We start from the raw sequence: 57,301 nt of genomic DNA on the forward strand, positions 1-57,301 counted from the left end.
ACGGTGTGGGTCTTGCCGGTTCCGGGCGGTCCGTACAGCAGTAGTCCGCGGCCCACATGCTGGCCGGCCTCGCGGAGCCGCGCCGCGGAGGACCCGACGGTGACGAGATGGCGAGTCATCGCCTCGAGGGTGCCGTCGGGAAGGATCAAGTCCTCGCCCGCGACGGTGGGCCTCGCCATGAACCTCACGAGGCCGTTGCCGCGTCCACCGCTCCCTCCCAGGGTCAGGACCTGCCCGCGCATGACGTCGTGGTCGGTCATGAGCGAGAGGAGGGCGTCCAGCGTGCTCGCACCGGCGTCTCGATCGCCGGACAGCACCTCGATCTGGAGTGGGGCCTGGTGGGCCGGGTCGGGAATGTGGAGCGCGACCGCCACGGGAATACCGCCGGGAGAGTGGGTGTCGAGCAACCCGAACACCGGGACGGACATCGTCGACGCGGGACCGACGTCCACCGACCGGTACTCGACCGGTGCGCCGCGACAACTGCCACCGCGACGGCAGGAACTCAGCATGGCGACGAGATCGTCGTGGTAACGCTCGTGGCCACGAACCGACGACCACCGTTGTGCCGCAGATGAAGTCGACTCCTCCGGGCGGTCATCGGCATAGGCCTCGACGGCGAGGACGAGGGTCGCGGCCTGATAGGCGGGGAGTGAGCGGCGATGCGAGATCACCGCATCCGGAGGCGCCGCCAGGTGCGAGAAGATCTGCAGCGCAGGCTCTTCGAGCGGACCGGTGTCGAGTGCCCGGGCGCGATGGGAGAGATGGGACAGGGCTCCGCTGACGATGTCGAGGGAGTCCGGGGAATGCGTGAGGGTCACAGTGAACGCACTACCAGTGCGGATGGTTCGAAGGAATGTGACGCGGGATGTGGCGCCCGTGAGGAAGGGGAAGAGGGGGGCGGAGAATCACATCCGCACGGACACGGTAGCACCGCGGCATGGATGTGCGCCAGAGCCGGCCGGAGCTGACGACCCTCGCGGCGTCCGGGCGGAGGTGATTCACTGGAGACCATGTCGGCCACCGGATGGTTCCTCGTCGCCCTGATCGTTCTCGTCGCCGCCGTTCTCGCGTTCCGACTTCTCGGACGCGCCGCATCCGGCAGGCCCACGACCTCCGGCGAGGTCGGAACGGTCGGCCTGGACGACGGTGCTCGCGCCGAGATTCATCGACTGCTGGCCGCCGACAAGAAGATTCAGGCGATCAAGGTCTATCGGGAGCGAACTGGCGCCGGACTGCGCGACGCGAAGGTGGCGGTCGAGTCCCTCGAACGCGGTGAGTCCCTCACGCCGGGCCCGGCGCAGTGGGACGACCTCGTTCCACGCCTCACGGCACTGAAGAACGAGGGACAGGCGATCGTCGCGATCAAGTTGCTCCGCGAGCGGACCGGGTTGTCACTGCTCGAGGCCAAGAACGCCGTCGATCGACTGTGATCCGAGTTCAGTGCCAGGAGAAGTCGGAGCGCAGGCGCTGTGCCACCAGGTCGAAACGATCACGGGGGAGGACGGCTCCCTCTCGTCGGATCCCGCCCTCGGGAACGTCGAGCACGCGGTCGAGACGGACCCAACTCGGGCGTCCCTGCGCGTCCCACGGCCCGCCTCCGAGGCCGAGCCAGTCGCGGTCGCCGTCGTGCTTGCTCTGACTCGAGAGCATGAGGCCGAGCAGAGTGGAACCGTCGCGGCCGACCACGAGCACCGGTCGATCCTTGCCCTGCGACGGATCCTCCTCGTAGGCCACCCACGTCCACACGACCTCGCCCGGGTCCGCGGCGCCGTCCAGCGCGGGGGAGTACTCGATGCGCCGTGCGCGCATGGCGGTGGGAATCGAGGTCGACGTCACGGGCCGTCCCGACGGTGCTCCGGTGGGTGACGTGCCACCGGCACCGGACGCGCCGATGCGTGAACCCAACGACTGCGTCACCTTGTCGAGGGCGCCGGACCGCTGCAGCTGCCGGAACAGGCGCGGGCCTTCCGCCACTGCGAGTCGTCCCAGTTTCTTGCCGATCGACGCCAGAGTTGCCATGCCGACCAGGCTACCGAGACCCGAGGACGTAGCTCACCACCGTGAGTGAGGTTCGGCTACCCTAAGTCCGATTTCGGGAGATTCCCGATGTGAAAGAGGGTTGTCGTGAGGCGTGGAAGTGTCGGACGTGTGGGTTACCGCACGGTGGTGGCCGTCGGATTGAGTGTCCTGGCGCTGGTGTCGGCGTGCTCGTCCGACACCGAGAGCGGATCGACCGAGGGGTCGGTGACCGTGACTCACGCCTACGGCGAGACCGTCGTGCCGGCCGATCCGCAGCGTGTGGTCTCGGTCGGACTGACCGAGCAGGACACCCTGCTGGCTCTCGGCGTCGTTCCCGTCGGTGTCACGGAGTGGTACGGAGAGCAGCCGGACGCGACGTGGCCCTGGGCTCACGATCTGCTGGGTGACGCCCGGCCCGAGGTGCTCACCCAGGACGACGGCATCCAGTTCGAGAAGGTCACCGCCCTCGAACCCGACCTCATCATCGGCACCAACGCCGGCATGACGCAGGACGACTACACCCGGTTGAGCGCCATCGCCCCGACCATCGCCCACAGCGACGTCGATTCCCCCTACTTCGAGCCGTGGGATCAGCAGACCCGCACCATCGGAGCCGCGCTCGGCAAGCCCGACGAGGCGGAGGCGCTCGTCGAGAACGTCCGCACCCGGTACCGAGAGGCCGCCGAGGCCCACCCCGAGTTCGCGGGGAAGAAGGCCGTCCTCCTGCAGAACGCGATCTACGACGGCAACGCCATCGCCTATCAGGACGGTCTGAGCACCGACTTCCTCACCTCGCTCGGGTTCGAGATCCCGTCCGAGCTCGACGCCTTCGTCCAGGAGGAGGACGCCCAGGCGTACATCCCGTTGGAGAACCTCTCCGTGCTCGACACCGCCGACGTGCTGCTCTGGGCCACCGAGTCCCCGGAGGACCGCGCGACCCTCGAGGCCGACCCGGTCTACTCGTCGTTGCAGGAGGTGCGGGAGAACAGGCTCGTCTTCACCGACGCGATCACGGCCGGCGCCATCTACTTCACCTCGCCGCTGAGCCTGCCGTACCTGCTCGACTCGCTCGTACCGGCATTCGAGAGCACCCTCGCGGGTGCCGGAGCGGCCACCACCACGGCCCCCGCCTGACCCCTCCGGCCTGCCCGCCCCACCTGCACGACCGGCCTCCGGCCTGCCCGGGACCCCGGCCGTGGTGACGTGCAGATATTCTGTACGTCACCACGGCCGTCTCGTCAGGAGTACCCCATCACCAATTTTGCGGACACGACGTTCACGGATCCCACCAGGATCCGTAACTTCTGCATCATCGCCCACATCGACCATGGCAAGTCGACGCTGGCCGACCGCATGCTGCAGCTCACCGGTGTCATCGACGACCGGTCGATGCGCGCGCAGTACCTCGATCGCATGGACATCGAGCGTGAGCGCGGCATCACCATCAAGGCGCAGAACGTCCGCCTGCCGTGGAAGGTGGGGGACACCGAGCACGTCCTGCACCTGATCGACACCCCCGGGCACGTCGACTTCACCTACGAGGTGTCGCGTGCACTCGAGGCGTGCGAGGGTGCCGTGCTCCTCGTCGACGCTGCACAGGGCATCGAGGCGCAGACGCTCGCGAACCTCTACCTGGCACTCGAGAAGGATCTGACGATCATTCCGGTGCTGAACAAGATCGACCTGCCCGCGGCCGACCCCGACCGCTACGCCGCGGAGATCGCCCACATCGTCGGCTGCGAGGCGGACGACGTGCTGCGCGTCTCGGGCAAGACCGGCATGGGCGTCGAGGCATTGCTCGACGAGGTGGTCCGTCTGGTGCCCGCGCCGGTCGGCGACGCCGACGGCCCCGCACGCGCCATGATCTTCGACTCCGTCTACGACGCGTACCGCGGCGTGGTGACGTACGTGCGTGTGGTGGACGGCAAGATCCTGCCGCGCGAGAAGGTCACCATGATGTCGACCGGTTCGACGCACGAGCTCGTCGAGGTGGGCATCGTCTCGCCGGACCCCAAGGCGACGAAGGGCCTCGGCGTCGGTGAGGTGGGCTATCTCATCACCGGCGTCAAGGACGTGCGTCAGTCGAAGGTGGGAGACACCGTCACCAGCGCCCGCAACGGCGCGACCGAAGCGCTCACCGGATATCGCGAGCCACGGCCGATGGTCTACTCGGGTCTCTACCCGGTGGACGGGTCCGATTACCCCGATCTGCGCGACGCCCTCGAGAAGTTGCAGCTCAACGACGCCGCCCTCACCTACGAACCGGAGACGTCCGTCGCTCTCGGGTTCGGGTTCCGCTGCGGATTCCTCGGTCTGCTGCACATGGAGATCACCCGCGAGCGCCTCGAGCGCGAGTTCGGGCTCGACCTGATCTCGACCTCGCCCAACGTCGTGTACCGGGTGGAGATGAACGACGGCGCCGAGCACATCGTCACCAACCCGTCGTACTGGCCGGAAGGCAAGGCGCGCGCCGTGTTCGAGCCGATGGTCAAGTGCACCATCATCTCGCCGAGCGAGTTCATCGGGTCCATCATGGAGCTGTGCCAGAGCCGCCGCGGTGAGCTCGGCGGCATGGACTACCTGTCGGAGACCCGCGTCGAGCTGCGCTACACCATCCCGATGGCCGAGATCATCTTCGACTTCTTCGACATCCTCAAGTCACGCACCCGCGGCTACGCGAGCCTCGACTACGAGGAGATCGGCGAGGAGTCGGCCAACCTGGTGAAGGTGGACATCCTGCTGCAGGGCGAAGCCGTCGACGCGTTCTCGGCCATCGTGCACGCCGACGCGGCCGGTGCCTACGGCAACAAGATGACCACCCGACTCAAGGACCTGATCCCGCGCCAGCAGTACGAGATCCCGATCCAGGCGGCGATCGGGTCGAAGATCATCGCGCGCGAGAACATCCGTGCGATCCGCAAGGACGTCCTGGCGAAGTGCTACGGCGGTGACATCAGCCGTAAGCGCAAACTGCTCGAGAAGCAGAAGGCCGGCAAGAAGCGGATGAAGACCATCGGTCGTGTCGACGTGCCACAGGAGGCGTTCGTCGCCGCCCTGTCCACCGACGCGTCCGCGGACAAGAAGAAGTAGGTCCGCGGTCGCTCCCGCGGGGACACCCATGACCAGGACCCCGCCGGCCGGCACCGGGTCCGCCGCCGACGACGATCCGCCGTCGCTGGCCGACGCGGACCTGCTCCGTACTCCGCCGGCGACGCCGCGCGGAGTGCGCACGCGCGCTGCACTCGTCGCGGCGGCGCGGGTGGTGTTCGAGCGTGCCGGGTACCTCGATGCCCGTCTGGTGGACATCACCGCCGAGGCTCGCTGTTCGTCCGGCACGTTCTACACCTACTTCGCGAGCAAGGAAGAGATCTTCGCGGCGGTGCTCGAGGTGTCGCAGGACGACATGATGCACCCCGGTACCGAACACGTGCCGGACGACGGTGATCCGGTCGCCGTCATCGAGGCGAGCACGCGCGCGTACTTCGAGGCGTACGAACGCAACGCGAAGCTGATGGAACTGCTCGAACAGGTGGCGGCCATCGACATCCGGTTCCGGCGGCTCCGACGCAACCGTGCCGACGCGTTCGTCCGTCGCAACGCGCGCAGCATCGCCGGTCTCCAGCGACGAGGCCTGGCGGACAGCGGCGTGGATCCCGTCGTCGCATCACTCGCGTTGTCGGGCATGATCTCCCGGCTGGCGTTCACCCATTTCGTGGTGGAGCCGTCCCTCGGCGAGCCGCCGACGTGGTCGTCGGATCAGCTGGTGCACGCGGCGACGCGCCTGTGGGTCAACGCCCTCCGACTCGACTGACCGTCAGGAGTGCGGGTGGCCGTGGGCGGGCTGGAACTGCCCGGCCTGCGCTGCCTCCTCCGCCCGGATGACGTGCACCACGGCGTTGATCAGCGCGAGGTGGGTGAACGCCTGCGGGAAGTTGCCCAGGTGCCGACCCGTCTTCGCGTCGATCTCCTCCGCGTAGAGCTTCAGCGGGCTCGCGAACCCGAGCAGCCGTTCACACAGTCGCTTCGCGCGGTGCAGTTCGCCGATCTCGACCAGTGCGGACACCAACCAGAACGAGCAGATGGTGAAGGTGCCCTCCTCGCCGGAGAGCCCGTCGTCCGTGGTGTCGACGCGGTAGCGCAGTACCAGGCCGTCCTCGGTGAGCTCATCGGCGATGGCGAGCACCGTCGCCCGGACGCGCTCGTCGTCCGACGGCAGGAACCGCAGGAGCGGCACCAGCAGCAACGAGGCGTCGAGTGAGTCGTCGCCGTATCGCTGGGTGAAGACTCCGCGCGAGTCGACGCCGTGCTCGAGAACGTCGGCCTTGATCTCGTCGGCGATGCTCGACCATTCCTCAGCGTACGCCTTCTCGCCGTGCAGCACAGCAAGTTTCGCTCCGCGGTCGAGCGCCACCCAGCACATCACCTTGGACGACGTGAAGTGCTGCGGTTCCCCACGTACCTCCCAGATGCCCCGGTCGGGCTCGCGCCAGTGCTCGATCGCTTCCTCCACCTGACGCTTCAGCAAGGGCCACAGCGACTCCGGAACATTCTCCCGCGAGCGCACGTGCAGGTAGACGGAATCGAGCATCGTGCCCCAGATGTCGTGCTGCACCTGGTTGTAGGCACCGTTACCGATGCGCACAGGGACGGCTCCGTCGTACCCGGACAGGTGTCCGAGCTCCTCCTCCTCGAGCGTGCGTTCGCCGCCGATGCCGTACATCACCTGCAGCGGAACGGGTTCGCCGTCCGGGCCCGACGTCACGTCGGAGATGAAGGCGAAGAAGTCGTTGGCCTCGCGATCGAGGCCGAGCGTGTACAGACCCCACAGGGCGAAGGTGGAGTCGCGTACCCAGGCGTACCGGTAGTCCCAGTTCCGCTCTCCGCCCGGCGTCTCCGGCAACGACGTGGTGCTCGCGGCGAGCAGCGCGCCGGTCGGTGCGTACGTGAGACCCTTGAGGGTGAGCGCGCTGCGCTGCAGGAACCCGCGCCACGGATGGTCGGGAAAGCGGCCGATGGTGATCCACTGGCGCCAGCACTCCGCCGTCTGCCACATCTTCTCGGCTGACTCCTCGAAGGTGCGGGGAGGATCGAGCGTCGACCACGACAGCGCGACGAAGACGTTGTCGCCCTCCGTCATCCGAGTCCGGGCGCGGGCCTCTCGCCCCTCGAGGCCGATGCGCAGATTGGTGGTCAACTTGAGGGTGGGTTCGGTGCCGTCGCCCGCCGTGGCGGTGGCCGTCGCCTCCTCGTAGACGTTGCCGGTGTACTCCCACACGGCAGGCTTGCGGTGGTAGTCGAACGCGGGCTCACAACTCATCTCGAGCTCGACCGTTCCACTGACGCACTTCACGCTGCGGATGAGGCAGTGCTCGGCGTCCCAGTCGGACGGGGCCCGGCGGTGCGTGCGGGAGCGCTCGTCCGTGTTGTGCCACTTGCCCATCACCAGAGCGTCGCGGACCACCAACCATCCGGTCTCGGTCTGCCACGTGGTCTCGACGATCAGACCGCCCGGGAGATAGCGCCGCGCCGCGGGCACGTTCTGACCGTAGGGGCCGATGCGGAACTGCCCGGCACCGCGATCGAGCACCGCTCCGAAGATGCTGGGGGAGTCCGGTCGCGGAATGCACATCCACTCCACCGCACCGTTGCGAGCGATCAGACACGTGGTCTCGCAGTCCGACAGGAAGGCGTAGTCGTCGATCGGCGGAAACGTCGTGCGATGCGGCAGCCAGGTCTGGGCCGTGCCGGGAACGGTGTCGAGCGCGCCGCCCTCCTCGGCCGGCTCGGCCGCGCCGGGGCCGAAGACGGCTTCCCCCGCGCTGGCGACGCGGGGGACCACGGACTGTTCGTCGAACGGGCTCATCCGCCCATCATGAAGCCGTCCGGCGCCCCAGTCCACCGCGGAGAGCGAGGGACTACTGTCGTGAGGTGTGAACGCAGTGGCCACGTGGTGGGACGGAGTCGAACTCTGGATCGCCGGGTTACCGTTCGTGCCCCAGGTCGCCGTCGTCCTGCTGGTGGTCGTGCCGGCAGCGGCACTCACCGCGTACGTCGTCGACATCGTGTTGTCTGCGCTCTTCGATGCCAGGCGGCGCTACTTCCGCCGGACGCCCGCCGACCGGGATCCCGCAGCCGTGACCACCGGCAACTCCGACCCCCGAGAGAAGTGACACCGTGCCCCGCTCCCGTGTGACCCTGGCCCTCATCGCGCTGATCGTGCTGGTGATCGTCGCGTGGCTGTTGACTCGGTAGCAGGCTCTCTCCGACTTTCTGCTAAATTCTCGGCTGTGTCCGACGCAGCCCCGCACCCGATCCGCCATGAACTGGCGCTGATCGCTGTCGGCATGCTCGCGGTCGCTGACGTCGACTGTCGCTGACCCCACACGGCGCGCCCTCACCGATTCCGGCGCGTTCCGCTCGTCAGTTCCGTCCATCACCGCTGTTCATGTCCGTGCCGCCGCGCGCTCGCGTGTGCCGCACTCCTCGAGAGGTCCACCGTGTTCCCATCACGTCGTGTCCGCCTGCTGTCCGCCGCCGCCGTCGCGGCTGCCCTCACCCTGACCGCGTGCTCCACCGGGTCCTCCGACACCGTCGGGGAGACCGCCGCGTCCACGTCCGGTCCGTCGCTCACCCTCGTCGGGTACGCCGTGCCCAAGAACGGGTGGGATGCCATCGGCGCCGCGTTCGCCTCCACCGAGAACGGTGACAACGTCACCATCAACGCCGACTACGGCGCCTCGGGCAACCAGTCGCGCAAGGTCGCCGACGGCGCACCGGCCGACATCGTCAACTTCTCGGTCGAGCCCGACGTCACCCGACTGGTGAAGGCCGGCAAGGTCGACGAGGCCTGGAACCAGAACGCCTACGGTGGCGTGCCGTTCGGCTCCGTGGTGTCCATCGTGACGCGACCGGGCAACCCGAAGAACATTCGCACGTGGGAGGACCTGATCCGCCCCGACGTGCAGGTCATCAGCCCCAGCCCGCTCAGCTCCGGCTCGGCGAAGTGGAACTTGTTGGCGCCCTACGCCTCCGTGAGCAACGGCGGCCAGGATCGCCAGGCCGGCCTGGACTACGTCACCGAACTGGTGAAGCACTTCCCGGTGCAGCCCGACTCCGGCCGCTCCGCGTCCGAGGCGTTCCTCCAGGGCCAGGGCGACGTCCTGCTCAGCTACGAGAACGAGGCGCTGTTGCTCGAGGGGCAGGGTCAGCCGGTGGAGCACATCGTTCCGGACCAGACCTTCCGCATCGACAACCCCGTCGCGGTCGTCAACTCCAGCGCGAATCTCGAGCAGGCCAACGCGTTGAACGACTACCTCTACACCGCGGACGGCCAGAAGATCTGGGCCGACAGCGGTTTCCGTCCCGTCGACCCCGCAGTCGCCGCCGACTACACCGACAAGTTCCCGACGCCGCAGAAGCTGTACACCATCGACGACCTCGGTGGCTGGGCTGCGGTGGACAGTGACCTGTTCGGCGAGAACGGTGCCATCAACGCGATCTACAAGGCATCGAGCTGACCATGACGACAGAGGTCGCCGGTCGGCGAAAGTTCCTCCCTCGCCGGCCGGCCTCCGGCCTTCCCGCCCGTCGCCGGCCGGCCTCCGGCCTTCCCGCCCGTCGCCGGCCGGCCTCCCATCTTCCCGGGGGGTCGCTCACGCTCGGCACCGTCGTCCTGTGGCTCTCAGTCATCGTCCTGCTGCCCCTGGCGGCCGTGCTGAGTCGCTCCCTGTCCGACGGACCCGCCGAGTTCTGGGACGCGGTCACCGATCCGCGGGCGCTGGCCACTCTGCGCGTGACGGTGCAGGTCTCGGTGGTGGCGGCGCTGATCAACGTGGTGATGGGCACCGTCATCGCATGGGTGTTGGTGCGAGACGACTTCCCGGGCAAGTCCGTCGTCAACGCCCTGATCGACCTGCCGTTCGCCCTGCCCACCATCGTCGCGAGCCTGGTGCTCCTGTCGCTGTACGGACCGATGAGTCCGGTGGGCATCACGTTGAACGCCACCAAGGCCGGTGTCGTGCTCGCCCTCGCCTTCGTCACGCTTCCGTTCGTCGTCCGCGCGGTGCAGCCGGTCCTCATCGAGCTCGACCGGGAAGTGGAGGAAGCGGCCGCCTCGCTCGGTGCGAGCAATCTGGTGATCTTCCGGCGGGTCGTGCTGCCGGTGCTGCTGCCGTCGATCCTCTCGGGTGCCGGACTGGCGTTCTCGCGGGCACTCGGCGAGTTCGGATCCGTCGTCCTCATCGGTGGCAACATTCCCGGCGAGACGCAGATCGCGTCGCAGCTCATCCGCGAGCAGATCGAGACCGATCAGCCCGTCGACGCGGCCGCGATCTCGGTGGTGCTGTTGCTCATCGCCTTCGTGGTGCTGTTCGTGCTGCGCATCTCCGGTAGCCGCCTCGCCCGGCGGGAGGAGCAGAAGTGAAGCTGTCCACTGGAACTCGACTGAGCCTCCGTACGGTCGCGCTGCTCTATCTGGCCGTGCTGGTGGTGTTCCCGCTGGGTGCGATCCTGTACCGCACGTTCGAGAACGGCATCGTCTCGTTCTTCCAGCTCATCACCACACCGGCCGCACAGTCGGCGTTGCAGTTGTCGCTGATCATCGTTGCGATCGTCGTGCCGCTGAACGTGGTGTTCGGCGTCGTCACGGCCCTGGCTCTCGCGCGCGGCAACTTCCGTGGCAAGGGTCTCGTCCAGGCGGTCGTCGATCTCCCGTTCGCGGTGTCCCCGGTCATCGTGGGTGTCGCGCTCATCCTGCTGTGGGGTGCCGGCGGCTGGTTCGGCTTCCTCGCCGAGTGGGGCATCACGATCATCTTCGCGCTGCCCGGCATGGTACTGGCCACCATCTTCGTCACGCTGCCGTTCGTGGTGCGCGAGGTGGAACCGGTGCTGCACGAGATCGGACAGGAACAGGAGGAGGCCGCGGCCACGTTGGGCGCGACGTCGTGGCAGACCTTCTGGCGCATCACACTTCCCGCCATCCGCTGGGGGCTGACGTACGGCGTCGTCCTGACGGTCGCCCGCGCGCTCGGCGAGTTCGGTGCCGTCATCATCGTCTCCACCAACCTGCCGGGCATCTCGCAGACGCTGACGCTGCTGGTGAACGCCAGGTACGAGGACTTCAACCAACCGGGCGCGTACGCCGCCTCGACACTTCTCATGGTCGTCGCCGTCATCGTGTTGTTGCTGATGACGGTTCTGGACCGCAAGCGAACCAAGGAATGAGCACCGTGACGACGACGACCACGACGACAGAGAAGCGCACGGGCGGCATCGAGATCTCCGTCCGGGGAGCGCGGAAGAACTACGGCGACTTCGCGGCCCTCGACGACGTGTCCCTCGACATCCCGTCCGGATCGTTGACGGCGCTGCTGGGGCCCAGCGGGTCGGGAAAGTCGACACTGTTGCGGTCGATCGCCGGACTCGAGGAGCTGGACTCCGGCGTGGTGGTCATCGCCGGCGACGACGTCACGACCGTCAGTCCGCAGAAGCGCGACATCGGATTCGTCTTCCAGCACTACGCCGCGTTCAAGCACCTCACCGTGCGCAAGAACGTCGCCTTCGGGCTCGAGATCCGCAAGCGGCCCAAGGCCGAGATCGACGAGCGCGTCGATCAGCTGCTCGACATCGTCGGTCTCTCGGGATTCCAGACGCGCTTCCCGGCGCAACTGTCCGGTGGCCAGCGTCAGCGCATGGCCCTGGCCCGCGCGCTCGCCGTGGACCCGCGGGTGTTGCTGCTCGACGAGCCGTTCGGTGCCCTGGACGCCAAGGTGCGGGCCGATCTCCGCACGTGGCTCCGTCGACTGCACGACGAGGTGCACGTCACCACGGTGCTCGTCACGCACGATCAGCAGGAGGCGCTGGACGTCGCCGACCGGATCGCGGTCATGAACAAGGGCCGGATCGAGCAGGTGGGCGCTCCTCGCGATCTCTACGACACCCCGGCGAACGATTTCGTCATGTCCTTCCTCGGCGAGGTGTCGCGGCTCAACGGCCAGCTGGTCCGTCCGCACGACATCCGGGTCGGCCGCACACCGGATCTCGCGAACGCGCAGCAGACCGGCACGGCCGAGAACGCAGGGGTGTTGCGGGCGACCGTCGAGCGTGTCGTGCACCTGGGCTTCGAGGTGCGGGTGGAGCTGCGCAACGGCGCCACCAACGAGCTGTTCTTCGCGCAGATCACCCGCGGCGACAACGAGGCGCTGGGGCTGCAGAGCGGGGAGACCGTGTACGTGCGTGCCACGCGCGTGCCGGTGATCCCCGGCTGATGCACGCGCATCCCCGACGCGGGGACGTGCGTCGCGCAACGTGAGTGCTCCGCGGCCGAGCGCACATCACTTGTGTCGAGTGAACACAGGGTGCGGCATGCCGTAGGGGGTGTGCGCTCGCCACAACGCGTGTGCACACACCGTGCAGCGTCCGTGCTTGCCGCGTGAGGGCTCCGCGGCAGAGTGGACACCACTTGTGTCGAGTGAACACAGGGTGCGGCCTGCCGTAGGGGGTGTGCGCTCGCTACAACTCGTGTGCACACACCGTGCAGCAACCCCCGACGACCCTGATCCTGGACACTTGCCCCCGGTTACCGGTGGCTGGAGTCCACGATCAGGGCGCAACCCCTTCGACGGAGGCTACTTCTCCAGGGCGCGCAGCACGGCTGCCGCGACCTCGGCCGGCGTCGCGGTGTCGTCGGCATCGACGTGATGATCGGTGACCGGGATCCCGGCCGCAGCGATCTCGACTCGCGCGGCAGCGAGATCCTCGCCGTCCGACGACGAGATGGGCACGATCGCGACCACTCCGGCATCCGCGAACAACCGGGCCAACCGGGCGAGTTGCACCGTCGCGGCGCGGGTTCCGGCTGCGGCGTCGATGTCGAGGACTCCGCGGACGTTGTCACCGCCGACGATGTAGGCGGTGCGACCGGAGGCGGTCAGTGCGTCCTCGAGCGCGACGGCGACCGCGGCCTTGTGCGAGGACGGGTGGCCGGTGAGCCAGATCGTCGCACCGTGCTGACCGGTACGGCGGACACGCTCGTCGCGGGTGATCGACGACGGAACCCAGGACGGGGTGTCCGAGCGGTCGAGCACCGCGCGGGACCCCTCGATGATGCCCGCGGCCACGGTGTCGTTCGTGTGCTCGTCCAGCAGGATGAACGCACCGGAGTCGCGGTTGTCCGCGTAGTCGTCGGTCACGATCACCGCACTGGTTCGCAGCGTCACCCGCGCGATGTCGTTGAGCGACAGGTTCTCCGAGCCGGGATGCTCGTCGAGCGTCTCCGGATCGAGTCGCGAGTGAATGCGCTGCACCGTCGCGCGCACCGTGGTGGTGGTGTGCTTGATCGCCAGTCGGTCGCCGACACCGAGAGGTGCCTCCGCCAGCCAGCACACGGTGGCATCGAATTCCCGTGCGAGCGTGGGCAGGTGGGCGTCGGGCTCGCCACTGACCAGGACGTCGCCGCGTGCCACGTCGATGTCGTCGGCCAGTTCGACGGAGACGCTGAGCGGAGCCACGGCGACGTCGCGGGCGTCGTCCAGCGTGTCGAGTGCCGTGACCACACTGCGCGATCCGGACGGCAGCGCGACGATCGAGTCGCCGATCTGCACGGTGCCGGCGGACAGCCGGCCGGTGTACCGACGGCGTTCGCCGTCGGTGGGGCGAGAGACCCACTGCACGGGCAACCGCAGCTCCGTGGCGACCGGTGCGGGAGCGACCAGGTCGAGGCTCTCGAGGTGATCGAGCAGAGTGGGGCCCGTGTACCAGGGCATGGTCGAGGACGGCCGAACGACGTTGTCGCCCAGCTTCGCCGCGATCGGGATGACCAGGATCTCCGTGCCGAGGCGGGCACCGAGCTCGGCGAGCTCGCGCTCGACGTCACGGAAGCGGGACTCGTCGAAGTCGATGAGGTCCATCTTGTTGACGGTCGCCACCAGGCGGTCGACACCCACGAGCGTCGCGATCCGGGCGTGACGACGCGTCTGCCGCAACACGCCGGCGCGGGCGTCCACGAGCAGGATGGCGACGTTCGCGTTGGAGGCTCCCGTGAACATGTTGCGCGTGTAGCGCTCGTGTCCCGGGGTGTCTGCGAGGACGTAGCTGCGACTCGGCGTGGAGAAGAAGCGGTAGGCGACATCGATGGTGATGCCCTGCTCGCGCTCGGCACGCAGACCGTCCGACAGGGCGGCGAGGTCGGCCACGCCCTCCTCGTCGGTCACGGCGTCGAGGTGATCGAGCGGAAGACTGTCCGTGTCGTGCAGCAGCCGCCCGATGAGGGTGGACTTGCCGTCGTCGACGGAGCCGGCCGTGGCGATGCGCAGCAGCTGACGCGGGGCGGTGGGGGCCGGGGACACCGGAACGTCCGACATCGGAAGCGGATTGGTGATGGTCATCAGAAGTACCCCTCGCGCTTGCGATCTTCCATCGCGGCTGTGGACGTGCGGTCGTCGGCGCGGGTCTCGCCGCGCTCGGACACGGTGGCCGCGGAGATCTCCGTGATCACCCCGGCGATGTCGGTGGCGTGCGAGCGCACGGCGCCGGTGATGGTGAGGTCGCCCACCGTGCGGTAGCGCACCATCTCGACGGCAGCGGTCTCGTGCTCGGTCGGGGAGGTGAACTCCGAGGTGGCGAGCAGGATGCCGTCGCGCTCGAACACCTCGCGCTCGTGGGCGAAGTAGATGGACGGCAGTTCGAGCTGCTCGAGCTCGATGTACCGCCAGATGTCCAGCTCGGTCCAGTTGCTCAGCGGGAACACGCGGACCTGCTCACCGCGCTTGATGCGGCCGTTGTACAGCGACCACGGCTCGGGGCGTTGGGCCCGCGGATCCCACTGGCCGAACTCGTCGCGGAAGCTCAGCACACGCTCCTTGGCGCGCGCACGCTCCTCGTCGCGCCGCGCACCACCGAAGGCGGCGTCGAACTTGTTCTCCTCCAACGCGTCCAGCAACGTCCGGGTCTGGAGACGGTTGCGTGAGCCGGAGAACCCGCCGACCTCGCGGACGCGACCGGAGTCGATCGACTCCTGGACGGACGCGACGACGAGGCGATGGCCGCCCTCCTCGAGTCGTCGGTCGCGGAACTCGATGACCTCGGGGAAGTTGTGTCCGGTGTCGACGTGCATCACCGGGAAGGGAACGGGGGAGGGGCGGAACGCCTTCTCCGCCAGGCGGAGCAGGACGATGGAGTCCTTGCCCGCCGAGAACAGCAGTACGGGTCGTTCGAGCTCGGCCACCACCTCGCGGATGATGTGCACGGACTCGGCCTCGAGTGCCCGGAGCTCGTCGACGTGGGTGACGTCCACGCTCGTGGCGGCTGTCATCGGGTTCCTTCCTCGGTCGAGTGCAGTCCGCACTCGGTCTTGGTGCTGCCGGCCCAGCGACCGCTGCGCGGGTCCGCTCCGGGAGCGGGCTTGGCCGTGCACGGTGCGCACCCGATCGACGGGTAGCCCTCGTCGACGAGCGGGTTCACGAGGATGCCGTGCTCGTCGATGTAGGACTGCATCTCGTCGTCGGACCACGCCGCGATCGGGTTGATCTTCACCAGGCCGAACGCCTCGTCGAAGGAGATCAGCGGCGAGTTGGCGCGCGTGGGTGCCTCGACGCGGCGGATGCCGGTGACCCAGGCGCTGTAGTTCGCCAGCTCACGCTTCAGCGGCACGACCTTGCGCAGTGCGCAGCAGCGTGCGGGATCGCGGGCGAAGAGATCCTTGCCCTCGAGCCTGTCCTGCTCGGCCACCGACACGGTCGTCTTCGCGTCGATGACGTTGACCCCGTAGACCGACTCGACGGCGTCACGAGTACCGATGGTCTCGGCGAAGTGGTAGCCGGTCTCCAGGAAGAGCACGTCGACACCCGGATGCACCTGCGCGGCCAGATGGACCAGCGCGCCGTCCTGCATGTTCGACGCGACGATGTAGTCGTCGCCGAAGGTGTCCTCGGTCCAGCGCATGAGCTCGTCCGCCGAGGCGCCGTCCATCTCCCGCGCACCCCGCTCGGCGATGGCGCGGAGCTCGGACTCGGTCAGGTGGCGATGGGTGGCGACGCTCATGAGACAACCTTTCGCGGGCGGACGGTCCAGGAGACAACGCGAGGGCGGGACACGCGATTCCCGTGCTCGCTCACTGCAGATCCGCGTCGTCGGCGCGTACGGCCCACTGCGCGAACCGCTCGCCCTCGTCGCGCTGCTTGACGAAGTTGCGGACGACCCGGTCGATGTAGTCGCCCAGCTCGGCGCTGGTGACCTTGTGCTGGCGCAACTTCCGGCCGAAGGCACTGTCGAAGCCGAGGCTTCCACCGAGATGGACCTGGAAGCCCTCCACCTGTCCGCCGTCACCGTCGTCCACCAGTTGGCCCTTGAACCCGATGTCGGCGACCTGTGAACGAGCGCACGAGTTGGGGCAGCCGTTGATGTTCACGGTGATGGGGACGTCGAGTTGCGCGTTGACGTCGGCCAGCCGCTGCTCGAGTTCGGGGACGAGCACCTGCGAACGCTTGCGGGTCTCGGCGAAGGACAGCTTGCAGAACTCGATGCCGCTGCACGCCATCAGGTTCTTGCGCCAGATGGACGGCCGCGCCGGCAGACCCAGCGCGTCCATCTCGGCGATGAAGTCCTCGAGCTTCTCGTCGGAGATGTCCAGGACGATGAGCTTCTGGTACGGGGTGAACCGGATGCGATCCGACCCTGCCCGCGCGGCCGCGTCGGCGACCTTCGTCAGGATCGTGCCGGACACGCGGCCCGCGATGGGGGCGAGTCCGACGGCGTTGAGGCCGTTCTTCAGCTTCTGGACCCCGACGTGGTCGACGGGCCGGGTCGGCTTCTCCGGGGCGGGGCCGTCGAGAAGCGGCCGCTTCAGGTACTCGGTCTCGAGCACTTCCCGGAACTTCTCCACGCCCCAGTCCTTGACCAGGAACTTCAGCCGCGCCTTGTTGCGCAGACGCCGGTACCCGTAGTCACGGAAGATCGAGACGACGCCTTCCCACACGTCGGCGACCTCGTGCAGCGGCACCCAGACCCCGAGCCGCTGCGCGAGCATGGGATTGGTGGACAGACCGCCGCCGACCCAGACGTCGAGGCCGGGACCGTGCTCGGGATGGTTCACCCCGATGAAGGCGATGTCGTTGACCTCGTGGACCACGTCCTGCTGGCCGGAGATCGCGGTCTTGAACTTGCGGGGGAGGTTCGAGTACTCCGGCCGGCCGATGAAGCGCTCGACGATCTCGTCGATGGCGGGCGTGGGATCGAGGACCTCGTCGAGCGACTCGCCGGCGAGCGGGGAGCCCAGCACGACGCGCGGGCAGTCGCCGCACGCCTCGGTGGTCTTCAGACCGACCGACTCGATGCGGCGCCAGATCTCGGGGACGTTCTCCACCTCGATCCAGTGGTACTGCACGTTCTCCCGGTCGGACAGATCGGCGGTGTCGCGGCCGAACTCCTGCGAGATCTCACCCAGAGTGCGCAACTGCAACGCGCTGAGTGCGCCGGCATCGCAGCGGATGCGCATCATGAAGTACTTCGCTTCGAGCAGGTCGATGTTCTCGTCGCCCGTGAAGGTGCCGTCGTAGCCCTGCTCGCGCTGGGTGTAGAGCCCCCACCAGCGGAAGCGCCCGCGCAGATCGGCCTTGTCGATGCTGTCGAAACCCTGCTTGGAGTAGATGTTCTCGATCCGCGCGCGGACGTTGAGCGGGTTGTCGTCCTTCTTGCTCTGTTCGTTCGCGTTGAGCGGTTCCCGGTAGCCGAGTGCCCACTGGCCCTCGGACCTCCGCTTGGCGGGACGGGTCGACCGTGCGCGCGGCGCAGCGGTGTCGGGGGTGTTCGTCATGGGCGCTCCAAGGTCGGGCGCCGAACAGGAAGGGGTGTCTCGGAGGGCTGGTCCGCACACCTCGTCCCTGACCGGCCGGGGGGTGTGCGGGCTGGCGGGAGGGTCAGACGAGCGGCCTCAGACAGCTGCAGACGCGTGCGAGATCGACGTGGCGCCGAGCCACGAGCATGATCTCCACGACTGTCATGAGCCCCATTCTGCCACGACGCGGGTGCCTCCCCCGACCAGGGCGTCGACGAGGAGGGAGGAGGACACTGGTCCGGTGATCCCCGTTCCACTCGCTCCTCCCGCTGTCGGTGTGCTCGCACCCGAGTCGTTCGTCGATCGTCCGGCCGCGCCGTTCGGCCTCTACCTCCATGTGCCGTTCTGCGCGACGCGCTGCGGTTACTGCGACTTCAACACCTACACCGCCGGGGAGCTCGGAACGTCGGCGTCACCGCAGTCCTGGCTCGACGGGGTGCGCCGCGAGCTCGACCTCGCCGCGGCGACGTTCGCGCGGGAGTCGGGCAGCGTGCCCAGCGTCGACACCGTGTTCGTGGGCGGCGGAACGCCGTCGCTGCTCGGTGCCGACGGCCTCGCCGATCTCCTCGGTGCCGCGCGCTCGTCCTTCACGTTCTCGGCCGATGCCGAGGTGACGACGGAGTCGAATCCCGAGTCGACGTCGCCGGCCTTCTTCGACGGAATCCGCGCGGCCGGCTACACACGTGTGTCGTTGGGCATGCAGTCGGCGGCACCGCACGTGCTCGCGATCCTCGACCGCACCCACACCCCGGGACGCGCCGGGGACGCGGCACGGGAAGCGGCGGCGGCCGGGTTCGACCACGTGAACCTCGACCTCATCTACGGAACGCCGGGAGAGAGTGACGACGACCTCGACGCGTCGTTGACGGCGGTGCTCGACGCCGGTGTCGACCACGTGTCCGCGTACGCGCTCATCGTCGAGGACGGGACGGCCCTGGCGAGACGGGTGCGCCGGGGCGAGCTCCCGGCTCCGGACGACGACGTGCTGGCGTCGCGCTACGAGCGGATCGACGCGCGTCTCGGCGCGGCCGGCTTCGGGTGGTACGAGGTGTCCAACTGGGCGCGGGGCGACGGTGCGGAGTGCCGGCACAACCTGGGGTACTGGGACGGCGGTGACTGGTGGGGCATCGGTCCCGGCGCACACAGCCATGTGAACGGGACGCGGTTCTGGAACGTCAAGCATCCGGCGCGATACGCGGAGACGCTGGCGAACGGTGCGCTGCCGATCGCGGACAGCGAATCTCTCACGAGCGACGAGCAACACATGGAACGTGTCATGTTGACCGCGCGGCTGCGGGCGGGAATGGCCGCTGGTGATCTGTCGGCGGACGAGGTGGCCCGTGCGGACTCGATCGCGTCCGACGGACTGCTCGTCCGTCTGGGCGATCGGTACGTCCTCACCGACCGTGGGCGGTTGCTCGCCGACGGGGTCGTGCGCGACATTCTCGAGTGAGTGCCGCTCAGGAGAAGTAGGCGAATGCCGAGGTCACCAGTTCGATCAGATCGACTCTGCCTGCGAAGAGGTCTGTGAAGAAGGTCTGCCAGCCTGTCCATGGGTCCATACGGACAACCTATCGACTTCAGGCCCCGATCGCGTCGTAATCGAACACCCGCGCGTGCAGGACGACACGGTTTCGCAGCGCAGCCCGCACCGCCCGGTGCAGGCCGTCCTCGAGGTACACGACGCCGTGGTAGTGCACGGCATGGGGAAACAGGTCCCCGTAGAACGTGCTGTCCTCGGACAGCAGACGGTCGAGTTCGAGCACCTTCGTGGTGGTCACGATCTCGTCGAGGCGCAGCTGACGTGGCGGAATCTTGGACCAGTCGCGGAGCGACAGACCGTGCTCCGGATACGGCTTGCCGTCGCGCACTCCCTTGAAGATCACACCGGTCACAGTAGTGACTCGGGCGAGCGGAATGGGGCACCCGCGCGTCGCCGACTAGAATCGGCTGGTCCCGCACAGCCACCGGTCCCGAGCGTAGGAGGGTTGCGATGTCGAGTACGGAGGATCGACGTTTCGAGGTCCTGCGTGCCCTGGTCGCCGACTATGTCGCGACGCAGGAGCCCATCGGATCGAAAGCACTGGTCGATCGACACAACCTGGGAGTGTCCAGCGCGACCGTGCGCAACGACATGGCCGTGCTGGAGGCCGAGGGCTACATCACGCAGCCGCACACCAGCTCGGGTCGTATCCCCACCGACAAGGGCTACCGGCAGTTCGTCGACCGCATCGCCGACGTCAAGCCGCTCTCCGCGGCGGAGCGACGGGCGATCCTGCAGTTCCTCGACACCGGCGTCGACCTGGACGACGTGCTGCGGCGCGGTGTTCGCCTGCTCGCCCAGCTGACCCGTCAGGTCGCCGTCGTGCAGTACCCGACGCTGTCCGCGTCGTCGGTCCGCCATCTCGAGGTGGTGGCCCTGACGCCGGCGCGACTGTTGCTGGTGCTGATCACCGACTCCGGCCGCGTCGATCAGCGCATCGTCGAGCTCGGCGACGTCATCGACGACGAGGACCTCTCGCGTCTGCGGTCGCTGCTCGGCGGCGCGCTGGAGGGCAAGCGTCTCGCCCTGGCGTCGGCCGCGGTGGCCGAACTCGCCGAGACGGCGCCCGAGGATCTGCGCGACGCCGTGGTGCGCTCGTCGACCGTGCTGGTCGAGACGCTCGTCGAACACCCGGAGGAGCGGCTCGTGCTCGGGGGGACCGCCAACCTGACGCGCAACGCCGCCGACTTCGCCGCGCTCAGTGGGTTCCCGGGGTCGCTGCGCTCCGTGCTCGAGGCGCTGGAGGAGCAGGTCGTGGTGCTCAAGCTCATCGCGGCGACCCAGGACACCGGCCGAGTGACCGTCCGGATCGGCGAGGAGACCATGGCCCCGGAGATGCGGGGCACCTCGGTGGTCTCCACCGGCTACGGCTCGGCGGGCAACGTGCTGGGCGGTATGGGTGTGCTCGGCCCCACTCGCATGGACTACCCGGGAACGATCGCGTCGGTCGCGGCTGTTGCTCGATACATCGGAGAGGTGCTGGCCGAACGATGACGGCCGGTGCACTCACCTGCCCCACCCGAACTTTTCCCGACCCACCTTCCACCAAGAGGATATGAGTACACACGTGGCACGCGACTATTACGGAACTCTGGGCGTCGACAACAAGGCGTCGGACCAGGAGATCAAGCGCGCGTATCGCAAACTCGCGCGTGAGTTCCACCCCGACGTCAACCCCGACGAGTCGGCCCAGGCCCGCTTCAAGGACATCAGCTCCGCGTACGAGGTGCTGTCCGATCCCGAGAAGCGACGCATCGTCGATCTCGGTGGCGATCCGCTCGAGAGTGGCGGCGGAGGCGGAGCAGGCGGCTTCGGCGGTGCCGGCTTCGGCGGCGGACTGGGCGACGTGTTCGAGGCGTTCTTCGGCGGCAACGGCGGCGGCACCCGCGGACCCCGCGGTCGCGTCCAGCCCGGCTCGGACTCGCTGCTGCGCACCACGCTGACGCTGGAGGAGTGCGCCACCGGCGTCACCAAGCACATCGCCGTCGAGACGGCCGTGTTGTGCGACGTGTGCACCGGTTCCGGGACCAACGGCGACTCGACGCCGGTCCGCTGTGAGACGTGCAACGGTGCCGGCGAGGTCCAGTCGGTCCAGCGGTCGTTCCTCGGACAGGTCATGACGGCGCGTCCGTGCCCCACCTGCCGCGGCGCGGGCGAGACGATCCCCGATCCCTGCCGCAAGTGTGGCGGCGACGGGCGCGTGCGTGCCCGCCGCGAACTGGCCGTGAAGGTGCCGGCCGGTGTCGGCAGCGGGATGCGCATCCGCCTCGCGGCGCAGGGCGAGGTCGGCCCCGGCGGCGGTCCCGCCGGTGACGTGTACGCCGAGGTGGTCGAGAAGTCGCACGACGTGTTCGTACGCGACGGCGACGATCTGCACTGCACCATCCGCGTGCCGATGGCGGACGCCGCCCTGGGCACGTCCGTCAGCGTCGACGCGATTCTCGACGGTCCCACGACGATCACCGTCGACCCCGGCACGCAGCCCGGCTCGGTGCAGGTCCTGCGCGGTCACGGCATGCCCAAGCTGCGCAGCGGTGTCCGCGGCGATCTGCACGCGCACCTCGAGGTGGTCGTCCCGGCCCGCCTGGACTCCACGGAGACCAAGTTGCTGCAGCAACTGCGCACTCACCGCGAACGCGACAACGCCGAGGTGGTCACCACCGCATCGCAGCACACCGGGGGACTGTTCTCCCGTCTGCGCGACGCCTTCAGTCGCTGATCGGGCGGGGGACCACTGGTGGCGGCGACCGTCTACTTCCTCGATCCGCTGCCGTCTCCAGGGGAGTCGGGCGCGTTGGACGGGGCCGAAGGTCGGCACGCGGCCACGGTGCGCCGGACGACCGTCGGTGAGCGGCTGGTGCTGTCGGACGGCCGCGGCTCGCTCGCGGCCGTCGAGGTCACCGGCGTCGAGAAGGCCCGGCTCTCGTTCACGGTGCTCTCCGTCACCACCGCGGAGCCGCCCCGGCCCACGGTGACCGTGATCCAGGCGCTCCCGAAGTCGGAGCGCTCGGAACTGGCCGTCGAGACGGCGACCGAGGCGGGTGCGGACGCGATCGTGCCGTGGCAGTCGCTGCGCTGCGTGTCGCGATGGGACGGCCCGAAGGCCGTCAAAGGTGTCGCGAAGTGGCGGAACGCTGCCTCCGCGGCCGCCAAGCAGGCGCGGCGTGCCTTCGTTCCCGACGTCGCCGACCTGCACGACACTCGGATGGTGCGCAGCCTGGTCGAGGGCGTCGTCGCACGTGGGGGCATCGTGGTCGCGCTGCACGAGGCTGCGCCCGGGGCCTTCGCGGACCTCCCGTTCCGCGGCGCACCCGAGGTGGTGCTCGTCGTCGGACCCGAGGGCGGGCTCGACGACACGGAGATCGACATGCTCGTCGGTGCCGGCGCGACGCCCGCGCTCCTGGGGCCGACCGTCCTGCGGACATCGACCGCGGCGGCCGTGGCGTTGGGCGCGCTCGGCGTCCTGACCGATCGCTGGGACGGCGCGCCCCCTGCTTGATCTGCGGCGCGGGCCGCTGGTGCACGTGCTCCGGTTTCCGCAACCCTCTCCTGTCGCGACCGGAGCAGGTTGCTGCAACCGGAGCACTTGGCGCCGCCCGGCCCGAGGGGGCAGCTACGAGGGTTGCGCGCGACATACTGGAATGCGCTTCTCGGGGGAGACGTTAAAGTGGTGAGAGGTTCCCGTCGCGGCGAACCGAGTATCGAAACCCGAGAGAAGGCCATAGCCACCACGTGAGTGACAACATCCCTTTCGTCGGCACCAGAGGTGACGATGCGCAGGACACCACTCGTGCGTCCCGCGCGCAGAAGCGGCAGTCCTCACGCCCGGTTCTGACCGATGCGCGTGTGACCGAGTCCATCGAACTCGACCCCGCCGTGATGTTCCCTCTGCTCGGGTCCGCCGACGGTAACCTCCGGGCGCTCGAGCAGGTGCTCTCCGCCGAGATCCACGTACGCGGCAACGTCGTCACGTTCGAGGGGGCACCGTCCGACATCGCCGTCGGCAAGCGGGTGCTCACCGAGCTCGCCGCCGTCGTGGTCGCCGGCGGACCGGTCACTCCGGACGCGGTGCGGCGCACCGTCGCGATGCTCAGCCGCGGCGTGAGCGAGTCTCCCGCCGAGGTCCTGAGCCTGGACATCCTGTCCCGACGCGGCAAGACCATCCGGCCCAAGACGCTGAACCAGAAGCGCTACGTCGACGCGATCGACGCCAACACCATCGTGTTCGGCGTGGGTCCCGCCGGAACGGGCAAGACCTACCTGGCCATGGCCAAGGCGGTGCAGGCTCTGCAGGCGAAGCAGGTCAGCCGCATCATCCTCACGCGCCCGGCCGTCGAGGCGGGGGAGCGACTCGGGTTCCTCCCCGGCACACTGCACGACAAGATCGATCCGTACCTGCGTCCGCTCCACGACGCGCTGCACGACATGATGGACGTCGAAGCCATCCCGAAGCTCATGCAGGCGGGCATCATCGAGGTCGCACCGCTGGCCTACATGCGTGGCCGCACGCTGAACGACGCGTTCATCATCCTCGACGAGGCGCAGAACACCACGGCCGAGCAGATGAAGATGTTCCTGACCCGTCTCGGCTTCAACTCGAAGATCGTCGTCACCGGTGACATCACCCAGGTGGATCTTCCCGGCGGATCGCGTTCGGGACTGCGTGCCGCCACCGAGATCCTGGTGGACATCGACGACATCCACTTCGCCAAGCTCGACAGCAGCGACGTGGTCCGGCACCGACTGGTCTCCGACATCGTCGACGCCTACGACCGTTTCGACGCCGCGGACGCCAAGTCCGCCAACCGCGCTGCGCGTCGCAGTGGCGGTCCCCGCGCCGCGCACCACTGATGTGGGCGTGCACGGGCACGGGGGCGTCGCCGCGCACTAGTACGGTGTTCGCATGAGCATCGAGGTCTCCAACGAATCCGGGATGGACGTCGGAGAAGAGGATCTGATCGCGGTCGCGCGCTACGCCATCGCGCAGATGGACGTGCACCCGGCAGCCGAGCTGTCCATGGTCCTCGTCGACTCCGCCACCATGGCCGATCTCCACATGCGCTGGATGGACCTGCCAGGTCCCACCGACGTGATGTCGTTCCCGATGGACGAGCTCGAGCCGGGCGGTCGCCCGGACTCACCGGACCCCGGTCCGTCGATGCTCGGAGACATCGTGCTGTGCCCGTCGTTCGCGGCGGACCAGGCCGAGAAGGCCGGGCACCCGCTCGAGCACGAACTCGCACTCCTCACCGTGCACGGTGTGCTGCACCTCCTCGGCTACGACCACGCGGAGCCGGACGAGGAGAAGGAGATGTTCGGCCTGCAGAACAGCATCCTCGAGGACTGGTACGAGAGTCTGCGCCAGGCCGAGCGCGACGCTCTGTCGGCTGCGCGAGACGCGAAATTGTTGGGCAGCACCGGCTTCGCGAATCCCCGGACCGATGCCGGTGGTGAGTCGACCCGGTGACCAGCGCTCCGGCACTGATCGTGCTCGCGGTTGTCCTCGTCCCTCTCGGTGGCCTCTTCGCCGCCATCGACTCCGCCGTCAACACCGTCTCCTCAGCACGCGTCGAGGAGATGGTGAAGGAATCTCGGGGCGGGGCGAGCGAACTGCTCCGCATCCTCGAGGATCGTCCGCGGTACGTCAATCTGATGGTGCTGCTGCGCATCCTGTGCGAGATCGGGTCCACGGTTCTGCTCGCCGGAGCGTTGCTGGACCTGCTCGCGCCGGCGCAGGCACTGGCCATCGCCGCCGGCGTCATGGTGGTGGTCGACTACGTCGTCATCGGCGTGGGGCCCCGCACACTCGGCCGCCAGCACGCGTACTCCATCTCGCTGGGGTCGTCCTACCCGCTGCGCGCCATCGGCATCCTGCTGGGCCCGGTGAGCCGGTTGCTCATTCTCGTCGGCAATGCGATCACGCCCGGCCGCGGCTTCCGCAACGGTCCCTTCGCCTCCGAGATCGAACTGCGGGAACTGGTCGACATGGCGCAGGAGCGCGGCGTGGTCGCCGACGACGAGCGCCGCATGATCCAGTCCGTGTTCGAGCTCGGCGACACCTCCGCACGCGAGGTGATGGTGCCGCGCACCGAGATGGTGTGGATCGAGCGTGACAAGTCCGCCGGACAGGCGACCACCCTCGCCGTGCGGAGCGGGCATTCGCGGATCCCGGTGATCGGCGAGAACGTCGACGACATCCTCGGCGTCGTCTACCTCAAAGACCTCGTGCAACAGACGTACACGTCGTCCGACGGTGGTCGCAGCGTGCGTGTCGACGAGGTCATGCGTCCCGCGGTGTTCGTCCCGGACTCCAAGCCGCTGGACAGCCTGCTGGCCGAGATGCAGAGGGACCGCAAGCACATGGCCGTCCTGGTGGACGAGTACGGCGGCGTCGCCGGACTCGTCACCATCGAGGACGTGCTCGAGGAGATCGTCGGCGAGATCGCGGACGAGTACGACACCGACGAGGTGGCCCCGATCGAGGAACTCGAGGACGGCCGCTTCCGGGTGTCGTCCCGGCTTCCTCTCGAGGACCTCGGCGAACTGTTCGACATCGAGATCGACAACGACGAGGTGGACACCGTCGGCGGCCTGCTGTCCTACGAGATCGGGCGCGTCCCGCTGCCGGGCGCCCGAGTCGAGGCACACGGGTTGATCCTGGTGGCCGAGGGCGGCTCCGATGCGCGCGGACGAGTGCGCGTGAGCACCGTGACCGCCGAGAAGCTTCCCGAACCGGACGCCGACGACGAGGCCTCCGAGTCGCCGGACGAGAGAGACGAGATCGACCATGACCGAGACTGACGATTTCCACTCCGGGTTCGTGTGCTTCGTCGGACGGCCCAACACCGGCAAGTCCACTCTGACGAATGCCCTGGTGGGGGCCAAGATCGCCATCACGTCCTCTCGGCCCCAGACCACACGCCACACCATTCGGGGCATCGTGCACCGGGACCACGCGCAGCTGATCCTCGTGGACACCCCGGGCCTGCACCGGCCGAGGACCCTGCTCGGGCAGCGTCTGAACGACCTTGTGCGCGACACCTACTCGGAGGTCGACGCCATCGGTCTCTGCATCCCGGCGGACGAGAAGATCGGCCCCGGCGATCGCTGGATCCTGGAGCAGGTCCGCCACAACGCGGGCAGGACAGCGCTGGTCGGTCTGGTGACCAAGATCGACAAGGTCTCCAAGCAGCGCGTCATGGAGCAGCTGATCGCCGTCTCCAACCTGCTCGGTCCCGACTGCGAGGTGGTCCCCGTGTCCGCCGCGTCCGGCGAGCAGGTGGAGGTCGTCGTCGACGTCTTCGCGAAGGTGCTGCCGCCCGGGCCTGCGTTCTACCCCGACGGTGAGCTGACGGACGAGCCGGAGGAGACCCTCATGGCCGAGTTGATCCGGGAGGCAGCGCTCGAGGGAGTGCACGACGAGCTCCCGCACTCCCTCGCCGTGGTCATCGAGGAGGTCGGGCCCCGCGAGGGGTCGGACACGATGCTGGACGTGCACGCCATTCTCTACGTCGAACGTCAGTCGCAGAAGGCGATCGTCATCGGCAAGGGTGGGGCCCGACTGCGCGACGTGGGCACCGCGGCTCGCGGTCAGATCGAGAAGCTGCTCGGCACCCGCATCTACCTCGACCTCCGCGTCAAGGTGGCCAAGGACTGGCAGCGCGATCCCAAGCAGATGGGCAAGCTGGGCTTCTGACCCCGCGCTACCGTGCCGCGATCGATCGTCGCGACACGGTAGCCGGGTGCAGGTTCAGGACAGGTGCTCAGGCTCCGTCTGGGTCTTGTGGTGCTCGTCGGAGCGCATGGCGTCCTGGCCGCCGTGCCCCACTCCCGGGCTGCCGGCCCTGGCCGGACTCAACGAGACGACGATCGACTTCGACGTGGGGCAGTTGCTGTCGGTCGCCGACGAGTCCAGCGGAACCAGCGGGTTGGTCTCCGGGTAGTAGGCGGCTGCGGACCCCTTGGGCGTCTGGTACTCGACGATCCGGAAGTTCTCGGCGACGCGCACCACGTCGTCGTCGTCCCACTTGGTGGTGATGTCGACGAAGTCGCCGTCCTTCATGCCGAGTTCCGCGATGTCGCCGCGGTTGACGAACACGACGCGGCGGCCGCCCTCGATTCCCCGGTACCGGTCGCTGAGTCCGTAGATCGTGGTGTTGAACTGATCATGGCTCCGGAACGTCTGCAGCAGAAGATGTTTCGGCGGCACCTGCAGAGCCTCGATGGGCGAGACGAAGAACTCGGCGAGGCCGGACTCCGTCTGGAAGGTCCGCGAGTCCCGCGGCGGGTGGGGGAGGACGAAGCCTCCGGGGCGCCGAGCGTTGACCTCGTAGCCCTGGCATCCCGGAACCACCCGCGAGATGTGCTGACGGATGGTGCGGTAGTCGTCGCGCATGCCCTTCCAGTCGAGACCGTAGCGGTCGCCGATCGTGGCTTCCGCGATCTGCGTGATGATCTCGACCTCGGACTTGACGTGCGGGCTCGGCGGATCGAGCGGACCGCGGGAGGAGTGCACCGAGCACGTCGAGTCCTCGACGCTGATCCACTGCGGCCCGCTGGCCTGGATGTCCTTCTCGGTGCGGCCCTTGGTCGGCAGGATCAGCGCCACGTCCCCGGTGACGAGGTGCGAGCGGTTGATCTTCGTCGAGATGTGCACCGTCATGTTCGTCTTGCGCATGGCATCGAAGGTGACGGTGCTGTCCGGCGTGGCCTGGGCGAAGTTGCCGCCGAGACCGAGGAAGAACTTCACCTTGCCGTCGCGCATCCCGCGGATCGAGTCGATCGTGTCGAGACCGTTCTCGCGGGGCGGATCGAAGCCGAACTCGCTCTCGAGTGCGTCGAGGAAGTGCTTCGGTACCCGCTCCCAGATGCCCATCGTGCGGTCGCCCTGCACGTTCGAGTGACCGCGCACGGGCAGCACACCCGCGTTCGGCTTACCGATGTTGCCCTGAGCGAACGCGAGGTTGGTGATCTCCTTGACGGTGTTCACGGCGTTGCGGTGCTGCGTGATGCCCATGGCCCAGCAGAAGACGGTGGCCTTCGAGTCGCGCAGAAGCTTCGCTGCGTCTGTGATCTGGGCTCGGGAGAGACCGGTGACCGTCTCCACCTCGTCCCAGTCGACCGCCGAGACGTGCTGCTTCCACAGATCGAAGTTGTTGGTGTACTTCTCGATGAACTCGTGATCGAGGGCGTCCCACTCGACCAGCAGCTTGCCGATGGCCTGGAAGAGCGCCAGGTCGCCGTTGATGCGGATCGGCAGGTGCATGTCCTCGAGATCGGTGCCGGGTCCCACCATGCCGCGCGGGGTCTGCGGATTCTTGAAGTTGATGAGGCCGGCCTCGCGCAACGGGTTGATCGCCAGGATCTTGGCGCCGTTCTGCTTGGCCTTCTCCAGCGCGGACAGCATGCGCGGGTGGTTGGTGCCCGGGTTCTGTCCGGCCAGGATGATGAGGTCCGCGCCGTACACGTCGTCGAGCACGACGCTGGCCTTGCCGATGCCCATCGACTCCTGCAGAGCGAACGACGTGGACTCGTGACACATGTTGGAACAGTCCGGCAGGTTGTTGGTGCCGTACGCGCGAACGAAGAGCTGGTACACGAACGCGGACTCGTTCGACGCGCGGCCCGACGTGTAGAACGTGGCCTCGTCCGGGTGCAGCGAGCGCAGCTCCTCGCCGATGAGGTCGAATGCCTCGTCCCACCCGATCGCCTCGTAGTGGGTGCCGCCCGACCGCTTGACCATCGGGTGCGTGATGCGTCCCTGCTGACCGAGCCAGTGCTCACTGTGCGAGTCGAGGTCGGCGATGCTGTGGCGCGCGAAGAACTCCGGGGTGGCGCGGCGCTTGTCGGCTTCCTCGGCGACGGCCTTCGCGCCGTTCTCGCAGAACTCCGCGGCGTGACGGTGACCCGGATCCGGATCGGGCCACGCGCAGCTCATGCAGTCGAAGCCCTCGGCCTGGTTCAGGTCGAGCAGGGTCCGTGCGGTCCGCACCGGGCCCATGCGCTCGAGCGAGCGCTTCATCGAGACGGCGACGGCGGTCGGACCGGCGGCATGCGTCTTCGGCTTCTCGATCGACAGGTCGGCCTCGTCGTAGTCCCGAGAGTCGTGTGTGCGTGTCATCGATCCGTCACTCCTTCATGTCGCGCGTGCCCCTCTGGTCGAGGGTAGTGCGCGGCGCCGACACGACCGGTCGGACGACGCGCTTCCACTCCTGTCTACCCGCGCCGACGATTCCGTACCCGTCGCCTAGCGTGAGGCCATGACGAGAACTCGCACCGTGTCCGATCACGTCGACGTCGCGGCATCGCCCGACGAGGTCTACGCACTGGTCAGCGATCCGACGCAGACGCATCGGTGGAGCCCCGAGAACACGGGAGCGGTGGTGGACGAGCCGCGCCGTGGAGGTACCTACGAGGGCATGACGTTCGTCGGCCGCAACAAGCGCGGCCGGGCGACGTGGAGCACGCGGTGCGTGGTGACAGCCGCCGAGCCCGCACGGCGATTCGCGTTCCGGGTGGAGGTCATCGGACCCGGCAAGCCGATCGTCCGCGCACGGAACGCGAGCTGGGAGTACACCTTCGCGCCAGTGGACGGCGGCACCCGCGTCACCGAGACGTGGACGGACGATCGGCCGTGGCTCGACGCGGTGGCCGCGCTGTTCGACAAGGTGGCCACCGGGGGCAGTTCCTTCGCGTCCTTCCAGCGCCGCAACATCGCGCGGACGCTGGCGAATCTGCAGGCCGAGCTCGGCGCTCCCTGACCTCGCCCGGTCGTCCTGCGTGGGACAATGACACGGTGCCGGCGAGCAGAGGTGGAGTGTGAGGTCGTATCGCGATCATGCCGTCGTCCTGCGCCAGCACAAGCTCGGTGAGGCCGACCGCATCGTCACGCTCCTCACGCGCCGCCACGGACTGGTACGCGCAGTGGCGAAGGGCGTGCGCCGCACGACGTCGAAGTTCGGCGCCCGGCTCGAGCCGTTCGCCTACATCGACGTGCAGCTGTATCCCGGTCGCAACCTCGACATCGTGACCCAGGTGCAGACCGTCGAGTCGTTCGCGTCCGACATCGTCGCCGACTACGGCCGCTACACCACCGGGTGCGCCGTCCTCGAGACCTCCGAGCGACTGGCGGGTGAGGAGCATGCTCCGGCGCCTCGTCTGCATCACCTGACCGTCGGCGCGCTGCGCACCCTGGCCTCCGGGGCTCGCGACTCGGAACTGGTGCTGGACGCGTTCCTGCTGCGGGCGATGAACTTCGCCGGGTGGGCTCCGTCGCTGGACGAGTGCGCGACGTGCGCTGCGCCCGGTCCGCATCGCGCGTTCCACGTCTCCGCCGGGGGAGCGGTGTGCACCCACTGTCGCCCCGCCGGGTCCAGCACACCCTCGGTGGGTGTGCTCGACCTGATGTCGGCCCTGCAGAGCGGCGACTGGGCGGGTACCGAGGCGTCGACCGACTCGATGCGCGTGCAGGCGAGCGGTCTGGTGGCCGCGCACCTGCAGTGGCATCTCGAACGGCAACTGCGGACGCTCCCGTTCGTCGAACGCAGTGGCGGGTCCGGGACCGCCGGGTCCGCACCTGCCGGAGAAACTCCGGTCGGGCAGGATGAGACCCGTGATCCGTCGAAGTCCACGCGAGCAGCCCACCCGGCGTGAGGTCCGCGCGCCCGATCCGCACCCGTCCGGTGCCCGCGCGCCGATCCTGCAGCCCGAGTTGATTCCCCGCCACGTGGCGCTCGTCATGGACGGCAACGGACGCTGGGCGCAGGATCGCGGACTGCCCCGCACCGCCGGTCACGAGCGCGGCGAGGCCGTCCTCATGGACACGGTCTGCGGATGCATCGACATCGGCGTGCGGTGGCTGTCCGCCTACGCGTTCTCGACGGAGAACTGGCGTCGCAGCCCGGACGAGGTGAAGTTCCTCATGGGCTTCAACCGCGACGTCATCCGCCGCCGCCGCGACGAGATGCACGAGATGGGGGTGCGCGTCCGCTGGGCGGGGCGCCGACCTCGTCTGTGGCGCAGCGTCATCAACGAACTCGAGACGGCCGAGGAGCTCACGAAGGACAACACCGTCATGACGCTGACGATGTGCGTCAACTACGGCGGCCGCGCCGAGATCGTGGACGCAGCCCGCGAGATCGCCCGTCGCGCAGCAGCCGGACAGCTCGATCCCGACAAGATCTCCGAGGCGTCCTTCGCGAAGTACCTCGACGAACCGGACATGCCCGACGTCGATCTCTTCCTGCGGCCGTCCGGCGAGCAGCGCACGTCCAATTTCCTGATCTGGCAGTCCGCCTACGCGGAGATGGTGTTCCAGGAGAAGCTCTTTCCCGATTTCGATCGCCGCGACCTGTGGGCCGCGTGCGTCGAGTACGCCTCGCGTGACCGCAGATTCGGTGGTGTGAAATGACGGAGCAGGACATCGTGGCGGCCCTGCAGGACCGTGCCCGGCTGGCACTCGGACAGTTCGCGGACGTGTCCGTGGGCGACGACGGATCGCTCGGGTTCAGCTACGCGGGCGCACTCTGCTCGCTGCGTGCGGTCGCTCTGAGTCCGGGACTCGAGGTGCTCGCTCTGACGGCCGTGCTGGCCTGGGACCGTCCGTCGTCGGGAACGCTGCGGGCGCGAGTGGCGGTGCGCAACAGCGAGTCCCAGTTCGGCTCGATCTCGCTCACGACGCACGGGTCGCAGGCCGACGTCGTGATGCGCTACACGTTCCCGGCGTCGGGTCTCGACGACGAACCACTCATGACGATGCTCGTCCTGGTGCTCTCGGGTGTGGAGAAGGCGCGCGTCGGCCTGGTGCCGTGACTCATCGCGCGGCGCACTCGCTGCAGGTGCCGAAGATCTCGGCCGTGTGGCTGACGTCGCTGAACCCGTGCTTCGAGGCCACCGACTTGGTCCAGCGCTCCACGGCGGCACCTTCCACCTCGACGGTGAAGCCGCAGTCGCGGCACACCAGATGGTGGTGGTGACCGTCGGAGCACCGGCGGTAGACGGACTCACCGGAATCGGTCCGTAGGACGTCGATGGTGCCGGCGTCCGCGAGGGCCTGCAGGGTGCGGTAGACGGTGGTGAGGCCGATACCGTCGCCACGCTTGCGCAGTTCGTCGTGCAGCTCCTGCGCCGACCGGAACTCGTCGACGGTCTCCAGCAGTTCGGAGATGGCGCTGCGCTGCTTGGTCGAGCGCACACCGATGGTGCGGGGAGCGGTCACGAGTGGTTCTCCTCCTGAGCGTGGGCGACGGCGTCGACGACGATGTGGGCGAGGTGGTCGTCCACCAGGCGGTACAGGACCTCGCGTCCGGCACGCTCACCGCGGACGACGCCCGCGGCCTTGAGGACACGCAGGTGCTGGCTGATGAGGGGCTGCGTGACGCCCAGCGCACCGACCAGCTCGTGCACGCACCGTTCCGACTCGCGCAGTTGCAGCACGATCGCGATGCGTACCGGAGCAGCGAGTGCACGCAGCAGGTCGCCCGCGCCGCCCAGCACGTCCTTGGACGGCAGCGGAACGGGGCTCGGAGCCGCGGGAGGGACCACCGTGTCGTCGATGCTCATGAAGGTCCTCCTGCACTGTCGGGTGGCGCTTAATGGAAACAGTAACCACTTTCGACATCTACTCTGATATGCGCGGACGTGCATGTCAACTCACCGGTGCTCGAAGACCGGGACGTCGCCGGATAGTCTGATGTGTCGCGAGCAGAGGGACACCCCCTCGCTCGGCAGTACTACCGACCACCCGAGATGGAGAGCTGGCCCCGTGGCACCGAAGTCCAAGATCGATACCGTCGCCAACCTGGCCAAACGCCGGGGACTCGTCTATCAGTGTGGCGAGATCTACGGCGGAACCAAGTCGGCCTGGGATTACGGCCCCCTCGGCGTGGAGCTGAAGGACAACATCAAGAAGCAGTGGTGGCGCAACATGATCACCAGCCGCGAGGACACGGTGGGTCTCGACTCGTCCGTGATCCTGCCGCGCGAGGTGTGGGAAGCGTCCGGCCACGTCGAGACGTTCTCCGATCCGCTGGTCGAGTCGCTCCACACCCACAAGCGCTACCGCGCCGATCACCTTCTCGAGGCGTACGAGGAGAAGCACGGCCACCCGCCGGAGAACGGACTCGCCGACATCCGTGATCCCGAGACCGGCGAGCCCGGTTCCTGGACGGAGCCGCGCGCGTTCTCCGGACTGCTCAAGACGTTCCTCGGACCTGTCGACGACGAGGCAGGCCTGCACTACCTCCGCCCCGAGACGGCGCAGGGCATCTTCGTCAACTTCGCCAACGTGCTCACCACGTCGCGCAAGAAGCCGCCGTTCGGCATCGGCCAGATCGGCAAGAGCTTCCGCAACGAGATCACGCCCGGCAACTTCATCTTCCGCACCCGCGAGTTCGAGCAGATGGAGATGGAGTTCTTCGTCAAGCCCGGCGAGGACGAGCAGTGGCACCAGTACTGGATCGACTACCGCATGAAGTGGTACACCGATCTGGGCATCGACCCGGAGAACCTGCGCCTGTACGAGCACGCGCAGGAGAAGCTGTCGCACTACTCCAAGCGCACCGTGGACATCGAGTACCGCTTCGAGTTCCAGGGCAGCGCGTGGGGCGAGCTCGAGGGCGTCGCCAACCGCACCGACTTCGATCTGTCGACGCACTCGAAGCACTCCGGCACCGACCTGAGCTTCTACGACCAGGCCAACGACGAGCGCTACACCCCGTACGTCATCGAACCTGCTGCGGGACTGACGCGTTCGCTCATGGCGTTCCTCGTCGACGCGTACCACGAGGACGAGGCGCCCAATGCGAAGGGCGGCGTGGACAAGCGGACGGTGCTGCGACTCGATCGTCGTCTGGCGCCGGTCAAGGCCGCCGTGCTCCCGCTGAGCCGCAACGCCGACCTGACGCCCAAGGCCAAGGACCTCGCGGCGACTCTGCGACAGAACTGGAACGTCGAGTTCGACGACGCCGGCGCCATCGGTCGCCGCTACCGTCGCCAGGACGAGATCGGCACCCCGTTCTGCATCACGGTCGACTTCGACACGCTGGACGACCATGCGGTCACCATCCGCGAGCGCGACAGCATGGCACAGGAACGGATCGCCCTCGATCAGGTCGAGGGCTACCTCGCCACCCGCCTGCTGGGCTGCTGACCGCTACTTCTGCAGAGCAGCGGTCATCTGCTCCTCGGTCTCTTTCCCGACCCGCTCGAAGGCGATGCCGGCGAGCGGGTCGGCCAGTTTCGCAAGGCCGTTGAACTCGATGTTCGCGTGATAGGTGATCTCGGTGGAGGTCGGGCCGGCCTCGTTCAGCGTGATGTCGTCGGTGCTCGTAGCCGTCTTGTTCGTGCCCTTCAGGACGATGTGGCCGGGCTCGTCGACCTCGAGACGGTAGGTCAGCTCGGTCGAGATGCCGTACAGCTTCGACGTGTTGTTCCATTCCGTGCCGACGGCGACCGGTCCGGGCGTGGACTGCGTGCACTCCACGGTGCCCGGATCCCATTCGGTGGCGTTCGCGAAGTCGCGCAGGTACGCGGCCACGTCCGCCCGTGATCGGGTGACGGTGAAGGTGCGGGTGACATCGACCATGGCGTGTCGGACTCCTGAGCTCGAGGATGCGTACCGGGCAGGGATGCCCTCGTCGGACTCGGTCCAATCTGGAGCTACCTGGCGCATGCGCGCTGCTGGTACTCCACCAACTGGCGCTGCACCGACACGGGTACCGGGATGCGGGTGTGGACCGGCACACCGTCACCCACTGCGATCCACGCGGGGAACACGAAGGGCTTCGTGGCGTCCGCGATGACATGCGGTTCGCAGGACGCCGTCGACAGCGTGACCGCGACGATGTCGGCGAGTTCGGCGGCGCCACATTCTTCGGCGTGGATTCGGTTCAGGGTGTCGTTCTGCGACGCGAGCGGCACCTCGACCGCGATGTCGTCACTCGTCTCGACGACCGCTGTCGCCGGTTCCGCTCCGACATCGCACAGCGCTGTTCCGTACGGCACGGTGACGTCGATGCGGGAGCCGCGGTCGAGCGTGATCTCGCGAGGTGTCGCGTCGACCGTCTCGAAGCCAGGGGAACGCAGTGCGACCGACCGGACGGTGACCGGCTGCTCCGACGCGCCGGTGAGCGTCACCTGAAGCTGTCCGCCGACCGCGTCGTCGTCGCGGCTCCGGTAGGTGGATGCGCTCACGGGGGCGCGGACCTCCGGCGGCGACGGTGCGCAGCCGACGAGGAGAGTCAGGGCGAGAGTCAGGGCAAGGGCGCTCGCCGCGACCCGGGCGGTCACCGGCTCAGAAACGTCCGCCGGACGAGCGTCCGATGCGTCCCGAGCTGCCGGAGCCGCCGAACGAGCGCGGGCCGCCGCCGAATCCGCCGTAGCCACCGCCGCGACGGTTGCCGTACGAGCGGCCCCCGGAGAAGCCGCCCCGCAGCACGCTGTCGATGAGCACGCCGGTGAGGACGCCGCCCGCCGAGGACGAGCCGCCGTACCCACCGCTGTGCCGAGGACGCTGTGTCGCCTCCCAGTCGGCGACGTCCGCCTGAGCGAGGTGCGACGCCTGCGCGGCGAGGGACAGGGCGGCCGCGGCGTGCTGCAGAGCGCGTGGCGCGTCCGTGGCACCCAGCTGCTGGGCGGCTTGGACGTGCCGTTCGGCCTCGGCGAGCCGCGTGCGTGCCTGGACCTTCACCGCGCCGCTGCGGGCGCCGATGTACTCGCTCGCGGCACGCACCTGTGCCTGCGCCGACGCGAGGTCCCGGTCCAGTCGAGCGCGGGCATGGTCGTCCTGTTCCTTGCTCTGTGTGGCGACGGCGAGTGCGGAGTCGAGTTGCGCGTCGGCCGCGACGAGGGCGTTCATACTGCCCAGCGGATCCTGCGTGCCGCGGGTCCGTGCCCGACCCAACGCCTCGGCGACGGCGGCCCGTGCCGCGGCGAGTCGGTCTCCGCCGTGCGAGGCGAGGCGGTCCGCCGACGCGATGTCGGCTTCCGCGTCGGCCATCGCCGCGTCGAGCCCGGAGCGCGCGGCCTCGATGTCGGCGTCGGCGTGCTCGACGGCGTCGAGCAGCGATCGGGCGCGCGACAGCGCACTCTCCGCGGTGCGCACCGCGGCCACCACCGGTCCCTGGTGACCCACCGGTTGCGCGGCGGCATCACGCCCCTCGTCGATGCTCGCGTCGGCGAGCTCGAGCTGTTCCTTCGCCAGGTCGACGTTGTTCGCCACCGGCGCGAGGACGGAGCTGTCGTACCGCCCCGCGAGGCTCGTCAGGGTCGCCGCCGCCGCGTCCAGCCGCGCCGTCTGCTCCACCTGCCCGCGCGTGAGCGCGTCGAGACGGGAGTCCGCGTCGATCAACAGGTTCCGGATCTCGTCGAACTCGGCGACCTTCTCGTCGAGGTGCCGGTCCGCGTCACTGCACGAGGTGATGATCGACAGGAGCATCTGGCGCCGCTCGTCGGGCGACTCGGGGATCGCGTCGTCCAGACGCTGCCTCGTCTCGAACGCGGCCGCGAGCGCGCGGCGGGCGCCGTCGAGAGCCTCGACGAACGGGCGAGCCGCGGCCTGTCCCAGTTCGCCGACGGCAGTGGACAACTCGTCGGCACTGGCCCGGATCGCCTCGTCGGTCTCCACCAGCAGAGCGCGGGAACGCTCGTCCAGGACGTCGAGCGGGAGAGCGGCGAAGGCCGCGGGGTCACTGCCGTCCAACTGCTCGGCGGCCTCCAGTGCATCGGCTCGCCGCCGCCGTGCGCGCAGCCGAGTGAAGGCGAAGGCGCCCAGTACGAGGACGAGGATCACGCCGACGGCGACCCAGAGACCTGCCGATCCCGAGCCGGTGGTCGACGCCGCCTTGCCCAGGCCGGTGGCTGCCGCCGTCGCCGCGCCCGCCCAGTTCTCCTCGCGCAGCGCCGGTTCGATCGAGGCCTGCTCGAGTTCGGAGATCTCCGAGTCCGAGATGCTCGACAGCGCCTGGGGAACGTTCAGGACGTACGAGCGGGCCTGCGTCGCGACCGCCATGAGCACATCACGGTCCCCGAAGTCGCTGGTGGACGCCGTGCGCTCACCCCACGAGGTGGCAGCCTGGCCCGAGAAGTCGTCGACGAAGACCACCCAGAGCCGGAAGCCCTGCTCGTCGTAGAGGGTGTCGACGGCGGACTGCACCTCGGACACCTCACCGGCATCGAGTGCGCCGGCCTGATCGGTGACCTGCTCGGGCACTCGGAACGGTTCCTCGGCGGAGGCGGGCACGCCCACACCGACCACGGCGAGGACGAGCAGGATCGCGGTGGTGGCGGCACGCAGGAGCACTCGGACCCGGGTCATGGTGGGAACCTACCGGGAGGGTGGCCGAACGGTGCGAACGAGGACGAGAGACCCGTGACAACTGTCATGCCGCGGTCGTGACGCACGAACGAGGGTTCGTCCCTCGCATCGGAGCAGTGTTCTTCTCATGACCACACCAGCGATTCACCTCGACCATCTGCGGAAGTCGTTCGCCGGGCCGGGCCACACCCGTGTCCAGGCCGTCGACGACCTGTCACTCGTCGTCCACCCGGGCGAGATCGTCGCGTTCCTCGGGCCCAACGGCGCCGGCAAGACCACCACGATCGACATGATGCTGGGCCTCGGTCGACCCGACGAGGGCTCCGTCGCCCTCTTCGGCGGATCGCCCGAGGACGCCGTCGCGACGGGCCGCGTGTCGGCGGTGATGCAGAGCGGGGGACTGCTCGAGGACATCACCGTCGAGGAGACCGTTCGCCTCATCGGCACCCTGTACTCGTCCACCCGGCCCGTCTCGGAAGTCCTGGCACGCGCAGGCATCGCGGACATCGGGGGCCGGATGGTGGGGAAGTGCTCCGGCGGTCAGCAGCAGCGGTTGCGGTTCGCGCTCGCCCTGCTCCCGGACCCCGACCTCATCGTGCTCGACGAGCCGACCACGGGCATGGACGTGGAGGGCCGACGTGAGTTCTGGGCCGCCATGCGCGAGGACACCTCGCACGGACGCACGGTCCTGTTCGCCACGCACTACCTCGACGAGGCGGACGCCTACGCCGACCGCATCGTGCTGCTGCGCGACGGGCGCATCGTGGCGGACGGCACCGCGGCCGAGATCAAGAACGTGGCGTCCGGCCGGCGGGTCTCGGCGATCCTGCCGGGCGCGCGGGCAGCCGATCTGCTGGCCGTTCCCGGCGTCGACGACGTCGAGATCCACGGTGACCGGCTCACCGTCCACGCGACGGACTCGGATGCAGTCGCTCGATACCTGTTCGCACACACCGCAGCTCGCGAGGTGGAGATCGTTCCCCACACTCTCGAGGACGCGTTCCTGACCCTCACCACCGACACCACCGGGAGCCTCGCATGACCGCCACCGATTCGACCACCACCACCACTGTCCGGACGCTGCCGGCTCGGGGCGGATTCGACGCCGGCTTCCTCGCACTCGAGATACGCCGGATGTTGCGGAACCGCCGCACCGTCGTCTTCGCACTCGTCGTGCCGCCGATCTTCTTCCTCATCTTCGGGCTGCAGGGTGATCTGAAGATCGAGTCGGCAGGATCGGCGAACGTCACCGGCTACGTCATGGTGAGCATGGCCCTCTACGGCGCGATGCTGGCCACCACGAGTGGCGGCGCCATGGTCTCGATCGAACGCGGACTCGGATGGAGCCGTCAGCTGCGGCTCACCCCGCTGACCCCCACCGCGTACATCGCGGTGAAGGTCGTCGTCGCCATGGCGCTCGGGCTCGTGTCCGTGGCCGTCGTCTTCGCCGTCGGTGCGGCGACAGGCGCGACTCTTCCCGCCGCGGCATGGGTGGAGTGCTTCGTGCTCGCCTGGATCACCTCGATCGTGTTCGCGGCGTTCGGCCTCTTCATGGGGTACCTGCTGCCGTCGGAGAACGTGATGCAGATTCTCGGACCCGGTCTCGCTGTGCTCGCGTTCGCCGGTGGTCTCTTCGTCCCGGCGAGTGGATGGTTCGCGACCGTGGCGAAGTTCGTCCCCACCTACGGGGTGGCCACGTTGGCGCGGTCGCCGCTCGGGGACACCTCGTGGATGTCGCTGGTGGAGGCGCTCGTCAACGTCGCGGTGTGGACGACGATCTTCGTGATCGGCGCGATGACGATGTTCCGCAAGGACACCGCCCGCGTATGACACGTCCGGACACCAGGGGGTCTAGCGTGGCGGCGGTGAGCAGGACCACCGCCGCCGCGCTCGGCCGTCGTCAGGGCCTCGTGCAGTCACTTCGGTCGCATTTCGTCATCGAGCCGCGCGAGGTGAACGTCGACGACAGCGAGGGGACGCGACTGCGCGCCGCCGTGCGCCGAGGCTGGGTCTTCAGTGCGGTGTGGCTGGCCTACCTGATCTATCCGGTACGGGCGGTGTGGAGTTACGACGGGCCCGTCCACTGGCAGGTGGCCGCAGCGCTGTGTCTGCTCGCCTTCGCCGCGGTGTTCCTGGGTGGTTTCCGCGACTTCCGGGGACGGCTGCATGCCGAGGCGCAGGTGCGGGTGCCCCGACAGTGGGCTGTGGTGGTGGCGCTGATGCTGCTGCTGGTTCCGGTCGCTCCCGCAGCCGGTGACTCCGTGTTGACGGGATGCGTGTTCGTGGCGGTTCTCGCCGTCATGACCCTTCCTCGCCGGTCGGGTCTCCTCGTGCTAGCTGCGAACGTCGCTGCGGTCGAGGTGCTTCCCCGTGTCGTCCCGAGTTGGACCCCGGACGATTCCGCCGGGTTCACCGTGGCGGTGGCCGCGTTCGCCGCCTGGGGAATCAGCCAACTCGTCGCTCGCAACATCCAGCTGACCGAGGCGCGCCGCCGCCTGTCCGACCTGGCCGTGGTCGAGGAGCGCGAGAGAGTCGCTCGCGACGTCCACGACATCCTCGGCCACTCGCTGACCGTCATCACCATGAAGGCCGAGCTGGCCGGGCGACTCGTCGAGGTGGATCCGGCGCGTGCCGCCGTCGAGATCGCCGACGTCGAGAGCCTCTCGCGCGCAGCGCTCGCCGACGTGCGATCGACGGTGGGCGGGCTGCGTCACCTGCGACTCGACACCGAGATACGGGGAGTGCGCAGCGCCGTCGAAGCGGCAGGGATGACACTGCACATCGAGGGGTCGGTGCGTGACGTGGCGGAGGAGTTCCGTGAGCTGTTCGCCTGGGCGCTCCGGGAAGCGGTGACGAACGTGGTGCGTCACAGCGGCGGAACCGAATGCCGGGTGCGACTCGATGCCCGCCGGATCACCGTCGCGGACAACGGCATCGGGCCGCAGGGCGAGTCCACGGGCACCGGCCTGCGGGGACTCACCGACCGCGCGGACGCCCTCGGCGCCGCCGTCCGGGTCGCACGGGGAAGTGACGGCGGGTTCACTCTCACGGTGACGGCGCCGTGACGATCCGACTCCTGCTGGCCGACGACCAGGCCCTGGTCCGCGGCGCTCTGGCCGCCCTGTTGGGACTCGAGCACGATCTCGACGTCGTCGCGGAGGTGGGGCGCGGCGACGAGGTGGTGCCCGCAGCGCTCGAGCACCGTCCCGACGTGGCGCTTCTCGACGTCGAGATGCCCGGGGGAGACGGCATCGCCACCACCGCCCTGCTGAGGGCGGCAGTCCCCACGTGTCGCGTGCTCGTGGTCACCACCTTCGGACGGCCCGGGTACGTGCGGCGGGCCATCGACGCCGGTGCCGGCGGATTCGTGGTCAAGGACACGCCCGCTCGCCAGCTCGCCGAGGCGGTCCGGCGGGTCCACGCCGGGATGCGCGTCATCGACCCGGCACTGGCGACGGAGACACTGACGGCCGGGAACTCGCCCCTGACACCGCGGGAGCGGGACGTCCTGTCCGCGGCGCGCTCCGGGACCACCGCCGGGTCCATCGCCGCCGCGCTGCACCTCTCCGAGGGCACGGTGCGGAACCATCTCTCCGCCGCCATCGGGAAGACCGGTGCCACCACGCGCGCCGAGGCCGTGCGCATCGCGGAGGACAACGGGTGGTTGTGAGGCGCGCCGGACCGATCTCCGCGGGTGCGGCTGGCAGAATCGACGTGTGAGTACCGACTACCGCTACGACGACCCGTACGTGCCGCAGCCCGATCGTCTCGGCTTCGGCGGCACCGTCGCGCGCTGGCTCCGTCGGCTCGTCGCGGGCGTGGTCCTCGTGGGAGTGCTCCTCGTCGGTGGGACCGCCGTGCGGGTCTGGCAGGTGGCTCGGATCGACGATCACACGCCGTCGGACGCCATCGTCGTGCTCGGCGCGGCCCAGTACGACGGCGTCCCGTCGTCGGTCTTCGAGGCGCGACTCGAACAGGCGTCGGCGCTGTTCTCCAGCGGGGTCGCTCCGCTGATCGTGACGGTCGGTGGCAAGCAGGTGGGCGACAACTACACCGAGGCGGCGTCGGGTCGGAACTACCTGATGGATCAGGGTGTTCCGGGCGAGGACATCGTCGCCGTCGAGGAGGGGTCGGACACCCTGCTCAGCATCGAGGCCGTCGCGGCGGAGTTGCAGTCGCGAGGACTGACCGACATCACCCTGGTGAGCGATCCGTGGCACTCGCTGCGCACCCGCACCATGGCGCGCGACGCCGGTCTGGACGCGTGGACGTCGCCCACCCGCCAGGGCCCCGCCGTGTTCACCCGCGAGTCGCAGATCCACGGGATCGCCAGGGAGACAGCGGCTCTGCTGTGGTACCAGCTGACGCACTACTCCGCGGACTTCCAGTACACGGCCAGCCAGTGACGCAGTACGACGCGGCGGACCTCGAACGACTGGTGGCGGAGGGGCCGAAGACGGCCGCGCTGGTGCTCACCGAGACACCCGGCGATTCGCGAGGACACTTCGCCCGTGATCGCGCCCGGGTGCTGCACTCGGCCGCGTTGCGACGCCTCGCCGACAAGACTCAGGTCACCGGTCCCCGTGAGGGCGACACGCCCCGCACCCGATTGACGCACTCTCTGGAGGTCGCCCAGATCGGGCGCAGCATCGCCGACGGCATCGGGTGCGACCCCGATCTGGTGGAACTGGCCGGGCTGGCCCACGACATCGGCCACCCGCCCTACGGCCACAACGGCGAGCGAGCTCTCGACGAGGTGGCCGAGTCCTGCGGCGGGTTCGAGGGCAACGCTCAGAACCTTCGGATCCTCACGGTGCTGGAACCGAAGGTCCTCACCGAGGACGGCGCCAGCGCCGGGCTGAACCTCACTCGTGCCTCGCTCGATGCCGCGATCAAGTACCCGTGGCTGCGGCCGCGGCCGGGCGCGAAGTTCGGCGCCTACGACGACGACGCCGACACCCTCACCTGGATCCGCGAGGGCGCACCCGAGGGTCGTCAGAGCCTGGAGGCGCAGGCGATGGACTGGGCCGACGACGTCGCGTACTCGGTGCACGACGTGGAGGACGGCATCATCGCCGGGCGCATCGACCTCCGGTCGCTGGCCGACCCCAGCGAGCAGTCGGCCCTCGCCGAGATGTCGGTGAGCGAGTTCCGCGGCTTCGACCGTGACCACATGCGCGAGGCCGCTCAGCGGTTGTCGGAGATGCCGGTGGTCACCGATGCGTCAGGCTACGACGGCACTCTCGTCCGCTCGGTGGCGCTCAAGCGGATGACGAGCGAACTGGTGGGCCGATTCACCACCGCCGCGATCTCCAGCACCCGGGAGGCAGCCGACGGCAGGCCTGTGCGGCGCTACGAGGCCGATCTCTCCGTACCGTCGCTGGTCCGAGCGGAGGTGGCGCTGCTCAAGACGATGGCGCTGCGTTACGTGATGTCCGACGCCGGGCACCGGCTCCGGCAGGACCGTCAGCGCGATCGCATCCACCGCGTCGCGGCCTGGCTGCTGTACTCGGCACCGACCTCGCTCGATCCGATGTTCGTTCCCGTGTGGAACGCCGCCGCGGACGACTCCCAGCGCATCCGCGTCGTGGTGGATCAGATCGCGTCCTACACGGAGTCGCGGCTCGAACGGGTGGACAAGAGCAGCCTCGGAGCGCAGGCGTCCTGGGGTTAGCGGGTCCGGGTCGGTACGGCGGGGGAGCCGTGTCGGACCCGGCACTAGACTGGGCTCGTGGCCGGCCGGATACCTGAACGCGATGTAGCCGCCATTCGCGAACGCACTCGCATCGAGGACATCGTCGGCGAGTACGTCGCACTGAAGGCTCCGCGAGGCGACTCCATGAGCGGGCTCTGCCCGTTCCACGACGAGAAGAACCCGTCTTTCCACGTCCGGCCGAATCACGGCACCTTCCACTGCTTCGGCTGTGGTGAGGGCGGCGACGTGTACACGTTCCTGCAGAAGATCGAGCACATCACGTTCGTCGAGAGCGTCGAGCAACTCGCGGATCGGCTGAGCTACTCCATCTCGTACGAGGGTGGCGGCACCTCGGTCCAGCGTGATCGTGGGACCCGGTCCCGCCTCGTCGCGGCCAATGCGGCAGCGCAGCAGTTCTACGCCGAGCAACTCGGATCACCCGAGGCGCAGGCGGCGCGGGACTACCTGACGCAGCGCAACTTCGATGCCGCTGCGGCACAGGAGTTCGGGTGCGGGTTCGCCCCGAGTGGGTGGGACACGCTCACCAAGCATCTGCTGAACAAGGGCTTCGAGTTCAAGGAACTCGAGGCGGCCGGGCTGTCCCGCGAGGGCAAGCGGGGTCCGATGGACCGGTTCCACCGTCGATTGCTGTGGCCCATCCGCAACCTGTCCGGTGACGTCATCGGCTTCGGCGCACGCAAGATCTTCGACGACGACACGATGCCGGGAAAGTATGTCAACACTCCGGAGACGTTGCTGTACAAGAAGTCTCAGGTGCTGTTCGGCCTCGACCTGGCGAAGAAGGACATCGCCAAGGGGCATCAGGCCGTCGTCGTCGAGGGCTACACCGACGTCATGGCCATGCATCTGGCCGGGGTCAAGACGGCGGTCGCCTCGTGCGGTACCGCCTTCGGTGACGAGCATCTCGCGCTCCTGCGTCGGCTGCTGATGGACGACAAGTTCTGGCGCGGCGAGATCATCTACACCTTCGACGGGGACTCCGCTGGCCAGGCTGCCGCGATGAAGGCCTTCTCGGGAGACCAGAAGCTCGCCGGCCAGACGTTCATCGCGGTGGCTCCGGACGGGATGGATCCGTGCGACCTGCGCCTCGAGAAGGGCGACGCGGCTGTACGTGATCTCGTCGCGCGTCGTACCCCACTCTTCGAGTTCGCCATCCGCGGCGCACTGTCCGAGTGCGATCTCGACACCGCCGAGGGGCAGGTCGAAGCCCTGCGCCGCACCGTGCCGATGGTCGCGCAGATGAAGGACCGTGCGCTGCGCGACAACTACGCGGCTCGGCTCAGCGGCTGGGTGGGTTGGATCGACGAGCGCATGGTGGTCAACCGGGTGCGCGAGGAAGCGGCGAAGATCGCGAAGGGTGGCGCGCCGGCGCCGCTCCGGCGGCCGGTCCGCAGTACCGAGACCGAGAAGGCCGCGCCGGTCGGTCCGGCGCATCCGGCGCGCAACGACCCCACCCTGTGGCCGCAGCGCGAAGCCCTCAAGGCCGTCATGCAGCACCCCGGTATCGCCGGGTCCGTGTTCGATTCGCTGCCGCCCGAGACGTTCGGGCACCCGGCGTACGCCGCGGTGTCCGAGGCGGTCCGCGAGGCCGGTGGAACGGCCGCGGGGCTCGGGGGCGGGGAGTGGCTCGATGCCGTCGGCAAGAAGGCGGAGCCGAAGGGATTGCGCTCACTGGTCACGGAACTGGCCGTCGAGGCCATGCCCATCTCCGACGAGGCGACCCCGCGCTACATCTCGGGTGTGCTCGCGCGCCTGCAGGAAGTGTGGGTAGGCCGGCAGGTCGCGGAACTGAAATCGAAGCTGCAGCGCATGTCACCCATCGACAAGCCGGACGACTACAACGCGCTGTTCGGCGACCTCATCGCGCTCGAGCAGTACCGCCGCAGCCTGTTGGAGCAGGCAGTTGGCAGCACCACGGACGCGGAGTTCCCCGCTGTCTAGAGCTTGTCGTGCGGGATGTAGAGCTGAGTGTCGTCGACCTGCTTCATCGGCTCGAGCTTCGGCTGTGTACTGAGGGTGTCGGCCAACTTCTGGCGTCCGGCCGACACGACCTTCTTCGTCGCGGGACTCGACGCCACCGCCTTCGTCGCGCGGCTGATCTGTTCGTAGCGCGCCCGCCCCGCCTTGGTGCCGAGCACGTATCCGGCAGCGATGCCGGCCAACATTCCCATCATGTGAGCGTGAGTCCTTTCGAGACGTCTGAGACCATCCTGCCCGACGTGACCGGGCACGGCGAACTCCCCGGGGCGGGTGCGGCGAAACGAGAAGAGCCCGTGACCGACAACGGTCACGGGCTCTGCGTGCTCCCCCATCTGGACTTGAACCAGAAACCCTTCGATTAACAGTCGAATGCTCTGCCAATTGAGCTATGGGGGAATGTTCGTGGCTCCGACAGCACCCTCTCGGATGCATCCTCGCCGAGAAGAGACTCTAACCCATGGCACCCGTCGACCACCAAATCGCCTCGTCCTGGCACCACCACACCCGGCCTGGTCAGGGTAACCTAACTCGGAACGACGACCTCGACTGCGGGAGCACCGACGATGACCGACGACACCGAGCCGACCTTCTACTGGGCCGAGGTGGTGGACCGGACGACACTGAGCCCCAACCTCGTTCGCCTCACCTTCGGCGGAGAGGACCTGCGCCGGTACCGCCCGGCCGGTGTGGCCGACGAGTGCGTCGCGCTCTACTTCCCGGCTCCCGGCGACGCTCGGCCGCCGGCCATGCAGTGTGTCGACGGGGTGTGGTGGTACCACGACGACGCCACCCGTCCCGAGGGACGCAACTACACGGTGCGACGGGTGACGGACGCCGGTGAGCTGGTGATCGACTTCGTCGCCCACGACGGCGGGGTGGCCGCCTCCTGGGCGCTGTCGGCGCGACCGGGCGACGTCGTGGTCGTCACTCCGCCGCGGCACTGGTTCGCGCCGCCGGCGGACACCGCGTGGTTCCTCCTCGCGGCGGATCTCGCCGGGCTTCCGGCGCTGGGCCGAGTGCTCGAGGAGTTGCCCGCGAACACTCGGGCCCACGCGATCGTCGAGGTTCTCGACGAGGCCGACGTGCAGACGTTCGAGTCGGCGGCCGAGGTGACAGTGCAGTGGTGCGTCGGGTCCGGTAACGGGCACGGTCCCGGAGTGCTGCCGGACGCGGTGCAGGCGTGGGAGTTCCCGCCGGGCGAGGGTTACGTCTTCTTCGCGGGGGAGGCCGCGGACTCGCGTGCCGTCCGCAAGTACGTGCGCCGCGAGCAGGGTATGGGCGTCGACCGTTTCGACATCATCGGCTACTGGCGCGTGCGAGCCGAGCAGTGGCTCGCGAAGTACACGGCGGTGGAGAAAGAGGTGTCCGCCGTCTACGTGGGCGCGCTGCAGGAGGGCCGTTCGGAGTCCGAGGCGGCTCTGATCTACGACGAAGCGCTGGAGAAGGTGGGGCTCTGACGCACTCCTCGGCGCGCGAACTCCAGGAGCACCGCACCCGAAGCAACCCCTGCCACGATGTCGATCCACATCCGGTCCGACCCGGCGACGGCCAGGACGAAGCCGAGCACCCCGAGAACGGTCAGCACCGCGCCCAGGACGTCGAACAGTCGCAGGTGCCACAGGCGCGCCAGGACGACGAAGTGCACGCCGACCACGACGGCCACCCAGGCGACCCCGGCCTCGGGCAGTCCGAGAGGCCCCGCCACGACGCGGATGCCGACGAAGAGCAGCACCACCTCGGCGAGCACGATCATGGCGTAACCGCGTCCGAACGGTGTGACACCCGCGGGCACCGTGGCCACGGGATTGCGCGCGATTCCCACGAGAACGGTGATCGCGGCCGCCGCAGCGGCCACACAGAACGCGAGACGCAGGAGTGTCGGCGACGACGCCGAGTTGACCACCACGAACACGAGTCCGAACACGGCGCCGATGAGGGATCCGAGCTTCTGTGGGGGCAACCGGCGTCGGGTGGTCATGGACTCAGTGTGGACGGTCTCCGGTCCGCGCGGTCACTTTCCGCGGGGGAGGTGCGGTCCTGGAGTGGAATACATTGCCCTCCGAATCGTCTTTGGGCTCGCGTGCGATGCCGAAACGCCACATCAACGGCCCGACGAGTCGATCGAAGACCGCCGGCACCAGCGAGTAGCCCGCCGACGCGAACTTGTTGACGAGGCCGAACACCGCATCGGCGTCCCGCTCACGCTGTGGGCGCCGGACGACCGCCGCGACGGCACGGGCGATGACCTCGGGCTCCGCGACGGGGGGAGGCGGCGATCCTGCTCTCCCGACGACGGTGGCGGCCTGCTCGTAGATCGGCGTGTTCACGGCACCGGGTGCGACGGCGCTGACGTGCACGCCGGGATACTGCCGAACCTCCTGCTGGAGAACACGGGTGAGGCCCCGCAGCCCCCACTTGGACGTGACGTAGGTGCCCATCCACGGCACCGCGATACGGCCCAGCAACGAGCCGATGACCACGAGGTGGCCGTGCTCCTGGTCGCGGAACACCGTCAGCGTCGACCGTGCGACGTTCGCGGACCCGAGCAGGTCGACCGACACGGCGTGATCGAACACCTCTGCCGGGGTGTCGAGGAACGTCCCGTAGGACATCACGGCGGCGGAGTGCACGCAGACGTCGAGGCGGCCGAACTGCTCGACGACCTCGGTGACGACCTTGGTCACGTCGTCGCCGCGCACCACGTCGACCGGCTTGACGGCCACCGCGGCGGCGCCGCGTTGCAGGCATTCGTCGGCCACGGCGGCCAGACCGTCACGGCCACGGGCACACACGACGATGGACCAGCCGCGCTCGGCGTAGAGGTGGGCGGTGGCGCGGCCGATACCGCTGGACGCGCCGGTGATCAGGATCGTCCCGGCGGATCGACGATCGGTGGGAGAGATGGACTGGGTCATGGATCACCTCGAGTATCGACGCGCTGCCGACGTCGGCGCGCGTCCGGAGAGTCGACGGCCGAGACCGTCGATGGTGACGCCAGTTCTCGACGCCGTCGACGCCGCGGATGTGACCGGCGGCGTCCCAGAGCAGTACCCCGAATTCGGAGTCACGAGCAGGACGAGACCGATCAACGCCGATATTTCTCGCGATACATCGCGTTGTCCGCCCGCCTCATCAGTTCGTCGAGGTCCGGGCCGACGCCGCCGGGGGCGGGGTTCCACACCGCGACCCCCGCACTGACGGAGAGTTGCGCGGCGCCGAGCCCGTCGAGGGCGGTCGCCCCGAGGTCGAGGACCTCCTGTTCGCCGGCCCCGGGGAGGACGACCACGAACTCGTCGCCGCCGACGCGGGCGATCAGATCGTCGGAGCGAAAACTTCTGTGGAGAATGCCGGACAGTCGTACCAGCGCCGTGTCGCCCGCGTCGTGGCCGGCTCGGTCGTTGATCTCCTTGAAACCGTCGAGATCGAGATAGAGGACACCGACGGGCACGGCATCACGTTCGCAGTCGGCGAGCGCGGGCGAGGCGCCCCGTGCGAGACCGCGCCGGTTCAGCAGCCCCGTCAGGTCGTCTCGGTGAGACAGCGAATCGGCTCGAGCGCGTGCTCGATCCACCGACCTGTAGCGCTCCCACAGCAGACCGATGGTGCGGATCCGCACGTAGTGGATCAACCCCGCCACCAGAACGGTGCGCACGATCGCGGCCGCGAAGGTGCGCACCCCGACGTTTCCGATCCCGTTGACCGAGGCAAGGGCGATCCAGGCCAGTACGCCCCCGGTGACGACGACGACCACGTGCCATCGTCGTTGCAGCAGCGCGGCGGCGGCGACGATGGAGAGCGCGAGTCCGAAGGCGGGGAATCCGGAATCCGCATCGGCGTTGCCCAGAACGGGACTGGCGATGATCAGGGCTGCGGCGACGAACGTCACGACGTCCGTGTGACGGTAGAACCACATGGCCCGCGGCGTGTGCAGTGCCCAGAACGTCGTGGCCGCGAGCGCGGCGACCAGCAGGTTGTAGGACTGAACCCACCAGTGAACCACGTAGTCGGGGTCCGTCACCACCCACAGGAACACCGCTCCGTACAGAACGGTGCTCAGCACGCAGATCGCGGCGAGGCCCTGGACGACCACCACGTCCGATCGCACCGGATCGCCGTCGTGGGCGCTGTCGCGCCATTGCCGACGCGCTCGGCGTGCGGACGCCACCAGCGCGCCCGCCCCCGTGTCACTCACTCGCGCAGACCACCCTCGCTCCGGGCTCCCATGGCCCGTGTCACCACCACGCTACCGGGCGGACGAGTCCTCGCCACGTGAGAGGCGCAGGGCGCGACCACGTTCGACGTGTTCGCGATCGGTCTCCTCGTTCTTCTCCGAGACGCGCGTGTCGCGCGGTGGAAGCTGCAGATGGTCCTCGGCCTCGATGCCGGCCTGGAGTTGGCGGCCGCGTTCCAGCTCGGAATCGAGTTCCGCCCCGAACAGCAGAGCGAGGTTCGTGATCCAGAGCCACAGCAGGAAGATGATCACGCCGGCCAACGAGCCGTAGGTCTTGTTGTAGCTGCTGAAGTTCGCGACGTAGAAACCGAAGAGCACGGACGCGAGGATCCACACGACGATGGCCATGCCGGCCCCTGTGCTGATCCATCGGAACTTCGGCTGCTGCACGTTGGGTGTGGCGTAGTAGAGGATCGCGACGGCCAGGACGATCAGCGCGAGGACGACGGGCCACCGCGCGATGTTCCACACCGTCAGTGCGGTGTCGCCGGCACCGATCGCGTCACCCACGGCCGTGGCGACGGGACCGCTGACGGCCAGCATGAGTCCCGCTGCGGCGATGCAGATCAGGCCGACCAGAGTGACGACCAGCATGACCGGTCGCAGCTTCCAGATCGGTCGGCCCTCGTCCACCTCGTACATCCGATTCATGGCGCGGCCGAACGCGCCCACGTAGCCGGACGCCGACCAGAGGGCGCCGGCCAGACCGATGATCAGGGCGAGTCCGGCGGTGGGCGCCTGCACGAGCTGCTCGACCGGTCCGCGCAGCGTGTCGACGGCGGACGAGGGCCCCAGGTCGGACACGATGTCGAGCACCGCGGTGACGGTGCGCTCGCCCTGCCCGAACACGCCGAGAAGGGACACGACGGCGAGAAGAGCCGGGAACAGCGACAGCACCGCGTAATACGTGAGAGCAGCGGCCAGATCGGTGCACTGGTCCTTGGAGAACTCGCGCGCGGTCTTGCGCAGGACGTAGAAGAACGACGGCTTGGTGAGATCGGTGGGTGAATCGGGCTTTCGAGGATCGTCCGGGTCCGCGTGGGCCGGGTCGTCACCCGTCGTCTGCTCTCGGGTCATGGACTGCGGACTACCCGCACTCACCCGACGCAAACCGCCGCCGGGTCACGCGGACAGCGGCGGGGTCGGGGCGTCCTCCACCTCGTGCACGCCGCGGACGAACTCGGCGAGAGCGTCCTGCGCGGTGTGTCGAGGCGCCCACTCCAGCAGGTCGCGGGCGCGACCGGAGTCCATGATGGGAAGCCGCAGCACCGCGTCGAACAGGCCGGGGTCGGTGGGAACGAGGCGTGCGGTGAACAGAGCATCGAGGGCGAGTCGCACCGCGGACGCGGGCAGAGGGATCAACCGCGCGCGGAGAATTTCCGCGAAGGTGGCCGGGGTGATGACGGGGTCCGCCGCGAGGTTGAACGCGCCCGACACCTCGCGCACCGCCGCCGCGGCGAATGCTCGTCCGACATCGCGGGAGTGCACTCCCTGGAACACCAGATCCGCGATGTCAGGGAAGACCGGGACGAACGCGGGTCGAACCAGCCGGGCCGGGACGAAGGGTCCGCCGAACAGTCGACGCTGTTCCGTGGACGCCGACGCCTCGAAGACGAAGGCCGGGCGCATCCGGACGACCCGGAGGTCGGTATTCCGCGTCTCCACCCGGTCGAGCACACGCTCGAGATACGACTTCTCGCGCGTGTAGGCCGCGCCCTGCCAGCCGTGCGTCGGCCAGTCCTCGGTCACCCGAACGTCTTTCGATCCCGGGGAGTAGGCACCGACCGACGACGCGTGCACCAACGCGCTCACTCCGGCCGCCGCCGCGGCGTCGAAGACCCGCATCGCGCCGACGACGTTGACGTCCCAGGTCTGCACCGGATCGCGCGACGGCTGGAACTGCCACGCCAGGTGTACGACGACGTCGACTCCGTCGAACAGCGGACCCAGGTCGTCCCGTGCGATGTCCGCCTCGACGAACGTCGTCCGTGCGGGAGCCCACGCCGGACGACCGTCCGTCGGCACGGGCGAGCGCCGCGCGATCGCACGGACCGCGGAGACCGCCGGGTCGTCGACCAGCGCGTCGACGACCGAGGTCCCGAGGTTTCCCGTCGCTCCGGTCACGGCCACGACGAGCCCACTGCGTTGTTCCGGCATGTCGTGGCGATACCCGTGCGTCGGGGAGCCAAACGGGGCGCCTCCGGAACCGAACGTCAGGGAGCGTCGGTGAGGTACCCGCCGCCGCGGGGGAAGTACTCCGCAGCAGGGATCGTGCGGTCGTCGTCCTCGGTGCGCACCGCGTCGATCACGAGCGCTCGGTTACGGCCGAGGTGGGCGTTCGGGCCGGAGACGATCGCCATGCCGTCACCCTCGTGGATGAAGACGCGACCGGGTGTACCGCCGTAGATGCCCTGCGACACATGCGCTTCGACGATACGGATCCGACGGCCACGGTGATGGGTCCACGCGTTGGGGTAGGGATCGGACTGAGCGCGGACCAGACGGTCGATGTCCTCGGCCGGCCACGTCCAGTCGATACGGCTGTCGATGTCCGCACGCTTGTGGAAGAACGTCCGCTGCGAGAGGTCCTGCGGGGTCCACACCGCGGTACCGCTCTCGATCGCGCCGAGCGCCTCGAGCAGTACCTCGGGAATGAGGTCGATGGTCGCCTGCACCAACTGGGTCGCGGTGTCGCGCGGGCCGATCGGGACGGACCGCTGGATGACGACGTCGCCGGTGTCGAGCTCGTCGTCCATGCGGTGCGCGGTCAGGCCGGTCTCGGCCGCGCCACTGATCAGCGACCAGATCACGGGCGAGAATCCCGTGAACCGGGGCAGCAGCGAATCGTGCAGGTTGAGGGTGCCGTGCGGCGGCATGTCGTAGATGGACCGGGGCAGCTTGGTGCGCCAGTTGTTCGCGACGATGATGTCCGGCTTCGCCTCCTCCAACGCGACGCGCAGCGCATCGTCCGGAGTGAGGGCGAGGTGGACCGGCACGTCGTGGGCGCGTGCCAGATCTTCCACGGAATCCGACCAGATCGACTCGTACGAGTGCTCACTGGGAGGATGGGTGACGGCCAGGACCACCTCGTGATAGGACTCGATGACCGTCCGAAGCGTCGTGTGTCCCCAGGTCTGATAGCCGAACATCGCCACTCGCATGCTGGTTAGCCTAACCTTCCCCGGCCACCTCTCGGCATCAGCCCCTGAGCATCACCGGGACGCCCTGGTAGGGCTGCAGGGTCATCGGGAAACTGCCCAGCTCGTCGACGACGGCGATGTCCTGGTCGGTGAACAGGTCCACCACCGTGGCCCCGCCGGTGAGGTGCTTCGACTGCACCGTCGCGTGGATCTCGTCGCCCGTGAAGTTCAGCACCGTCGCCGAGATGGATCCGTTGCCCAGCTGGTGCACCAGGACGAGCAGCCCCTTGTGCGACACGGACGGGACGTCGAGCTGGGTGGCCGTCGCGATGCCGTACCTCGTCCGCACATCGAGGATGCGGGACAGCTGACGCGCGAACGACGTCGAGTCCTTCATCTGCTCCGGCAACGAGCCGTAGAGACTGCGGCCACGGGGGATCCCGGACTCCGACCGGGTGGCGTCGGGCGAGGTGTTCATGAGGTCGTGCGCCCCACGGTTGATCCAGCGGGTGTCGCCCTCACGGATGAGATCGGCGACCTCCTCCGCCGGCACCGGGAGGATGCCGGTGAGGTCCCAGCCGGACAGCGCGAACACGCCCGGTTGCAGCGCGTTGTACATGGCCAGCATGAGATGGGCGCGCTTGACCGTCTCGATGTCGGTGTCGTCCATCCGGTCGAGGTCGCGGATGCCCAACGACGCCGTGATGACCGACGCGGTGGTGCAGGCGATCCCGTTGTTGGTGAACGTGCGGTTGTACGGCGCCCACCGGCCGGTGAGTCGTTCGCACAGTTCGGCGCGGATCTGGTCACCCAGATCGCCGCCCTTGATCACGTCGCCGCCGTACGAGAACTCGTCCTCACGGTGCAGGGTCGCGAAGTGCACCAGCTCGAAGGTCATCTCGTCGTGATTCTGCAGCGCGTGCACCAGCGAGGCGGTGTCCACACCGTGGTCCCGCGCCAGATTCATGGTGAGCCTGAGGAACTCGGTGTTCCCCATGACGAGCGCGTGGTGATAGGCGGGGCGGTTGATGAAGTCGTAGGACAGATCGGCGCCGCTGCTTCCCATCGCCTTGATGTCGTCGATGGTGAGGTTAAGCTCCTGGAAGGTGAAGCCACCCATCTTGCGCACCACACTGGAGATGAGGTGATTGGCGGCCTCCGAGAGCGGGTGGCCCTCGGACCATCCCGGACCCTCGGTCCGGCGCTCGACTCCGAGGAACCCGTTGGCGTCGAGACGCAGTGCGCCGGCGCCGAGGTCCGCGATGGAGTGGCAGGCGTCGCCGATGACGAGGCGCATACCGGCGAACGAGGGATCGAGCCAGTTGATGGAGGGCTGACCCGCCTTGAAGTAGTGCAGGTACACCCAGCGGCGCTCGACCCCGTCGACTCCGCGGATGACCGGCGTGGCACTCCAGTTGGTCTCCTTGACGCCCATCTCGTAGAAGATGACGCGCTGGAGCTGGCCGACGATGTACCCGGCACGAGCGAGATTGGCCTCGGACTCGGCATCGATGTTCACCGAGTCCTGGCCCGCCTTCACGCGGGGGAGCAGGTGCCAGTCCTGCGGCTCGATCTCCACCATGTGGTAGATGCCGGGGTAGTCGGAGACGTTCATCTCCGCCAATCGGAAATCGGCGCCCTTGCCGGTGTGTCCTGGGACGATGTCGTCGATGACGATGCCCTCGTAGGCGGACGCGACGACGCACAGCCGCCGGAACTCCTCCTCGGAGCCGAACGCCGGGTCGATCTGCATGCTGACGCGGTCGAAGTGGCCGTCGACCGACGGTGTGGCATGCCACCCGTGCAGTCCGCCGGCCTCCTTGACGGGGCCGGTGTGCACGGCCGTGATGCCGATGTCCGAGAACACCTGCCACAGAGCCTCGTCGCCGAGCGTGCCAAGAAAGCTCTGTCCTGGAGCCGCGATGAGCGAGATGGGATACGCGGTGAACCACACGGGTGCGCGCTCGACGGCTCCGCGCGGATCCGGCGACGCGTAGGGGTTCTGCCACATGCTGCCCTTGCCGGACAACTGTTCCGCGATCAGCTTGGCATCGTGCAGCATCGACCGGTCGACGAGCCACGACACGTACTCGGGATTGGAGGCGTCGGCGTCACCCTGGGGCAGCGCGCCCGCAGTGCGGTACGCACGACGCACCGACGGCTTCAGTGGGCGAGGCCTGGCCGGGTAAAAACTCTCGTCGTACGTGATCTCGCTGGGTTCGTGCTGAACTTCCGGATCCACTGTTCCTCCGATGTGACGGGACGCGCGGACATCTTCGATGGGAAGCTCCCACAGGCGTGCCTGGTCTGCATGCCGTCCGGGGAACTACCCGAGGGTCGACGAACCGAAACGCCGACCGCACCTCAGACTACGCACGGACCGACGGAGTGTGCCGAACACGCCTCGGTGGATCGGCGGGCGTGTGATCGAATGGTGCAATGGACACGGAAGGGCGGGCCGAAGGTGGCCTGACACCCGAACGACTCGGTGAGATCGTCGGCTCGCTGGGTCGACGCATCGAGGACACGGACGAGCTCGGTGAGTTGCTGCAGCGGTCGGTGGATCTCGCGCACGACGTCATCAGAGGCGCCGACAGTTGCGGCGTGACAATCGATTACGACGGCACCACGTACACGGCGGTCTACACCGACAGAACCACCCTCGCGGTGGACGAGATGCAGTACGAGACCGGCGAGGGTCCATGCCTCGAGGCGTCCCGTACCGACACCACGATCGTCGTCGACTGCGACAGCACCGAGCAGCGGTGGCCGGAGTTCGCGGCCGCGGCGCGCACCGAGGGTGTGCACTCGTTCCTCGCCTCGCCCATCAGGACTCTCGACGGCGTGATCGGCTCGTTCAACCTGTACGGCTCGTCCGCCGACGCCTTCGACGACATGGACGCCGACATCCTGGACAGCCTCACCACCACGGTGGGACGGGCCATCGGGGAGCATGCTCGCTACACCGACGCCACCACCACGGTGAGCGGACTGCGCGACGCCATGGCGCGACGCGCCCCCATCGAGCAGGCCAAGGGCATTCTGATGGCGATGCGCGGTCTCGACGCGGACGCCGCGTTCGACGTGCTCTCGCGTGAGGCGCAGCGCCGGAACGTGCGAGTTCGCGAGGTGGCCGCCGACTTCGTGCGCGACGCCACCAGGACCGATCCGGCCGGCTGACGGTCAGCCGGCGCGTCGCTCCAGCAGCATCGAGGTGACCTCGTTCGCGCTGGCCGGGTGGGCGAGCCAGAAGCCCTGGGCCAGATCGCAACCACTGTCCCGCAGACGGTCGAACTGGGCCTGTGACTCGACACCCTCGCCGACGACGGCGACGTCGAACGCGTGTGCCAGGGACACGATGGCGGACACGATGGCCTCGGGCTGCTTGCCCGGCATGGCCTGGATGTACGTCTGATCGATCTTGAACGCCTCGATGACGGGATACCGGCTGAGGTAGGTGACGGAGCTGTGGCCGCTGCCCAGATCGTCCAGGAGGATGGACACGCCCATCTCGTGCAGTTCGGTGAGGGCGTCCCGCACCTGCGCCGTGTCCGCGAGCCACACCGTCTCGGTGATCTCCAGGCCGAGTCGGCCCACCGGCAGACCGGAACTGGCGAGGATGCGGGCGACGCTGGCCACGAACTCGGGCTGGCGAAGCTGCAGGGCACTGACGTTGACCCGCACGCCGACGTCAGAGATGGCCTGCCACTCCGCCGCCTGCACGCACGCGGTGTGCAGAGCCCACAGGCCGAGGGTGTTGATCTGGCCCGTGCGCTCGGCGATCCGGACGAAGGTCTCCGGGCTCACCGAGCCGAGGGTGGGGTGCTGCCACCGCGCGAGTGCCTCCACGGCGGTGATGCGGCCGGTCGCGATGTCGAAGATGGGCTGGTACGCGAGCGTCAGGATCTGGCTGTCGAGAGCCGACCGGAGATCGGCCGACAGAGCCAACTGGTTGCGGCGGTGCTCTCGATCGTCGGTGTCGAACACCGCGACGTTCCCGCGACCGGTGTCCTTCGCGCGATACATCGCCACGTCGGCGCGGCGGATGAGCTCGTTGCCGGGCACGGTGTCGTCCGCCAACGCGACGCCGATGCTCGCGGTGATGCGCAGTTCGTTGCCGTCGACGACGATGGCCGCCCGCACGGCGTCCGCGTAGGCCTGCGCCACGGCGATCGACTCCTCCGGACCGGAGAGGTTCTCGCAGACCGCCACGAACTCGTCGCCGCCCAGGCGGGCCACGGTGTCGCCGGGGCGCGATGCCCGGGTGAGGCGGTTGCCGATGGACACCAGAGCCGAGTCGCCCGCCTCGTGCCCCAGCCCGTCGTTGATGGACTTGAAGTCGTCGAGGTCGATGAGCATGACGGCCGTCGTGGTGGCCTTCGCGACGCCCCGCTCGACGGCGGACTCGATGCGGTCGTACGCCAGTGCGCGATTGGGGAGCCCCGTCAGCGGGTCCCGGAGGCTGCGGTAGCGCAGTTCGCTCTCGACGCCGACACGATGCACGGCTGCGGACACGACGTCGGACAC

55 protein-coding genes and 1 tRNA gene (2 of these 56 only partly in view) are annotated in these 57,301 nt (G+C 68.5%); 32 read left to right on the forward strand and 24 right to left on the reverse strand.

Translation table 11 applies throughout. The features are described 5' to 3' along the window. On the reverse strand, positions 1-821 hold the 5' portion of the coding sequence (locus BR07_RS24365; protein WP_051613346.1) for an AAA family ATPase. It extends 613 nt beyond the left edge of the window; 821 of the gene's 1,434 nt are visible here — the first part of the coding sequence; its start codon is at positions 819-821; the stop codon falls past the left edge of the window. Between the two features lie 192 nt (positions 822-1,013). Here BR07_RS24365 and BR07_RS27860 point away from each other — a divergent pair, with 192 nt between their 5' ends. Further along, a complete protein-coding gene (locus BR07_RS27860; protein ID WP_051613347.1) occupies positions 1,014-1,433 on the forward strand; it encodes a hypothetical protein in 420 nt (139 codons plus the stop codon). A 7-nt stretch (positions 1,434-1,440) separates the two neighbouring features. Here the strand turns inward: BR07_RS27860 and BR07_RS0112290 are convergent, their stop codons facing one another. After that, positions 1,441-2,022 carry a type II toxin-antitoxin system PemK/MazF family toxin gene (locus BR07_RS0112290; protein WP_027505704.1) on the reverse strand — a complete coding sequence of 194 codons (582 nt, stop codon included), beginning with the start codon at positions 2,020-2,022 and terminating at the stop codon, positions 1,441-1,443. Between the two features lie 129 nt (positions 2,023-2,151). On the opposite strand from BR07_RS0112290, the gene BR07_RS24380 reads away from it, so the two are divergent. The 3 genes from BR07_RS24380 (at position 2,152) to BR07_RS0112310 (ending at position 5,833) form a co-directional block, all read left to right on the forward strand. Then, positions 2,152-3,156: an iron-siderophore ABC transporter substrate-binding protein gene (locus BR07_RS24380; RefSeq protein WP_051613348.1), complete on the forward strand. Its 1,005-nt coding sequence runs from the start codon at positions 2,152-2,154 to the stop codon at positions 3,154-3,156. Between the two features lie 69 nt (positions 3,157-3,225). Continuing rightward, positions 3,226-5,112, forward strand: coding sequence for a translation elongation factor 4 (lepA, locus tag BR07_RS0112305; protein WP_269320095.1), 1,887 nt, complete (start codon positions 3,226-3,228; stop codon positions 5,110-5,112). A 28-nt stretch (positions 5,113-5,140) separates the two neighbouring features. After that, entirely contained in the window at positions 5,141-5,833 is a 693-nt protein-coding gene (locus tag BR07_RS0112310) for a TetR/AcrR family transcriptional regulator (protein ID WP_051613349.1), read from the forward strand. Positions 5,834-5,836: 3 nt separating this feature from the next. Here BR07_RS0112310 and BR07_RS0112315 read toward each other — a convergent pair whose 3' ends face one another. Then, positions 5,837-7,885 carry a glycoside hydrolase family 15 protein gene (locus BR07_RS0112315; protein WP_027505707.1) on the reverse strand — a complete coding sequence of 683 codons (2,049 nt, stop codon included), beginning with the start codon at positions 7,883-7,885 and terminating at the stop codon, positions 5,837-5,839. A 67-nt stretch (positions 7,886-7,952) separates the two neighbouring features. Between BR07_RS0112315 and BR07_RS24385 the strand changes: the two genes are divergently transcribed. The 6 genes from BR07_RS24385 (at position 7,953) to BR07_RS0112345 (ending at position 12,287) form a co-directional block, all read left to right on the forward strand. Beyond that, a complete protein-coding gene (locus BR07_RS24385) occupies positions 7,953-8,192 on the forward strand; it encodes a hypothetical protein (RefSeq protein WP_037185709.1) in 240 nt (79 codons plus the stop codon). A 117-nt stretch (positions 8,193-8,309) separates the two neighbouring features. Continuing rightward, positions 8,310-8,399, forward strand: coding sequence for an Ms4533A family Cys-rich leader peptide (locus BR07_RS27885; protein WP_321163718.1), 90 nt, complete (start codon positions 8,310-8,312; stop codon positions 8,397-8,399). A gap of 120 nt (positions 8,400-8,519) precedes the next feature. After that, positions 8,520-9,539 (forward strand): sulfate ABC transporter substrate-binding protein, encoded by a 1,020-nt coding sequence (locus BR07_RS0112330; protein ID WP_027505708.1) that lies wholly within the window; start codon positions 8,520-8,522, stop codon positions 9,537-9,539. 2 nt (positions 9,540-9,541) lie between these two features. Beyond that, positions 9,542-10,444, forward strand: a complete 903-nt coding sequence (cysT, locus tag BR07_RS0112335; RefSeq protein ID WP_081821252.1) for a sulfate ABC transporter permease subunit CysT — start codon at positions 9,542-9,544, stop codon at positions 10,442-10,444. Further along, the gene (gene cysW, locus BR07_RS0112340) at positions 10,441-11,244 is read left to right on the forward strand and encodes a sulfate ABC transporter permease subunit CysW (RefSeq protein ID WP_027505710.1); all 804 of its coding nucleotides are present in this window, start codon (positions 10,441-10,443) and stop codon (positions 11,242-11,244) included. The genes cysT and cysW overlap by 4 nt, the downstream gene beginning before the upstream one ends. Next, entirely contained in the window at positions 11,241-12,287 is a 1,047-nt protein-coding gene (locus BR07_RS0112345; protein ID WP_051613350.1) for a sulfate/molybdate ABC transporter ATP-binding protein, read from the forward strand. Before cysW ends, BR07_RS0112345 begins: the two co-directional genes overlap by 4 nt. A gap of 360 nt (positions 12,288-12,647) precedes the next feature. Here BR07_RS0112345 and BR07_RS24390 read toward each other — a convergent pair whose 3' ends face one another. The 4 genes from BR07_RS24390 to BR07_RS0112365 all read right to left on the reverse strand — a co-directional run bounded on the left by BR07_RS24390 (position 12,648) and on the right by BR07_RS0112365 (position 17,830). Next, complete coding sequence (locus BR07_RS24390; RefSeq protein WP_231476331.1) at positions 12,648-14,381, reverse strand: GTP-binding protein; 1,734 nt, start codon at positions 14,379-14,381, stop codon at positions 12,648-12,650. Positions 14,382-14,404: 23 nt separating this feature from the next. Continuing rightward, positions 14,405-15,331 carry a sulfate adenylyltransferase subunit CysD gene (gene cysD / locus BR07_RS0112355; RefSeq protein ID WP_027505712.1) on the reverse strand — a complete coding sequence of 309 codons (927 nt, stop codon included), beginning with the start codon at positions 15,329-15,331 and terminating at the stop codon, positions 14,405-14,407. Beyond that, entirely contained in the window at positions 15,328-16,059 is a 732-nt protein-coding gene (locus BR07_RS0112360; protein WP_027505713.1) for a phosphoadenylyl-sulfate reductase, read from the reverse strand. Before BR07_RS0112360 ends, cysD begins: the two co-directional genes overlap by 4 nt. Positions 16,060-16,129: 70 nt before the next feature. Beyond that, the gene (locus BR07_RS0112365) at positions 16,130-17,830 is read right to left on the reverse strand and encodes a nitrite/sulfite reductase (protein ID WP_027505714.1); all 1,701 of its coding nucleotides are present in this window, start codon (positions 17,828-17,830) and stop codon (positions 16,130-16,132) included. A gap of 298 nt (positions 17,831-18,128) precedes the next feature. On the opposite strand from BR07_RS0112365, the gene hemW reads away from it, so the two are divergent. Then, positions 18,129-19,304, forward strand: coding sequence for a radical SAM family heme chaperone HemW (gene hemW / locus BR07_RS24395; protein ID WP_051613387.1), 1,176 nt, complete (start codon positions 18,129-18,131; stop codon positions 19,302-19,304). 127 nt (positions 19,305-19,431) lie between these two features. Here the strand turns inward: hemW and BR07_RS0112385 are convergent, their stop codons facing one another. Then, a complete protein-coding gene (locus tag BR07_RS0112385) occupies positions 19,432-19,737 on the reverse strand; it encodes a type II toxin-antitoxin system VapB family antitoxin (RefSeq protein WP_027505715.1) in 306 nt (101 codons plus the stop codon). A gap of 107 nt (positions 19,738-19,844) precedes the next feature. On the opposite strand from BR07_RS0112385, the gene hrcA reads away from it, so the two are divergent. The 7 genes from hrcA (at position 19,845) to era (ending at position 27,090) form a co-directional block, all read left to right on the forward strand. After that, on the forward strand, positions 19,845-20,888 hold the full coding sequence (gene hrcA, locus BR07_RS0112390; RefSeq protein WP_027505716.1) for a heat-inducible transcriptional repressor HrcA: 1,044 nt from the start codon (positions 19,845-19,847) through the stop codon (positions 20,886-20,888). A gap of 73 nt (positions 20,889-20,961) precedes the next feature. Then, the gene (gene dnaJ, locus BR07_RS0112395) at positions 20,962-22,113 is read left to right on the forward strand and encodes a molecular chaperone DnaJ (protein WP_027505717.1); all 1,152 of its coding nucleotides are present in this window, start codon (positions 20,962-20,964) and stop codon (positions 22,111-22,113) included. 18 nt (positions 22,114-22,131) lie between these two features. Beyond that, positions 22,132-22,893 carry a 16S rRNA (uracil(1498)-N(3))-methyltransferase gene (locus BR07_RS0112400; protein ID WP_027505718.1) on the forward strand — a complete coding sequence of 254 codons (762 nt, stop codon included), beginning with the start codon at positions 22,132-22,134 and terminating at the stop codon, positions 22,891-22,893. A 332-nt stretch (positions 22,894-23,225) separates the two neighbouring features. After that, a complete protein-coding gene (locus BR07_RS0112405) occupies positions 23,226-24,245 on the forward strand; it encodes a PhoH family protein (RefSeq protein ID WP_027505719.1) in 1,020 nt (339 codons plus the stop codon). A gap of 52 nt (positions 24,246-24,297) precedes the next feature. Beyond that, positions 24,298-24,861, forward strand: coding sequence for an rRNA maturation RNase YbeY (gene ybeY / locus BR07_RS0112410; protein WP_027505720.1), 564 nt, complete (start codon positions 24,298-24,300; stop codon positions 24,859-24,861). Beyond that, on the forward strand, positions 24,858-26,195 hold the full coding sequence (locus tag BR07_RS0112415) for a hemolysin family protein (RefSeq protein WP_027505721.1): 1,338 nt from the start codon (positions 24,858-24,860) through the stop codon (positions 26,193-26,195). Before ybeY ends, BR07_RS0112415 begins: the two co-directional genes overlap by 4 nt. Continuing rightward, positions 26,182-27,090 carry a GTPase Era gene (gene era / locus BR07_RS0112420; protein ID WP_027505722.1) on the forward strand — a complete coding sequence of 303 codons (909 nt, stop codon included), beginning with the start codon at positions 26,182-26,184 and terminating at the stop codon, positions 27,088-27,090. Before BR07_RS0112415 ends, era begins: the two co-directional genes overlap by 14 nt. 54 nt (positions 27,091-27,144) lie before the next feature. Here era and BR07_RS0112425 read toward each other — a convergent pair whose 3' ends face one another. After that, entirely contained in the window at positions 27,145-29,514 is a 2,370-nt protein-coding gene (locus BR07_RS0112425) for an FdhF/YdeP family oxidoreductase (RefSeq protein ID WP_027505723.1), read from the reverse strand. A gap of 139 nt (positions 29,515-29,653) precedes the next feature. Between BR07_RS0112425 and BR07_RS0112430 the strand changes: the two genes are divergently transcribed. Genes BR07_RS0112430 through BR07_RS0112445 form a run of 4 tightly spaced genes read left to right on the forward strand, consistent with a single transcriptional unit; the run spans position 29,654 to position 32,204 of the window. After that, the gene (locus tag BR07_RS0112430) at positions 29,654-30,154 is read left to right on the forward strand and encodes an SRPBCC family protein (protein WP_027505724.1); all 501 of its coding nucleotides are present in this window, start codon (positions 29,654-29,656) and stop codon (positions 30,152-30,154) included. 58 nt (positions 30,155-30,212) lie between these two features. Further along, positions 30,213-31,046, forward strand: a complete 834-nt coding sequence (gene recO, locus BR07_RS0112435) for a DNA repair protein RecO (protein WP_027505725.1) — start codon at positions 30,213-30,215, stop codon at positions 31,044-31,046. Further along, a complete protein-coding gene (locus BR07_RS0112440; protein ID WP_027505726.1) occupies positions 30,997-31,803 on the forward strand; it encodes an isoprenyl transferase in 807 nt (268 codons plus the stop codon). The genes recO and BR07_RS0112440 overlap by 50 nt, the downstream gene beginning before the upstream one ends. Continuing rightward, a complete protein-coding gene (locus BR07_RS0112445) occupies positions 31,800-32,204 on the forward strand; it encodes a hypothetical protein (RefSeq protein WP_027505727.1) in 405 nt (134 codons plus the stop codon). Before BR07_RS0112440 ends, BR07_RS0112445 begins: the two co-directional genes overlap by 4 nt. Before the next feature lies 1 nt (position 32,205). Here the strand turns inward: BR07_RS0112445 and BR07_RS0112450 are convergent, their stop codons facing one another. Next, positions 32,206-32,610: a Fur family transcriptional regulator gene (locus BR07_RS0112450; protein ID WP_027505728.1), complete on the reverse strand. Its 405-nt coding sequence runs from the start codon at positions 32,608-32,610 to the stop codon at positions 32,206-32,208. Continuing rightward, the gene (locus tag BR07_RS0112455) at positions 32,607-32,954 is read right to left on the reverse strand and encodes an ArsR/SmtB family transcription factor (protein WP_027505729.1); all 348 of its coding nucleotides are present in this window, start codon (positions 32,952-32,954) and stop codon (positions 32,607-32,609) included. The genes BR07_RS0112450 and BR07_RS0112455 overlap by 4 nt, the downstream gene beginning before the upstream one ends. A 202-nt stretch (positions 32,955-33,156) precedes the next feature. Between BR07_RS0112455 and BR07_RS0112460 the strand changes: the two genes are divergently transcribed. Continuing rightward, the gene (locus tag BR07_RS0112460; protein WP_027505730.1) at positions 33,157-34,542 is read left to right on the forward strand and encodes a glycine--tRNA ligase; all 1,386 of its coding nucleotides are present in this window, start codon (positions 33,157-33,159) and stop codon (positions 34,540-34,542) included. Positions 34,543-34,545: 3 nt separating this feature from the next. On the opposite strand, the gene BR07_RS0112465 is transcribed toward BR07_RS0112460, so the two are convergent. The 3 genes from BR07_RS0112465 to BR07_RS0112475 form a co-directional block, all read right to left on the reverse strand. Then, on the reverse strand, positions 34,546-34,977 hold the full coding sequence (locus BR07_RS0112465) for an SRPBCC family protein (protein WP_027505731.1): 432 nt from the start codon (positions 34,975-34,977) through the stop codon (positions 34,546-34,548). 74 nt (positions 34,978-35,051) lie between these two features. After that, positions 35,052-35,681 (reverse strand): hypothetical protein, encoded by a 630-nt coding sequence (locus BR07_RS0112470; RefSeq protein WP_027505732.1) that lies wholly within the window; start codon positions 35,679-35,681, stop codon positions 35,052-35,054. 4 nt (positions 35,682-35,685) lie between these two features. After that, entirely contained in the window at positions 35,686-37,707 is a 2,022-nt protein-coding gene (locus BR07_RS0112475) for a TPM domain-containing protein (RefSeq protein ID WP_037185710.1), read from the reverse strand. 127 nt (positions 37,708-37,834) lie between these two features. Between BR07_RS0112475 and BR07_RS0112480 the strand changes: the two genes are divergently transcribed. Genes BR07_RS0112480 through dnaG form a run of 7 tightly spaced genes read left to right on the forward strand, consistent with a single transcriptional unit; the run spans position 37,835 to position 45,364 of the window. Beyond that, entirely contained in the window at positions 37,835-38,749 is a 915-nt protein-coding gene (locus BR07_RS0112480; protein WP_027505734.1) for an ABC transporter ATP-binding protein, read from the forward strand. Beyond that, positions 38,746-39,537 carry an ABC transporter permease gene (locus BR07_RS0112485; RefSeq protein ID WP_027505735.1) on the forward strand — a complete coding sequence of 264 codons (792 nt, stop codon included), beginning with the start codon at positions 38,746-38,748 and terminating at the stop codon, positions 39,535-39,537. Before BR07_RS0112480 ends, BR07_RS0112485 begins: the two co-directional genes overlap by 4 nt. A 35-nt stretch (positions 39,538-39,572) precedes the next feature. Continuing rightward, complete coding sequence (locus tag BR07_RS0112495; protein ID WP_162246772.1) at positions 39,573-40,772, forward strand: sensor histidine kinase; 1,200 nt, start codon at positions 39,573-39,575, stop codon at positions 40,770-40,772. Next, positions 40,769-41,377 (forward strand): response regulator transcription factor, encoded by a 609-nt coding sequence (locus tag BR07_RS0112500; RefSeq protein ID WP_027505737.1) that lies wholly within the window; start codon positions 40,769-40,771, stop codon positions 41,375-41,377. The genes BR07_RS0112495 and BR07_RS0112500 overlap by 4 nt, the downstream gene beginning before the upstream one ends. A gap of 46 nt (positions 41,378-41,423) precedes the next feature. Next, positions 41,424-42,113: a YdcF family protein gene (locus tag BR07_RS0112505; protein ID WP_027505738.1), complete on the forward strand. Its 690-nt coding sequence runs from the start codon at positions 41,424-41,426 to the stop codon at positions 42,111-42,113. Further along, positions 42,110-43,381 (forward strand): deoxyguanosinetriphosphate triphosphohydrolase, encoded by a 1,272-nt coding sequence (locus BR07_RS0112510; protein ID WP_027505739.1) that lies wholly within the window; start codon positions 42,110-42,112, stop codon positions 43,379-43,381. The genes BR07_RS0112505 and BR07_RS0112510 overlap by 4 nt, the downstream gene beginning before the upstream one ends. A 57-nt stretch (positions 43,382-43,438) precedes the next feature. After that, positions 43,439-45,364, forward strand: coding sequence for a DNA primase (gene dnaG, locus BR07_RS0112515; RefSeq protein WP_027505740.1), 1,926 nt, complete (start codon positions 43,439-43,441; stop codon positions 45,362-45,364). Here dnaG and BR07_RS0112520 read toward each other — a convergent pair. After that, complete coding sequence (locus BR07_RS0112520) at positions 45,361-45,597, reverse strand: hypothetical protein (protein ID WP_027505741.1); 237 nt, start codon at positions 45,595-45,597, stop codon at positions 45,361-45,363. The genes dnaG and BR07_RS0112520 overlap by 4 nt on opposite strands. Positions 45,598-45,726: 129 nt before the next feature. Further along, positions 45,727-45,799, reverse strand: a tRNA-Asn gene (locus BR07_RS0112525). A gap of 167 nt (positions 45,800-45,966) precedes the next feature. Here BR07_RS0112525 and BR07_RS0112530 point away from each other — a divergent pair. Next, positions 45,967-46,860, forward strand: coding sequence for a siderophore-interacting protein (locus BR07_RS0112530; protein ID WP_027505742.1), 894 nt, complete (start codon positions 45,967-45,969; stop codon positions 46,858-46,860). Here the strand turns inward: BR07_RS0112530 and BR07_RS0112535 are convergent. From BR07_RS0112535 to treS, 7 genes are all read right to left on the reverse strand, one after another. Continuing rightward, positions 46,827-47,381: a hypothetical protein gene (locus BR07_RS0112535; protein WP_037185711.1), complete on the reverse strand. Its 555-nt coding sequence runs from the start codon at positions 47,379-47,381 to the stop codon at positions 46,827-46,829. The two genes, BR07_RS0112530 and BR07_RS0112535, sit on opposite strands and share 34 nt — an antisense overlap. A gap of 4 nt (positions 47,382-47,385) precedes the next feature. Next, positions 47,386-48,318 (reverse strand): SDR family NAD(P)-dependent oxidoreductase, encoded by a 933-nt coding sequence (locus BR07_RS0112540; RefSeq protein ID WP_051613353.1) that lies wholly within the window; start codon positions 48,316-48,318, stop codon positions 47,386-47,388. Positions 48,319-48,488: 170 nt separating this feature from the next. Then, a complete protein-coding gene (locus BR07_RS26270; RefSeq protein ID WP_027505745.1) occupies positions 48,489-49,595 on the reverse strand; it encodes a GGDEF domain-containing protein in 1,107 nt (368 codons plus the stop codon). A 51-nt stretch (positions 49,596-49,646) separates the two neighbouring features. Beyond that, on the reverse strand, positions 49,647-50,711 hold the full coding sequence (locus BR07_RS0112550; protein ID WP_027505889.1) for a YihY/virulence factor BrkB family protein: 1,065 nt from the start codon (positions 50,709-50,711) through the stop codon (positions 49,647-49,649). Positions 50,712-50,756: 45 nt separating this feature from the next. Then, complete coding sequence (locus tag BR07_RS24405; protein ID WP_037185712.1) at positions 50,757-51,791, reverse strand: NAD-dependent epimerase/dehydratase family protein; 1,035 nt, start codon at positions 51,789-51,791, stop codon at positions 50,757-50,759. 56 nt (positions 51,792-51,847) lie between these two features. Beyond that, positions 51,848-52,795 (reverse strand): methionyl-tRNA formyltransferase, encoded by a 948-nt coding sequence (locus BR07_RS0112560; protein WP_027505746.1) that lies wholly within the window; start codon positions 52,793-52,795, stop codon positions 51,848-51,850. 37 nt (positions 52,796-52,832) lie between these two features. Then, the gene (treS, locus tag BR07_RS0112565) at positions 52,833-55,016 is read right to left on the reverse strand and encodes a maltose alpha-D-glucosyltransferase (protein ID WP_027505747.1); all 2,184 of its coding nucleotides are present in this window, start codon (positions 55,014-55,016) and stop codon (positions 52,833-52,835) included. A 197-nt stretch (positions 55,017-55,213) separates the two neighbouring features. On the opposite strand from treS, the gene BR07_RS24410 reads away from it, so the two are divergent. Beyond that, positions 55,214-55,954 carry a GAF and ANTAR domain-containing protein gene (locus tag BR07_RS24410; protein WP_051613355.1) on the forward strand — a complete coding sequence of 247 codons (741 nt, stop codon included), beginning with the start codon at positions 55,214-55,216 and terminating at the stop codon, positions 55,952-55,954. 3 nt (positions 55,955-55,957) lie between these two features. Here BR07_RS24410 and BR07_RS24415 read toward each other — a convergent pair whose 3' ends face one another. Further along, positions 55,958-57,301, reverse strand: the 3' portion of a protein-coding gene (locus BR07_RS24415) for a sensor domain-containing protein (RefSeq protein ID WP_051613356.1). The gene runs 975 nt beyond the window's last position; the window shows 1,344 of its 2,319 coding nt (coding positions 976-2,319); its start codon lies beyond the right edge, outside the window; it ends in the stop codon at positions 55,958-55,960.

It is taken from the genome of Rhodococcus sp. UNC23MFCrub1.1, assembly GCF_000686025.1.
In the GTDB taxonomy this organism is placed as follows: Bacteria; Actinomycetota; Actinomycetes; order Mycobacteriales; family Mycobacteriaceae; genus Rhodococcoides.

Coding starts and splice junctions, on each gene's coding strand:
- BR07_RS0112445 (WP_027505727.1), top strand. CDS start 31,800: ATGACGGAGCAGGACATCGTGGCGGCCCTGCAGGACCGTGCCCGGCTG.
- BR07_RS0112540 (WP_051613353.1), bottom strand. CDS start 48,318: ATGACCCAGTCCATCTCTCCCACCGATCGTCGATCCGCCGGGACGATC.
- BR07_RS27860 (WP_051613347.1), top strand. CDS start 1,014: ATGTCGGCCACCGGATGGTTCCTCGTCGCCCTGATCGTTCTCGTCGCC.
- BR07_RS0112430 (WP_027505724.1), top strand. CDS start 29,654: ATGACGAGAACTCGCACCGTGTCCGATCACGTCGACGTCGCGGCATCG.
- BR07_RS24410 (WP_051613355.1), top strand. CDS start 55,214: ATGGACACGGAAGGGCGGGCCGAAGGTGGCCTGACACCCGAACGACTC.
- ybeY (WP_027505720.1), top strand. CDS start 24,298: ATGAGCATCGAGGTCTCCAACGAATCCGGGATGGACGTCGGAGAAGAG.
- BR07_RS0112560 (WP_027505746.1), bottom strand. CDS start 52,795: ATGCGAGTGGCGATGTTCGGCTATCAGACCTGGGGACACACGACGCTT.
- BR07_RS0112365 (WP_027505714.1), bottom strand. CDS start 17,830: ATGACGAACACCCCCGACACCGCTGCGCCGCGCGCACGGTCGACCCGT.
- BR07_RS0112455 (WP_027505729.1), bottom strand. CDS start 32,954: ATGAGCATCGACGACACGGTGGTCCCTCCCGCGGCTCCGAGCCCCGTT.
- hrcA (WP_027505716.1), top strand. CDS start 19,845: ATGTCGAGTACGGAGGATCGACGTTTCGAGGTCCTGCGTGCCCTGGTC.
- cysD (WP_027505712.1), bottom strand. CDS start 15,331: ATGACAGCCGCCACGAGCGTGGACGTCACCCACGTCGACGAGCTCCGG.
- BR07_RS0112520 (WP_027505741.1), bottom strand. CDS start 45,597: ATGATGGGAATGTTGGCCGGCATCGCTGCCGGATACGTGCTCGGCACC.
- BR07_RS0112290 (WP_027505704.1), bottom strand. CDS start 2,022: ATGGCAACTCTGGCGTCGATCGGCAAGAAACTGGGACGACTCGCAGTG.
- BR07_RS0112440 (WP_027505726.1), top strand. CDS start 30,997: ATGAGACCCGTGATCCGTCGAAGTCCACGCGAGCAGCCCACCCGGCGT.
- BR07_RS24405 (WP_037185712.1), bottom strand. CDS start 51,791: ATGCCGGAACAACGCAGTGGGCTCGTCGTGGCCGTGACCGGAGCGACG.
- BR07_RS0112425 (WP_027505723.1), bottom strand. CDS start 29,514: ATGACACGCACACACGACTCTCGGGACTACGACGAGGCCGACCTGTCG.
- BR07_RS0112535 (WP_037185711.1), bottom strand. CDS start 47,381: ATGACCACCCGACGCCGGTTGCCCCCACAGAAGCTCGGATCCCTCATC.
- BR07_RS0112475 (WP_037185710.1), bottom strand. CDS start 37,707: ATGACCCGGGTCCGAGTGCTCCTGCGTGCCGCCACCACCGCGATCCTG.
- BR07_RS0112360 (WP_027505713.1), bottom strand. CDS start 16,059: ATGAGCGTCGCCACCCATCGCCACCTGACCGAGTCCGAGCTCCGCGCC.
- cysT (WP_081821252.1), top strand. CDS start 9,542: ATGACGACAGAGGTCGCCGGTCGGCGAAAGTTCCTCCCTCGCCGGCCG.
- BR07_RS0112310 (WP_051613349.1), top strand. CDS start 5,141: ATGACCAGGACCCCGCCGGCCGGCACCGGGTCCGCCGCCGACGACGAT.
- era (WP_027505722.1), top strand. CDS start 26,182: ATGACCGAGACTGACGATTTCCACTCCGGGTTCGTGTGCTTCGTCGGA.
- BR07_RS0112530 (WP_027505742.1), top strand. CDS start 45,967: ATGACCGACGACACCGAGCCGACCTTCTACTGGGCCGAGGTGGTGGAC.
- BR07_RS0112465 (WP_027505731.1), bottom strand. CDS start 34,977: ATGGTCGATGTCACCCGCACCTTCACCGTCACCCGATCACGGGCGGAC.
- BR07_RS0112485 (WP_027505735.1), top strand. CDS start 38,746: ATGACCGCCACCGATTCGACCACCACCACCACTGTCCGGACGCTGCCG.
- BR07_RS24390 (WP_231476331.1), bottom strand. CDS start 14,381: ATGTCGGACGTTCCGGTGTCCCCGGCCCCCACCGCCCCGCGTCAGCTG.
- BR07_RS0112550 (WP_027505889.1), bottom strand. CDS start 50,711: ATGACCCGAGAGCAGACGACGGGTGACGACCCGGCCCACGCGGACCCG.
- BR07_RS0112480 (WP_027505734.1), top strand. CDS start 37,835: ATGACCACACCAGCGATTCACCTCGACCATCTGCGGAAGTCGTTCGCC.
- BR07_RS0112315 (WP_027505707.1), bottom strand. CDS start 7,885: ATGAGCCCGTTCGACGAACAGTCCGTGGTCCCCCGCGTCGCCAGCGCG.
- BR07_RS0112345 (WP_051613350.1), top strand. CDS start 11,241: ATGAGCACCGTGACGACGACGACCACGACGACAGAGAAGCGCACGGGC.